Annotated in this window: 56 protein-coding genes, 1 tRNA gene and 1 pseudogene (1 of these 58 running past the window's edge); 29 read left to right on the plus strand and 29 right to left on the minus strand. The window is 69.0% G+C overall.

Features of this window, described 5'->3' with window-relative positions:
- Positions 1–60: 60 nt before the first annotated feature.
- Entirely contained in the window at positions 61–159 is a 99-nt protein-coding gene (locus IEY99_RS32580) for a helix-turn-helix domain-containing protein (RefSeq protein WP_189207969.1), read from the minus strand.
- A gap of 318 nt (positions 160–477) precedes the next feature.
- On the opposite strand from IEY99_RS32580, the gene IEY99_RS32585 reads away from it, so the two are divergent.
- Positions 478–930 (plus strand): VOC family protein, encoded by a 453-nt coding sequence (locus tag IEY99_RS32585; protein WP_229799472.1) that lies wholly within the window; start codon positions 478–480, stop codon positions 928–930.
- A 110-nt stretch (positions 931–1,040) separates the two neighbouring features.
- Here IEY99_RS32585 and IEY99_RS34760 read toward each other — a convergent pair.
- A pseudogene (locus tag IEY99_RS34760) lies at positions 1,041–1,216 on the minus strand (IS5 family transposase); the annotation flags it as partial.
- A 936-nt stretch (positions 1,217–2,152) separates the two neighbouring features.
- Here IEY99_RS34760 and IEY99_RS32590 point away from each other — a divergent pair.
- Positions 2,153–4,489 carry a putative bifunctional diguanylate cyclase/phosphodiesterase gene (locus tag IEY99_RS32590; RefSeq protein WP_189207970.1) on the plus strand — a complete coding sequence of 779 codons (2,337 nt, stop codon included), beginning with the start codon at positions 2,153–2,155 and terminating at the stop codon, positions 4,487–4,489.
- Positions 4,490–4,733: 244 nt separating this feature from the next.
- Here the strand turns inward: IEY99_RS32590 and IEY99_RS32595 are convergent, their stop codons facing one another.
- The 5 genes from IEY99_RS32595 to IEY99_RS32615 all read right to left on the minus strand — a co-directional run bounded on the left by IEY99_RS32595 (position 4,734) and on the right by IEY99_RS32615 (position 7,658).
- Positions 4,734–4,946: a hypothetical protein gene (locus tag IEY99_RS32595; protein ID WP_189207971.1), complete on the minus strand. Its 213-nt coding sequence runs from the start codon at positions 4,944–4,946 to the stop codon at positions 4,734–4,736.
- A gap of 84 nt (positions 4,947–5,030) precedes the next feature.
- On the minus strand, positions 5,031–5,192 hold the full coding sequence (locus IEY99_RS32600; RefSeq protein WP_189207972.1) for a HAMP domain-containing protein: 162 nt from the start codon (positions 5,190–5,192) through the stop codon (positions 5,031–5,033).
- A 104-nt stretch (positions 5,193–5,296) separates the two neighbouring features.
- Entirely contained in the window at positions 5,297–6,055 is a 759-nt protein-coding gene (locus IEY99_RS32605) for an ATP-binding protein (RefSeq protein WP_189207973.1), read from the minus strand.
- A gap of 616 nt (positions 6,056–6,671) precedes the next feature.
- Entirely contained in the window at positions 6,672–7,169 is a 498-nt protein-coding gene (locus IEY99_RS32610; RefSeq protein WP_229799473.1) for an HdeD family acid-resistance protein, read from the minus strand.
- Positions 7,170–7,325: 156 nt separating this feature from the next.
- Complete coding sequence (locus tag IEY99_RS32615) at positions 7,326–7,658, minus strand: hypothetical protein (protein ID WP_189207974.1); 333 nt, start codon at positions 7,656–7,658, stop codon at positions 7,326–7,328.
- Positions 7,659–7,990: 332 nt separating this feature from the next.
- Between IEY99_RS32615 and IEY99_RS32620 the strand changes: the two genes are divergently transcribed.
- Positions 7,991–8,437 (plus strand): hypothetical protein, encoded by a 447-nt coding sequence (locus IEY99_RS32620; protein ID WP_189208035.1) that lies wholly within the window; start codon positions 7,991–7,993, stop codon positions 8,435–8,437.
- Positions 8,438–8,530: 93 nt separating this feature from the next.
- Here the strand turns inward: IEY99_RS32620 and IEY99_RS32625 are convergent, their stop codons facing one another.
- The 3 genes from IEY99_RS32625 to IEY99_RS32635 all read right to left on the minus strand — a co-directional run bounded on the left by IEY99_RS32625 (position 8,531) and on the right by IEY99_RS32635 (position 12,693).
- Positions 8,531–9,811, minus strand: coding sequence for an EAL domain-containing protein (locus IEY99_RS32625; protein WP_229799474.1), 1,281 nt, complete (start codon positions 9,809–9,811; stop codon positions 8,531–8,533).
- 412 nt (positions 9,812–10,223) lie between these two features.
- The gene (locus IEY99_RS32630) at positions 10,224–10,469 is read right to left on the minus strand and encodes a hypothetical protein (RefSeq protein ID WP_189207976.1); all 246 of its coding nucleotides are present in this window, start codon (positions 10,467–10,469) and stop codon (positions 10,224–10,226) included.
- Positions 10,470–10,584: 115 nt separating this feature from the next.
- Positions 10,585–12,693 carry a putative bifunctional diguanylate cyclase/phosphodiesterase gene (locus tag IEY99_RS32635; protein ID WP_189207977.1) on the minus strand — a complete coding sequence of 703 codons (2,109 nt, stop codon included), beginning with the start codon at positions 12,691–12,693 and terminating at the stop codon, positions 10,585–10,587.
- Between the two features lie 109 nt (positions 12,694–12,802).
- Here IEY99_RS32635 and IEY99_RS32640 point away from each other — a divergent pair, with 109 nt between their 5' ends.
- Positions 12,803–13,951 (plus strand): branched-chain amino acid ABC transporter substrate-binding protein, encoded by a 1,149-nt coding sequence (locus tag IEY99_RS32640; protein WP_189207978.1) that lies wholly within the window; start codon positions 12,803–12,805, stop codon positions 13,949–13,951.
- Between the two features lie 345 nt (positions 13,952–14,296).
- Here the strand turns inward: IEY99_RS32640 and IEY99_RS35030 are convergent, their stop codons facing one another.
- The 4 genes from IEY99_RS35030 to IEY99_RS32655 form a co-directional block, all read right to left on the minus strand.
- A complete protein-coding gene (locus tag IEY99_RS35030) occupies positions 14,297–14,431 on the minus strand; it encodes a hypothetical protein (protein ID WP_268245167.1) in 135 nt (44 codons plus the stop codon).
- A 2-nt stretch (positions 14,432–14,433) separates the two neighbouring features.
- Positions 14,434–15,639, minus strand: a complete 1,206-nt coding sequence (locus tag IEY99_RS32645) for a cytochrome P450 (RefSeq protein ID WP_229799475.1) — start codon at positions 15,637–15,639, stop codon at positions 14,434–14,436.
- A 710-nt stretch (positions 15,640–16,349) separates the two neighbouring features.
- Complete coding sequence (locus IEY99_RS32650; RefSeq protein WP_189207979.1) at positions 16,350–17,000, minus strand: HAD family hydrolase; 651 nt, start codon at positions 16,998–17,000, stop codon at positions 16,350–16,352.
- Positions 17,001–17,146: 146 nt separating this feature from the next.
- Positions 17,147–18,076 carry a hypothetical protein gene (locus IEY99_RS32655; protein WP_189207980.1) on the minus strand — a complete coding sequence of 310 codons (930 nt, stop codon included), beginning with the start codon at positions 18,074–18,076 and terminating at the stop codon, positions 17,147–17,149.
- 615 nt (positions 18,077–18,691) lie between these two features.
- Here IEY99_RS32655 and IEY99_RS32660 point away from each other — a divergent pair.
- From IEY99_RS32660 to IEY99_RS32685, 6 genes are all read left to right on the plus strand, one after another.
- The gene (locus IEY99_RS32660; RefSeq protein ID WP_189207981.1) at positions 18,692–19,681 is read left to right on the plus strand and encodes a LacI family DNA-binding transcriptional regulator; all 990 of its coding nucleotides are present in this window, start codon (positions 18,692–18,694) and stop codon (positions 19,679–19,681) included.
- 204 nt (positions 19,682–19,885) lie between these two features.
- Positions 19,886–21,247 carry an ABC transporter substrate-binding protein gene (locus IEY99_RS32665; RefSeq protein WP_189207982.1) on the plus strand — a complete coding sequence of 454 codons (1,362 nt, stop codon included), beginning with the start codon at positions 19,886–19,888 and terminating at the stop codon, positions 21,245–21,247.
- Between the two features lie 59 nt (positions 21,248–21,306).
- A complete protein-coding gene (locus IEY99_RS32670; RefSeq protein WP_189207983.1) occupies positions 21,307–22,251 on the plus strand; it encodes a carbohydrate ABC transporter permease in 945 nt (314 codons plus the stop codon).
- Positions 22,248–23,129: a carbohydrate ABC transporter permease gene (locus IEY99_RS32675; RefSeq protein ID WP_189207984.1), complete on the plus strand. Its 882-nt coding sequence runs from the start codon at positions 22,248–22,250 to the stop codon at positions 23,127–23,129. The genes IEY99_RS32670 and IEY99_RS32675 overlap by 4 nt, the downstream gene beginning before the upstream one ends.
- Positions 23,130–23,165: 36 nt before the next feature.
- A complete protein-coding gene (locus IEY99_RS32680) occupies positions 23,166–24,710 on the plus strand; it encodes a glycoside hydrolase family 13 protein (protein WP_229799476.1) in 1,545 nt (514 codons plus the stop codon).
- Positions 24,711–24,931: 221 nt separating this feature from the next.
- Positions 24,932–28,198, plus strand: a complete 3,267-nt coding sequence (locus IEY99_RS32685; RefSeq protein ID WP_229799477.1) for a discoidin domain-containing protein — start codon at positions 24,932–24,934, stop codon at positions 28,196–28,198.
- A 1,204-nt stretch (positions 28,199–29,402) separates the two neighbouring features.
- Here the strand turns inward: IEY99_RS32685 and IEY99_RS32690 are convergent.
- Entirely contained in the window at positions 29,403–30,581 is a 1,179-nt protein-coding gene (locus IEY99_RS32690; protein WP_189207986.1) for a hypothetical protein, read from the minus strand.
- 1,195 nt (positions 30,582–31,776) lie between these two features.
- Here IEY99_RS32690 and IEY99_RS32695 point away from each other — a divergent pair.
- The gene (locus tag IEY99_RS32695) at positions 31,777–32,103 is read left to right on the plus strand and encodes a hypothetical protein (RefSeq protein ID WP_189207987.1); all 327 of its coding nucleotides are present in this window, start codon (positions 31,777–31,779) and stop codon (positions 32,101–32,103) included.
- 340 nt (positions 32,104–32,443) lie between these two features.
- Complete coding sequence (locus tag IEY99_RS32700; RefSeq protein ID WP_189207988.1) at positions 32,444–32,845, plus strand: Rv0361 family membrane protein; 402 nt, start codon at positions 32,444–32,446, stop codon at positions 32,843–32,845.
- Between the two features lie 114 nt (positions 32,846–32,959).
- Here IEY99_RS32700 and IEY99_RS32705 read toward each other — a convergent pair whose 3' ends face one another.
- Positions 32,960–33,436 carry an NUDIX domain-containing protein gene (locus IEY99_RS32705; RefSeq protein ID WP_229799478.1) on the minus strand — a complete coding sequence of 159 codons (477 nt, stop codon included), beginning with the start codon at positions 33,434–33,436 and terminating at the stop codon, positions 32,960–32,962.
- Positions 33,437–33,453: 17 nt separating this feature from the next.
- Positions 33,454–34,677 carry a helix-turn-helix domain-containing protein gene (locus tag IEY99_RS32710; RefSeq protein ID WP_189207989.1) on the minus strand — a complete coding sequence of 408 codons (1,224 nt, stop codon included), beginning with the start codon at positions 34,675–34,677 and terminating at the stop codon, positions 33,454–33,456.
- Positions 34,678–34,812: 135 nt separating this feature from the next.
- Between IEY99_RS32710 and IEY99_RS32715 the strand changes: the two genes are divergently transcribed.
- The 16 genes from IEY99_RS32715 (at position 34,813) to IEY99_RS32790 (ending at position 45,364) form a co-directional block, all read left to right on the plus strand.
- Positions 34,813–35,133, plus strand: a complete 321-nt coding sequence (locus IEY99_RS32715) for a hypothetical protein (RefSeq protein WP_189207990.1) — start codon at positions 34,813–34,815, stop codon at positions 35,131–35,133.
- A 293-nt stretch (positions 35,134–35,426) separates the two neighbouring features.
- Positions 35,427–36,329, plus strand: coding sequence for an NUDIX domain-containing protein (locus IEY99_RS32720; RefSeq protein WP_373293483.1), 903 nt, complete (start codon positions 35,427–35,429; stop codon positions 36,327–36,329).
- 88 nt (positions 36,330–36,417) lie between these two features.
- Entirely contained in the window at positions 36,418–37,353 is a 936-nt protein-coding gene (locus tag IEY99_RS32725) for a hypothetical protein (protein ID WP_189207991.1), read from the plus strand.
- A gap of 13 nt (positions 37,354–37,366) precedes the next feature.
- Positions 37,367–37,693 carry a hypothetical protein gene (locus tag IEY99_RS32730; RefSeq protein ID WP_189207992.1) on the plus strand — a complete coding sequence of 109 codons (327 nt, stop codon included), beginning with the start codon at positions 37,367–37,369 and terminating at the stop codon, positions 37,691–37,693.
- Between the two features lie 3 nt (positions 37,694–37,696).
- Entirely contained in the window at positions 37,697–38,074 is a 378-nt protein-coding gene (locus IEY99_RS32735; RefSeq protein ID WP_189207993.1) for a hypothetical protein, read from the plus strand.
- Positions 38,075–38,168: 94 nt separating this feature from the next.
- Positions 38,169–39,038, plus strand: coding sequence for an FtsK/SpoIIIE domain-containing protein (locus tag IEY99_RS32740; RefSeq protein ID WP_229799479.1), 870 nt, complete (start codon positions 38,169–38,171; stop codon positions 39,036–39,038).
- On the plus strand, positions 39,035–39,445 hold the full coding sequence (locus IEY99_RS32745; RefSeq protein WP_189207994.1) for a hypothetical protein: 411 nt from the start codon (positions 39,035–39,037) through the stop codon (positions 39,443–39,445). The genes IEY99_RS32740 and IEY99_RS32745 overlap by 4 nt, the downstream gene beginning before the upstream one ends.
- Positions 39,446–39,570: 125 nt before the next feature.
- The gene (locus IEY99_RS32750; protein WP_189208028.1) at positions 39,571–40,014 is read left to right on the plus strand and encodes a DUF6197 family protein; all 444 of its coding nucleotides are present in this window, start codon (positions 39,571–39,573) and stop codon (positions 40,012–40,014) included.
- Between the two features lie 29 nt (positions 40,015–40,043).
- Positions 40,044–40,337: a helix-turn-helix domain-containing protein gene (locus IEY99_RS32755; protein WP_189208029.1), complete on the plus strand. Its 294-nt coding sequence runs from the start codon at positions 40,044–40,046 to the stop codon at positions 40,335–40,337.
- A gap of 29 nt (positions 40,338–40,366) precedes the next feature.
- Entirely contained in the window at positions 40,367–40,762 is a 396-nt protein-coding gene (locus tag IEY99_RS32760; RefSeq protein WP_189208030.1) for an RRQRL motif-containing zinc-binding protein, read from the plus strand.
- A complete protein-coding gene (locus tag IEY99_RS32765; RefSeq protein ID WP_189207995.1) occupies positions 40,759–41,049 on the plus strand; it encodes a hypothetical protein in 291 nt (96 codons plus the stop codon). Before IEY99_RS32760 ends, IEY99_RS32765 begins: the two co-directional genes overlap by 4 nt.
- Positions 41,046–41,879 carry a DUF2637 domain-containing protein gene (locus tag IEY99_RS32770; protein ID WP_189207996.1) on the plus strand — a complete coding sequence of 278 codons (834 nt, stop codon included), beginning with the start codon at positions 41,046–41,048 and terminating at the stop codon, positions 41,877–41,879. The genes IEY99_RS32765 and IEY99_RS32770 overlap by 4 nt, the downstream gene beginning before the upstream one ends.
- Entirely contained in the window at positions 41,876–42,169 is a 294-nt protein-coding gene (locus IEY99_RS32775) for a hypothetical protein (RefSeq protein ID WP_189207997.1), read from the plus strand. The genes IEY99_RS32770 and IEY99_RS32775 overlap by 4 nt, the downstream gene beginning before the upstream one ends.
- 2 nt (positions 42,170–42,171) lie before the next feature.
- Positions 42,172–43,986: a replication initiator gene (locus IEY99_RS32780; RefSeq protein WP_189207998.1), complete on the plus strand. Its 1,815-nt coding sequence runs from the start codon at positions 42,172–42,174 to the stop codon at positions 43,984–43,986.
- 29 nt (positions 43,987–44,015) lie between these two features.
- The gene (locus IEY99_RS32785) at positions 44,016–44,222 is read left to right on the plus strand and encodes a helix-turn-helix domain-containing protein (protein ID WP_268245168.1); all 207 of its coding nucleotides are present in this window, start codon (positions 44,016–44,018) and stop codon (positions 44,220–44,222) included.
- Positions 44,219–45,364 (plus strand): site-specific integrase, encoded by a 1,146-nt coding sequence (locus tag IEY99_RS32790; RefSeq protein WP_189207999.1) that lies wholly within the window; start codon positions 44,219–44,221, stop codon positions 45,362–45,364. The genes IEY99_RS32785 and IEY99_RS32790 overlap by 4 nt, the downstream gene beginning before the upstream one ends.
- Before the next feature lie 69 nt (positions 45,365–45,433).
- Here IEY99_RS32790 and IEY99_RS32795 read toward each other — a convergent pair.
- From IEY99_RS32795 to IEY99_RS32825, 7 genes are all read right to left on the minus strand, one after another.
- Positions 45,434–45,507 (minus strand) — tRNA-Pro (locus IEY99_RS32795).
- Positions 45,508–45,594: 87 nt separating this feature from the next.
- Complete coding sequence (der, locus tag IEY99_RS32800) at positions 45,595–46,980, minus strand: ribosome biogenesis GTPase Der (RefSeq protein ID WP_189208032.1); 1,386 nt, start codon at positions 46,978–46,980, stop codon at positions 45,595–45,597.
- 35 nt (positions 46,981–47,015) lie between these two features.
- Positions 47,016–47,696 (minus strand): (d)CMP kinase, encoded by a 681-nt coding sequence (gene cmk / locus IEY99_RS32805; protein WP_229799480.1) that lies wholly within the window; start codon positions 47,694–47,696, stop codon positions 47,016–47,018.
- A 174-nt stretch (positions 47,697–47,870) separates the two neighbouring features.
- Positions 47,871–48,617, minus strand: a complete 747-nt coding sequence (locus IEY99_RS32810) for an alpha/beta fold hydrolase (RefSeq protein ID WP_189208001.1) — start codon at positions 48,615–48,617, stop codon at positions 47,871–47,873.
- A 12-nt stretch (positions 48,618–48,629) separates the two neighbouring features.
- Complete coding sequence (locus IEY99_RS32815) at positions 48,630–49,370, minus strand: pseudouridine synthase (RefSeq protein WP_189208002.1); 741 nt, start codon at positions 49,368–49,370, stop codon at positions 48,630–48,632.
- On the minus strand, positions 49,357–50,178 hold the full coding sequence (gene scpB / locus IEY99_RS32820) for an SMC-Scp complex subunit ScpB (protein WP_373293487.1): 822 nt from the start codon (positions 50,176–50,178) through the stop codon (positions 49,357–49,359). The genes IEY99_RS32815 and scpB overlap by 14 nt, the downstream gene beginning before the upstream one ends.
- 416 nt (positions 50,179–50,594) lie before the next feature.
- A complete protein-coding gene (locus IEY99_RS32825) occupies positions 50,595–51,551 on the minus strand; it encodes a segregation and condensation protein A (protein ID WP_229799484.1) in 957 nt (318 codons plus the stop codon).
- A 319-nt stretch (positions 51,552–51,870) separates the two neighbouring features.
- On the opposite strand from IEY99_RS32825, the gene IEY99_RS32830 reads away from it, so the two are divergent.
- Positions 51,871–52,722: a DUF72 domain-containing protein gene (locus tag IEY99_RS32830; RefSeq protein ID WP_189208005.1), complete on the plus strand. Its 852-nt coding sequence runs from the start codon at positions 51,871–51,873 to the stop codon at positions 52,720–52,722.
- Positions 52,723–52,744: 22 nt separating this feature from the next.
- On the opposite strand, the gene IEY99_RS32835 is transcribed toward IEY99_RS32830, so the two are convergent.
- The 5 genes from IEY99_RS32835 to IEY99_RS32855 all read right to left on the minus strand — a co-directional run.
- Positions 52,745–53,413, minus strand: coding sequence for a hypothetical protein (locus IEY99_RS32835; RefSeq protein WP_189208006.1), 669 nt, complete (start codon positions 53,411–53,413; stop codon positions 52,745–52,747).
- A gap of 1 nt (position 53,414) precedes the next feature.
- Positions 53,415–54,347, minus strand: a complete 933-nt coding sequence (locus tag IEY99_RS32840; RefSeq protein WP_071806245.1) for a ParA family protein — start codon at positions 54,345–54,347, stop codon at positions 53,415–53,417.
- A 114-nt stretch (positions 54,348–54,461) separates the two neighbouring features.
- A complete protein-coding gene (locus IEY99_RS32845; RefSeq protein WP_189208007.1) occupies positions 54,462–55,385 on the minus strand; it encodes a site-specific tyrosine recombinase XerD in 924 nt (307 codons plus the stop codon).
- 37 nt (positions 55,386–55,422) lie between these two features.
- A complete protein-coding gene (ald, locus tag IEY99_RS32850; RefSeq protein WP_189208008.1) occupies positions 55,423–56,538 on the minus strand; it encodes an alanine dehydrogenase in 1,116 nt (371 codons plus the stop codon).
- 322 nt (positions 56,539–56,860) lie between these two features.
- Positions 56,861–57,260 carry the 3' portion of an NUDIX domain-containing protein gene (locus tag IEY99_RS32855; protein WP_189208009.1) on the minus strand. Its footprint extends 200 nt past the window's final position, so the window shows 400 of its 600 coding nt (coding positions 201–600); its start codon lies beyond the right edge, outside the window; it ends in the stop codon at positions 56,861–56,863.

Below are 57,260 nucleotides of genomic sequence, written 5' to 3' on the forward strand. Positions count from 1 at the left end.
GCCAGCCGCCAGCCCATCATCAATGAGCCGACACCACCAGCCTCACAGTCAGGCGAGGAGTCATGATGGGCCGGTCTCGACGCTCTCGACCCAGTCGCTCGACTTGCCGACCATCCCGGCGAGCACCGTGCGGGGCATACCGGCCCGCTGACGCAGCACCTTGATCCTCTGGCCAGTCCTCCACGTCGGCAGCTCGTCGCTTTCCTGCATAGTGGGGTGCCCTCCCGCGCGAGGTGTCACCGATCACGGTACGCCCCCGCCCCTTCGACGGGCACTGCTCCGGGGAGGGAGGAACCCTCCCCTCCCCGACCGACCGGGCGCTTGGCGTCTCACCGAGCACCGGCCCGAGGTGCTCGCGGCGACGGGTCGCCCTGCCCGGCGGCTGGCGCCGGCAATCGCCCAGCACTCCTTCCACCGAAGGCGTAGCCGGGCACAGTCACCCGTTGCTTGAGGCAGGGGTAAACCGCTACTTCAGCGGTGGATCTGGCGGGTACGGTGTGGCTCTGGCCGGTGATCGCATGCAGCGGCGGCTTCGGAGACAGACGCGCGGACATGAAGGAGCGAACGTTGCCAGGCGCTGTGCTGCGAGGGGTGACTTTGGACTGTGCTGACCCGCGAGTGCTGGCGGGCTTCTACGGTGCACTGACCGGGATGCGCGAGCTCTTCGGTACGGACGAGTTCGTCGCTCTGACGGACGGCTACGGCTGTGATCTGGGATTCCAGCGGGTCGACGGATACCGGGCTCCGCAGTGGCCGAGTCAGGACGTGCCACAACAGTTCCATCTGGATTTCCGCGCTGACGACCTCGATGCGATGGAGGAGCTGGCGCTGGAACTCGGAGCGGCCAAACCGGACCATCAACCCGGCGACGGACGCTGGCGGGTACTCTTGGATCCGGCTGGCCACCCCTTCTGCCTGACGTCTTCCTGACATCACCGCCGTGACAGGCCCCCCGGTCAGACGCCGTAGCGCTCACGCGTGGTCGGGCGGTTCATCAGCTGCTGGCCGCGTCGGAGAGGGCATGGCGTCGGATGTGCCGGTCATAGCCACTCATTGATTGCCGCTACGACGACGGTTGCCTCGTAACGGACCGCGAGTTCGTCGTACCTCGTGGCCACAGCCCGATGCCTCTTGAGGCGGCTGATGCCGCACTCGGCCCCTGCCGAGCCTTGTAGTCCTGCGGGTCGAACTTCGGCGGACGGCCGCCGTGGGAGCCGCAATTCTGGGTAGCCGGAGGTGTCACGGATCATCTGACCCGGATCCGTAACGTATCAACTGGAGCCCGACATCTCGGCTTGCTGGCTGTCGGGTCTCATGGCTCGGGCGACAGATTGGTATCAGGATCTGGGCGACACTCCGCCGAGTGTTGGTGGAGACTCGACCGAGTAAAGGGGTCCACGCAACACGACTATTCAACCGTGGCTATACGACGGGCGAAACGGGCCTATGAATGCGGCTTCTGGCAGACGACTCTCTGCCAGGTTCCGAGTCAACCGGCAACGCTCCCTCATATCCCTCGACTTGAAGGCGCCGGATGCGATTCGGGAACCAGCGACACCGGCCCGCCGCCACTCAGTCGTCGTCCTCATCGTCACCGTCGTCGTCATCTTGAGAGCCGCCCGGGCAGCCGGTGAGCGTCAGCAGCACGCCGACGGCGCCGGCGAGCCCGACCGTACAGCCGAAAAGAGTCGCCGGCTCATCCCCCCACCGGCCCGAACTCCGCACCGTCACTGCACTGCGGCGGCGACCCGACGGCAACCCACGCCGGTCCTGCGTGCCAACCCGGCTATCGAGGGCACGACCATCGTGATGATCAAGGGTAGAGATCCTCACGAGTTGAGCGTGCCTGCCGACCGGCTACTCACCAACCCGTCACTCCTCGTCAGCTAACCGCCGTCGTCACCGGCATGCTGCACCTGCGGGATGCACTGCCTCTGGACGCCCCGGAGTCAGCCAGCGGCGCCTAGTCTCGGCTGGGCACGGCAGCGTCGACCGGTCGCGCCGTAGCTCGGCGCAGTCGGCGAACACCGACGGAGGGCCATGGGACGGGCGACGCCGAGGCTCCGCCAACCCGGTACCGCCGCGGCGGTGGTTCGGAAGGCTCAATCGACCGGCTGTCGCGGCCGATGGAGGACGGGGAGGAACCGTGCTCATGTCTATTCGGCCGCGCGCGCGACAGTGCGTCTTTGCCGCTTTCGGGTTCACCGCCTGCGCGGTGGTGGCCGTCGCCGTGGTACCCCGCGGCTGGACTTCGTTCTGTCTGGCGATCATGGTCCGGGTCAGTGTGCTGCTCTTGGCCGCGGCCGGATTGACCCACACCCGCCCAGCGCACCTGCGCCCCTGGTGGGTTCTGTTCGCCGGCGTCGGGGTGGGAGCGCTCGGCGACACGTTCACCGAGCTGCCGGTCCTCACCCGAGTGCCGCAGTTCGTGCCGGCTGCGGCGCTGGTGGCCCAGCTCGCCGCCTTCGTCCTGGTGATCGCTTCAGCCGTGCTGTTCTCCCGGGCGCGGCGCGGACCATCGGACCGGCCCCTGCCGCTGGACGTGCCGATCGTGGCCACCGCGCTGGTGGTCGTGTTGCTGCAGTTCGTGGAGACCCCGGACGGACAGCTGACGGTCTCGAGCCTGGCCCGGGCGTGGCCGCTGAGCCTGCTCGTCGGCATGATCGGCACGGTGATCGTGGCGGTGCGCCTCGCCGTCGTGGAGCCCGTCCGCAAACAGGTGAGTCTGCTGCTCCTACTCGCGGGCGCGATCACGGCGTTCGCCAGCACGCTGCACCTGGCGGTCACCCGGCCGGGTGAGCTGGCCGGCGCCCCGATCGACGTCGCCGGCTGGCTTGCCGGTGCGTTGCTCGGCGCGGCGGCGGCGTGGCACCCGTCCGCCAGCCTGCTGACCGAACGCGGCCGGCCCCGGGCGGTCGGCCTGCTCACCGCTCGCCACGCGGCCACCTCGCTGACGCTGCTCGCGATCCCGGCGACTCTGGTCATCAGCGCGGTACGCCACCAGCCGGTGCACCCGTGGCGGACCGCCGCGACCAGTCTAATTCTGCTGGCTCTCATCGCGGGTCAGACCGCCCTCGCCTCCCGCGCCGAGCACGCCGCCCGAGGCGACCTCGCCCATCGGGCCGTGCATGACAGCCTCACCGGACTGGGCAACCGCGCGCTGCTCGACGACGCGCTGAGCGCGCTGCACGACGATTCCCGGCACGCCGGGCAGTCGATGGCAGTCTTCTTCCTGGACCTGGTGAACTTCAAACGGATCAACGACTCGCTCGGCCACACGGCCGGCGACCATCTGCTGATGAGCGTGGCCGACCGGCTGCGGTCCCAGCTGCGCGACGGCGACGTGCTGGCCCGCTTCGGCGGCGACGAGTTCGTCGTCGCCGCGCCCCTCGGCCTCGATGCCGGCCCCGACGCGGCAACAGCGTTGGCCAAGCGGATTCTGACGACCTTCGCCAGCCCGTTCGACGTGCAGGGACATGCACTGACCATCCGCGCCGCGGTCGGCGCCACGGTGAGCCCACCCGACGACAGCCGCGACGTCGCCGGGCTGCTGCGCGACGCGGACACCGCGATGTACTCCGCCAAGCGGCAGGCCGACGGCTATGCGCTCTTCAACCCCGCGCAGCACCGGCAGGTCGCCCGCGCGTTAGCGGTCGAGGTCGAGCTGCGCCGCGCGTTCGCCAACGGCGAGATAGTGCTGCACTACCAGCCCGTGGTCCCCCTGACGGCGAACGGCCGACCCGGTTACGAGGCCCTGGTCCGTTGGAACCATCCCCAGCGTGGACTGGTCAGTCCCGGCGAGTTCCTGCCGGTCGTGGCCGCGGCCGGCCTCGACGACCTCCTGGCGCACCGCACGCTCACCCTCGCCGCCGCCCAACTCGCCGCCTGGTCAGCCCTGCCCGACCCGCCGTACGTCACGGTCAACCTGTCCGGCGCCCAGTTGCGCACTCCTGGCATCGTCGACCTCGTCACCTCGTTGCTGACCACCCACCACCTCGAGCCCGACCGCCTCGTCATCGAAGTGACCGAGGACAGCCTCATCGACGACGAAGGCGCCAGCGCCCAAACCCTGCGAGCCCTGGCCACCGCCGGAGTCCGGCTGGCCATCGACGACTTCGGCACCGGCTACTCCTGCCTCGCCTACCTCAGCAAACTCCCGGTGCACCTGCTCAAAGTCGACCGGGCGTTCGTAGCCGAACTCGGCACCGGCGGTAGCGGCGAAGCCGTCATCGCCGCCATCGTCGACATCGCCCGCGCCTTCCAGCTGTCCACCGTCGCCGAAGGCGTGGAAACCGCCGAGCAGTTACACGCCGTCCGCGCCTTGGGCTGCGACAGCGTCCAGGGATACCTACTCGGCCGTCCCGCCGCACCCACCGAGACGATCACATCGCATACCGCGTCGGCGGCGCTCGCCTCCCACCTTTCTCGAGCGGGTCAGGACGACACAGCAACCACCCGCGGTGCGGCAACCGTCAACACACACGGATGAAGCAAGAGCGACGCGACGATGATGTTGTCGCAGCAATCGACCAGAGGCCAGCGCCGAAAGGCGCTGCAGCTCGTCGCCCCATGTGACTCCGCCTCTCTGCTGACCCCGAGCAGGGCGTTTGCGAGAGGGTCTGCCAACTCCGCGTCGGCCCGATCCACCCGACCAGGGGGCCGGCGAGGCAGCGCAGCCTGTGCCGCCAGCGGTGGACCGACGATCCCGTCTCAAGCCGGCAGGCACGGCCGGCCTACGCGGTGATGAAGCCGTCCACAACGTCGGCAAGCGTGCGGGACACGGTAGCCAGATCGGTCGAGGTACCCCGGACGGTGTGCACGCCCTGGTCGGTTTCGGTGGCACCGTCGGCGACCTCGGCGACCGCATCCGCGAGATGGCTGGTAGCGGTGGAGGCGTCGGTGAGGCTGCGGCTCAGTTCGCTGGCGGTGGCGGTCTGCTGCTCCACGGCGCTGGCGATGGTGGCCTGGTAGCTGTCGATCGAGGTGATGGCGCCATTGATACGTTCCAGGGTGCCGTTTCATCGAGGTCATCAGCTGGCGATCTCGTCGGGGCCGTCCACGTCCAGGCGCGCGGACAGATCGCCGTCGGCGGCGCGGCGCATCACCGTGACGACGCTGCGCAGCCGGGTCACCAGGCTGCGGGAGATAGACCACGACAGTGCCACGGTGACCAGAAGCAGCACAGTCGCCACGGCGGCGACCTTAAGGCCTCGCTGGTCGCGATACGGGTCACGTAACTGCGAGGCCAGACTGCCATGCGCGAGCACCGGATGGGCGACACCGTGAGCTGAGCTCATCATGCCGGCCGAACGCCGTCACGGATGGTGGCCCAGACCACTTTGCCGCCCAGACTGTTACGGGCTCCCCAGGCACTCGCCGCGACGTCCACGACGCGCAGGCCGTGCCCCGGGGCGAGCACGGGTGTCCCGGGCTCGTGGGGCGCAGGGGGCAGGAGCGTCGGCAGGCGGCGGTCGCCGTCCTCCACGGCCAAGTACAACCCGTTCCCGCGACGCGACACCGTGAGTCGCAGCTCCGTGGCGGCATGCTGGACGCCGTTGGCGACGAGTTCGGACACCACCATGACCGCCCGGTGCCTCAGCGGCGCCAGGCACCAGTCCAGGCAGGCCTGCCTGACCAGCTCGCGCGCCCGGGCAGCCGAGCTGGGCTCGGGTGGCAGGGTCAGCTGCACCCGATCCGGCGGCCGCAGGCCGGCGGAAAGCGTCGCACGAGCCTCGGGCACGGTGGCGAACATCGACACGAACCGGGACGCTCCCATCCTGCGGAGCCGGATGGCAAGGTCGGCGGCCGCAGGGATACACAGGGCCAGTCGGACGGGCGGCTGGCGACGGTCGGCGGCCCGGTGAGCGGTCAGCCAGAACGGCGCGCTGCGACCGCCCGGGTCACCGAGGTCATGCAGATTCGCCAGCAGCACGGTCGGCTGCTCGGCCAGGCATTTCTGTACTGCGGAGCGCAGATCGGCGGCAAGGGCGGCGTCCCACCGGCCGTGAACAACCATCTCCAGCGACTCGTTCTGGGACTGCCCGGCGATTTCCACGCGCGACTCGCCGAAGGTGTCGCTGAGGTGTGGAAATGCTCCGTCCATCATTCACCTTTCGGCATCTTGCCCCTTGTCTGCATTTATGAAATCGCCACGACCAGAGCGGGCGAACCGCTCGACATCCCACGCCGTCACGAAGGGCGACCTCGCTTAAACACCGTGACATCAGTTGTCGCGTGGCAACAGTTGTCCAGACGACTCAAATTGGACCTGGAAAACCTGCATGATCGATGTCACGCCAACGTTTCGTCGGGGATTCGCGGTATTGACCTTTGCTGCATAGTCAAACCCGCCTCGCTGAGAAGCGATCGTAGGTGTGAGCGTGTGGGGTTTCGTGCGAGCCGTACCGCGGTCTTGAGCGGAGATCCCACGAGGGTGGCGATCAGCTCCCACACCCCGCGGAACGCTTCCAGCCCCACAACGGCATGATCGCGCCTTGACGACGGGGTCCAGACCGGGGACACCTGGCGGTGGAAAGCTAGTCGCCTCGGTGGGTGCATCGACGGCGTGCGGCATGGCCAGCGGGCGCACCGAGACCATCTACTCGAGCGACATCACCCGCCGGCCGGGGGCGGAGCCGCCTCACCCCAAGGTTGCTGTGCAACGGCGCATGTCAGGTCGCTGGGCGGGCCGAGCCGCGCCGTGACCCCGCGCTTGCGACGTCGCGGCTGGTGATCTGGCGGCGCACCTGCCAGGCGAGCGTGAGCACCAGGACGCCGAACAGCAGCGCGTACCAACCGATCGCCCAGGTGACGGCGAGTGCGCCGGCTCCTGGTGTGACCAGCAGGACAACGCAGAGCAGGGCGGACAGCCCACCGGCGATGCCCAGCGCCCACTCGTGTCGCATCGTGGTGCGCAGCCGCACCGCGGCCGCGATCATCAGCACACCTATGACGATCGCCCAGAACGCGATGATGTACAGCAGCACCAACGCCGTGATCGACGGCCACACGAACGTGACGATGCCCGCGGCGATCCCCACCATGCCGGAGAACACCAGCCACCCCCGGTGGGCGACGACGACGCGGCCGAGCATCGCCGCGACGACAGCGAAGATCCCGTCGACGAGCGCAAACACGCCCCACAGTGCCACCAGCACCCACAGCGTCACGTCGGCCAGATGAGGACGGCCAGGCCGAAGAGGACGGCGGCGACACCGCGCACGGCGAGCAGCCACCAACCACCGACCAATTCCCGAATCATCCCGTTGTCCCCTCGCTGGTCATGGCGGCGCGGGCTTCCCATCGGTAGGGATCCGAATCAGGGATCACGGTGCCGCGGCCGACTGGTCCGCCTCGGCGCGAGCAAGCGCCGCATCGACGACCGCCCACTCCGCGGCGTTCAGGCAGTACGTCGCCAGCGTCACGGCGGCCACAGCGTCCTCCTCGGCGATGTCGGCCAACCGCTGCGCGTGTTCCTTCTTGTGCTCCGTCTTGCGCTTGTCGAAGTCAGCCCGCATGGCCGCGACCTGACGCTCGATCGAACCCTTCGTGTCCATCCACCAGCTCCGTGCCGCGGTCGTCACCTCGGCTGCAGCAGCTTCGAACGCGTAGACCTCGTTGTCGAACGCATCCTCGATCTCCCGTCGACGCTGCTGCAACGCGACGCGGTCTTCTCCCGCGCCGCGGCGGCGGACTCTTCGATCTTCTTGATTCGACCGGCGAGCTCGTACAACGATTCGGACATCGATCTCATGTCGACTCCGTCCACTTCGAGCACCATGGCGCATCCGGAACATCGACTCGCTTACCGCCCGGTCGGACGTCATTGACGTTCGGCGATCAATCTGCGTCCATCGTCGGTGGTCGGCGGGTCGTAGCACATGGCCAAGAGCCTGGAGTCCCGGGACACCGGCCGGTCCGCACGAGTCCGGCTGCCGCTCGACGGTCGCAAGCCGGCAGACCGACGGACTCAACACCTCCTGGAGCGGTGATGACGCAGGAGAAACACCATCCAGACGAGTCGAACCGATATTTCGCGGCCATCTCCAACGTCGACGAAGCCGGCGGTCGGGGTGACCGGCATTCCCTCGCCGGCGTCGTCACCGCCGTGCGGCTCTCGCGGGCCACCATGCGCAACATCCGCCAGAACCTGTTCTTCGCCATCGCCTACAACGCGCTGGGCATTCCCATCGCAGTCCGGCCTCAGGTGCACACCGCCGCGCCCGACACCCTGCACGGCGGCAGCCCGGCGATCACCGGCGAGCAGCTGGTGGACCCCGTCTGCGGCATGACCGTCGATCCCACGCCGGGGGCCTGCGGCCGTCGTCCCGACGGCACCGCCGTCCGCCTCTGCTCGGCGCACTGCGTCGCGGCGTTCGCGGCCGATCCCGGCCGCGACAGGCGCACCGCTGCGGCCAGCAACCGCACCCACGCCTGAAGGGAAGCTCGCCATGGCCGACGCCGCCTACGGGCACACGTACGCCGCTTCCGCGGTCGCGATCCTGCTGCCATGGGTTCTGAGCCGGTTCGGCTATTGCGTGCGCGGGCCGGTAGCTGCCGGGGTCGGGCCGGCGTGCGGGTCGCCGGTCGGCGGGTTCGGCCGTTCGGCTGCGGTGCCGAGTTGCCGTAGCAGCATGCGGGCAACTGCGTGCACAAGGTCTGGGTCGTGGGTCAGTACGAAGTCGGCCTTGTCGTCGATGTGGGGCCGGATGCACAGTGCCACTGCACAGTAGGGGCCGACCACGGCCAATACCGTCTCGGCCGCCTCGGACGACTGTGCTGTCTCCCGTCGGGTCGTCGCGATCCGGATCGGAGGCGGGATAGCGCCCGGCAGCGCAGGCCCGGTCATTCCGACGAACGCCGCCTTCTGCGCTACCGACGCGAGGCGGGACAACCATGCCTGGCCGGTGGCCGGGTCCGGGTACGAGCCGAGCACCACCGCGTACGGACCGGTGCCGGCGGCCTGACGCCACATGTACTCGATCAAGGCGTCGATCATGGGCTGATCGGCCCTGCGGCTGTGATGCCGCGCCGCGGCCACACTGAACGGGGTGCCGGCCGGCTGGTGCAGGTCCGGTCGTGGCGGCCGCAGCCGGGCGGAGTGGTGGACCGGCCGGTCGGCTACCGCGCTGAGCGGGCCGGGCCGGGCGAACAGCCAGCCCTGCCCCCACCGGGCACCCAGGGTCTGCGCGGTCGCCAGGTCCGCTTCGGTTTCGATGCCTTCGGCGAGCACGACGGTTCCGGTGCGATCGGCGTACGCGGCGGCCATCGCGGTGGTCTCGATGGTGTACTCGGCATGCGGATTGCGCAGCAAGTGCATGTCGAGCTTGACCACCTCCGGCTCGAGGAGCGGGAGGAACGCCATCGACAGCGGGTCGGCGCCGACGTCGTCGAGGGCGAGGGCGCCGCCACCGTGGTGCACCAGGGCTGCGATGTGCAGCAGCGAGGCGGGATAGGCCGCGAGAGCCCGCTCGGTCAGCTCCATCACGATGCGAAACGACCGCTGCGCGCTGATCTCGGCCAGAAGTTCAGGCGTGACCTCGTGGTTCAGCGCGCCCGGCTCGGCATTGACGAAGACCAGCGGTGGCGTCACGTCCCCCGCGGCCCGGGCGACGCTCACCGCCTGCGCAAAGCAGAGCTGGTCGACCAGATGCAGCAACCCGGCCCGTTCGGCGGCGGCGAACAGCACATCGGGGTACTCCACCGGCGATCCGGCAGGTCCTCGGGCCAGCGCCTCGACGCCCACCAGCGACCTGGTCCCCAGGTCGACGATGGGCTGGTACAGCGGATACACGGCCCGCTCGGCCAGCACCTGTGGGATCAACGCCGCTGCGTCGTCGCGCGCGGACTGGCCTACCTCCCGATTCGTCAGGCTCATGCCACTCCAGCCATCGCGCGGGTCCCCTGCCTCCGCCTTATCGACAGAACTTCGTCATACCTGAGCGATAGTCGCGCCCAACAGGACCTTCGGTCGCCCATGACCGAGGCTTGGATCGCCGCGAGGATCCGCCTGTCCACGGCCCGGAGGCGGGGTGGTCGTGTTCGGTGGGGAGACTGGTGCGGTGGTCGGTGTTGCCGCAGTGCAGGTGGCAGCCCGACAAAAGTTGCCGCGCATCCAGACAGCGGCAGACTGCTTTCCAGCTCTTGAGTCTCCCCGCGGAGGCATCCCCGGAGACGCCGGTGGCGATAAATGTCCCGGGGCGAGAGCGCCATGTGTCGATCGGTCATTTCGGCGGCGCGGATGTCGTTGTCATCAGAATCTGGGTCATGCTGTGACCGGTCCTGATTGAATGTGTCAAGGCCTGGCAGGACAATTGTCGGCGCTGTCGTCGCATTACCTGCCTGGCGGCGATGACGTCCACCGCGATGCAGGGCGCCGCTTGCCCGCCCAGACCGGTCGCGCGCCGGCGCAGGTCCGGACGGGCGACCAGCAGAGCGGCCAGGATGGCGAGCCCGGCCGGCCCGGTCACGGTGTTCCTGACGATCTGCGCCGCCTCCCGTTCAAAGAGTTAAGGGGGCATCGTCCTGCCCACCGGAGGCGGTCCGCCCATCCGAGACGCCAGAGCCGGTATGCCGAGTGTCTGATCAGCCCGCCACGGCGGGCTGTTCAGTTGTGGCCTGCGATACCGCTGCCCCTTCGGGGGGTTCTTGATTCGTCAGGATGGTCGTCAGACCGACGCGAGCGCGTTGTTCCGCTTCCTCGCAAGCGGCCAGCAACTCCTCTGCAGGGACCGGCCGCGCCAGTCCAAAGCCCTGCGCATGATCGCAACCAAGGTCCCGCAGCACTGCGAGCACCGACACGTCCTCGACGCCCTCGGCGACCACCGACAGACGAAGACTGTGCGCGAGCTCCGTGGGATTGCGCAGCAGTGCTGCATCGTCCTGGGTGGCAAGGTCTCGGACGAAGAACCTGTCGATCTTCAATCCCGTGGCCGGAAGGTGCCGTAGATGCGCCATCGAACTGAAGCCGGCACCGAAGTCGTCGACGGACACCTGCACACCCAGGTCGTGCAGCGATCGCAGAACCTCCACGGCGTGCTGCGATCGCGTCATGATGGCTCCGTCGGTGAATTCGAGGCACAGCAGCTCGGCCGGAAGCTGATTTCGCTTGAGCGCCGCCTCCACTGACGTGGCGAAGCCTTCGTCGAACAGGCAACGAGCGGAGACATTCACAGCGACGACCAGTGCCCGCCCCTGTTCGAGCCATCGCTGCGCCTGCTCGGTGGCCTTGTCGAGGACCATACGGGTCAACGGTGTCTCCAGCTCCGTGCCCTCGGCGAGCGGCAGAAACGCCGCCGGCGACAACAGGCCGCGTTGGGGATGCCACCAGCGCAGCAGCGCCTCGGCACCGTCGGCCGCTCCGTCGCTGATCCGGATCTGCGGCTGGTAATGCAAGATCAAATTGCCCTGCGGATCCCCAGATTCGATGACCGTACGCAGGTCGTCGAAGAGCAGGTCCCTGTCGTGCGTGCCGGTGTCGGTCTCCGCGTCGTATACCGCCACCCCGGAGCCGGTGGTCTTCGCCCGGTACATGGCGGCGTCGGCGCACCGCAGCAGATCGTCGCCATCGACCGGCTCCGTCTCCATCGCGATGCCGATGCTGCCGCTGATCGCGACTGGTCCGGCCGACAGCAGGAAGTCCTCGCGAAGGGCAGCGGCGATGCGCTCAGCGACCTGTCGTGCCACCTCCAGGTCCGGCATCCGCGGCAGCAGGACGGCGAACTCGTCGCCGCCAAGCCGGGCCACCATGTCGTACTCGCGCAGTGCCCCCTGGATGCGGCGTCCTGCCTCGGCGAGCAGGTCGTCACCGGCCTGGTGGCCGAGGGAGTCGTTGACCGCCTTGAAACCGTTGAGGTCGATCATCATCACGGCCGCGGTAGGGCTCGATCCGGACCCAGCGGTACGGAGGGTCTCAGCGAGCTTGCGATGAAACTTCATCCGGTTCGGCAGCCCGGTGAGCGAGTCGTGCGAGGCCAGATGTTCGTTGCTGTCGGCTTGCAGCGCCAAGCGCCGCTGGAAGCTGAGGACCAGCCGCCAGATCACCGCGACCAGCAGGAGACCGACGACAAAGCCGACGGCGATGGCGTACAACATCCGGACCTGGGCCTGGCGCAGCTCGGCCACGCGCCGCTGCGCCATGTCATGGTATCGATGGGCGACCGTGTCGATGTCGTGCTGCAACGTATAAAAGGCGGGTGCCACCTCTGCCCGGTCGAGCCGGGTCGCGTCGGGATCCGCGTTCGCCACCAGGTCCAGCAGCTTCTCTGCGGCCGCGCTATACACCTCGTGTTCCCCCAGCAAGCGACGCGCATCCTCGCGCGCTTCGGGCGAGTGGCTCAGAGCGGCGCGCTGCAACGCCTCCCGGGCGGTGCTCGAGGCACTCACGTACCGCACCCGGACGGAGGGCAGCGGCTCCAGCTGATACTGGCGAGTATGCAGTTCGGCGACCGAAATGGCATTGCGTGCCTCGCTGAAGTGGGCATCGAGACCCAGTGCCTCGCTCTGCGCCACCGTCGTCCGGGTCATCAGCAAGTTGCCGTAGAAGGTGAAGCCACCGAGTCCCAGCAGCACCACGGCGAGGGCGAAGGTCGTGGCGAAGCTGCCGCGACGGTGGCTCCTCGACGAAAGATCACCTACCGCAGGTCCAGTGGCGTTTCGGCCCACAGGCTCTCCGATCATGATGGCGTCCAGCACCACTTACCTTTTCGTCCGCATGGCGGCCGAGTTGAGTGTCAGGATCCCTTCAGCCATGGCCCGGCGGCGCCGACGCTTAGGGGGACGTCCACCGCCGGAAGGACCTGCCATGCTCCGCGCCCCGTCAGCCCACCTCGTCGCCATCGGAGCGGCCGTGGTCACCCTGGCCGTCGGCGGATGCGCGGCGCCGGACCAGCCGGCCGCCGCCGAGCCCATCCGCATCGGCGCATTGCTGCCGCTCTCCGGGGGCAACGCTCCGTCCGGGCAGGCCGATGTGGCGGCGGCCCGCCTCGCCGTGGACGAGGTGAACGCCGCCGGCGGGCTGCTGGGCCGGCCGGTAGAGCTGGTCGTCAAGGACGACGCGTGCGACCCGGCCACCGCCGTCATCGCAGCAAACGAGCTGGTCGCCGCAGACGTGGTCGCCTCGGTCGGAGGTTTCTGCAGCAATGCCACCATCCCCACGCTCAAGATCTTCCACACTGCCGGCATACCGGCGGTCGTGCCGCTGGCCAACTCGACCGACCTGCTCGCCCCGGGGTACAACTCCGCCTTTCTCATCTCGGGTACCACCCGGGACGAGGCCAAGATGGCGCACGCTTGGATGCGTGAACTTCACACCGCACGGCTCGCCGTCGTCGACGACGGAACCAGCTACTCGGTGAGCCTGGCGCAGTCGACGGCCGCAGCGGATAGCGGCATCGTGGTTGCTCTGCAGAGCCGTCTCAGCCAGGACGCCGACGACTACACCGACCTGGCGCGGCGCGTCATCGACGGGCGAGCTGACATGGTGTACTTCACCGGCTACTACGTCGAAGCCGGCCGGTTGATCAAAGACCTGCGCAAGGCCGGCTACACCGGCAAGATCATGCTGGCCGACGGTTGCATCGACGCTGAGATCTTCAAGCACACTCCCAAGGCCGACGCCGAGGGCGTGTACGGCACTTCGTTCCCCATGCCGCAATTCCAGCCGGGCATCGAAGACTGGACCGCGCGCTACCGCACCGCGAACGGCGTCGAACCCTTGCCCAGCACTCTCGAGACCTATGACGCGACCAAGTTGACCCTCGACGCCGTGCGCCGCGCCGGGACCATCGAGCGCCAAGCCGTACGTGACGCCATCGCGTCCACCGACAGCACCCTGACCACCGGTCGGGTGCGGTTCACCGCCAACGGCGCCCGAGAGAATCCCACCTTCCTGCGCGTCCAAGTCCGCGACGGCGTGTTCACCCTGCTTCCGCAGACGGCGACCAAGTCCTGACGCCAACCATCGCTCCCAGTAATCTGGTCCTGCTCCCGCCTCCCAAACAGAACAGCGGCGGGCAAGATACCGATGGCCTTGCCACACGAACGCCCGCCGACGGCCTACCTGTGCCCATGCCGGCCCCGGGTCGAGCCGTCCGGCGGCCCCGGCACGACCGGGACCGCGCTGGTCGAAGGCGATGACGGGGTGGCCGCGAGCGACCAGGGTGCCCCACACCAGGTTCCACTCCAGCAGCGAGGCCCCGTGTCCGTGGGCGAGCACCACTGGCGGGCTGTCCCCGCTCACGACCGCGCGCAGCACCGTCCCGTCGGGACGTGGGACGAGCACCTCCTCGCCTTGCGGCTACCGGGCGAGCCGGTCGTACGGCAAGGGGTCCGGGTTGCGTTCGATCCTGGCGACCGCCGCCCGTGCCGCCCCGATGATCGCGGCACCGAGCAGCGCGATGGCCGTGCCGCCGACGATCCAGGCGCGGTGCATGCTCAACACCCCCTGAACCGGAGCGGCAGGCTCTCGGGCCCATGGATGGCGGTAGGCGGACGCCAGGTCACGGGGCCGGCTATCGACGGCGGCGCCAGTTGGCTGCTGAGCGCGATCAGTGACTCGGCCATCTCGACGCGGGCGGTCGGTGCGCCGATGCAGTAGTGCGGTCCACCGCCGAAGGTCAGGTGCGGCACCTGCCGGTGGATCGTGATGTCGAAACGGTCGCCGTCGTCGAGGGCGCGCGGGTCCCGGCTGGTGGCGTGCGTGCCGAGCAGCAGGAGGGTGCCCGCTGGGACGTGGACACCGTGCAGGTCGAGGTCCTCGACCGGGAACCGGAAGATCGTCGGTACCGCCGGCGCCCACCGCATGACCTCCTCCACGGCCTGTGGCGCGAGTTCCGGGCGCTTCGCGAGCAGCCGCCACTGGTCGGGGTGCTCGCTGAACGTCGCCAGCGCCTGACCGAGCTGGTTACGGGTCGTGTCGTGCGCGGCGAACACGAGGGTCAGGGCGAGGTTGCGCAGTTCTTCGGTGCTCAGCCGGTCCCCGCTCTCCTCGGCGGCGATGAGCGCCGACAGGAGGTCGTCCCGCGGCTCGGCGCGGCGCTGCTCGATCAGCGAGTCGACGTACACACGCAGCCCCACGACGGCCTCCTCCACCCGCGTACGCAGCTGCGGCAGGGTGAAGCTGTAGACCAGTCCGACATCGGTCGACCAGCGGCGGAACAACTCGTAATCGCTCGGTGGGACGCCGAGCAGCGCGCACATCACCCGCACCGGCATCGGGTCGGCGAAGTCCGCCATGAACTCGCACTCGCCCCGCTCGGCGATCGTCGCGGTCAGACTCGTCGCGGTGTCATGCATGAACGGCCGCAGACCCTCGATCATCCGTGGCGAGAACGCCTTGCTGACCAGTCGCCGCAGGCGTAGATGGTCGGCGCCGCGCTGGTGCAGGATCATCGGCACGAACCAGTCGTACAGCGGTCCGTCGGAAATGCCCATCAGCTCCAGGTACCGCTCGCCGCTCTGCGCCAGCCGCGGGTCGCGGAGCAGTTGGTGCATCTCGGCGTGGCGCAGCACGATGAGTCCCATCGGCGTCATCGCACACCAGTTCGCCTCGCGTGCGGCGGCGACCGCCGGAGAGTCGAACCGAAAGTCCGGCGCGGTGATGTCGAGGAACGGAAGGTCCACGGCGGGGATCGTCATCATCGTCACTCCTGATCCAATGATCTAGGTACATGAATCGATGCCGGGGGTCACGGTAGCCGCACGGCCCCCCTGCGCGACACCCTTTGTAATAAATGTCCCGATGTGCCACCGTGGTCATGTCGCGTGGCGCGTCAGCCTCGGCAGAACCGACACGTGCGCGTGAAGCGGCAGGGGTCAACGGCCCAGGACAGACCACCTGGCCGACATCGGCCATCCCACGTACCGCTGGACCATTGGCTCCGCCGGCACGTTCCGTACCGGATCTCCCCCGGCTGGCAGCGGGAAGGCAATGTCCTCAGCAACGCACTCAACTCGGCAGAAGCGGATAACTCGTCGCGGCTGCGACGGTGAGCTTCCGGGGCTACCACCAGTAAGCCGAGATTGCCGTCCCGAGAGCGAAAACGGCCGACGGGCACGGCTGAGCCGGCGCACCTGCATGAGCACAGTCCGGGCGGAGCGGGAGCCGGCGACGAGGTTGCTGTCTGTCGTGCCAGGTGCCGCCGTTGATGAGACAGTGCTGGGTGCGTTCTCTTACGAGGTGGCTACATGCTGGTCAAGGCGGCCGCGTTGGCGCGGCAGGCGGTGCTGCAGGCCGGGTTTCCGGCAGAGGGACTGCGGCCGTTGCGGGTGGACAGCAATGCGGTGTTTCTCCTGCCGCGGCTGCGAGTGGTGGTGCGGGTACGGGTGACCAGCTCAGCGGGAACGGCAGTTCAGGCACGCGGATCTCCATGCCGACCGTTATAGCGGCCCGGCGCTGCCCACCAGGGGCGGCAGGTCGGCCGGATCGTCCACCGTGTACTCACAGACCGCGTCATCGGGGTCGACCCGGTACCGCGCCGCGCCCGGGACCAGCGCGTTCGTGACGAGCACTTCTCAGGGTGGACGGCGAGGCGCCGCGCCACCGGCGCATGGAGCCGCGGATCGGGCTTGCGGCATCGCTCCTGCCAGGAGAAGACGAGCGGGACGAACGCGGTGGGGCTCCAGCACTCCGCCAGCTCGGCACCGCAGTCGCTCAGCAGGCCGATCCGGAACCCCCGCCGCCGGAGTTCCGCCAGGACGCCGAGCGCCTGGTGCCGCGGCTTGCGGAGGCGGGCATGACCGCTCCGGTGATGCGCGAGCGCGACGGGGAGCTGGGCGGATGACGGGTTCGCTCCGCAGGAAAGCGCCACCGCCCTCAGCGTGCTCTCCGTCCCGCCGTGGACCTCGATGGTGCGCTCGCCGAAGCTCCAGGCCAGCGCCTCCCAGAACCGTGGCCGGCAGACGCCGAGCAGCTCGCCGGTGCGGTGCGCGAGGGGCTCGCGATACTCCTCAGCGCCGGGGTCGGTCAGCGTGCCGAAGTAGCCGAAGATCACCGCGCGCATGGCCCACACACGGACGCGCCGGAGACCCCCCGTGGTGCGAGGGCCTCCGGCGAGGCGGTTCCGTGCGGTGGATCAGGATCCGCGAAGGATCAGGTTGCCGTTGTCCGCGGCGCCGCTCTGCGAGCCGCTTGTTTCGCTGGCGGGTTTTACGACGCCGCATTCCCCGCGGCTTTATCCGCTGGCGTTTCGTTCAGACCCAAACCACGCAGGATGTTATCGCGGTTCGCGTTTGCGCGCAGCGCGGTCAAGGAATTCAAGCGGCCCAGCAAAGTCGTGGAAGATGCGGGGCATTTCAAGTCTTGAATCGCCGACAAGGTTTTTTCGAAACGTTGGATGCGGCTTTCAAGGTCCGTTCCACTCGGAAGGTTCGCATTCTTGAGCGCTACCTGCGCGTTCACTTGAGCTTGAGTGGGCGGGCAGCGACCGGGAACTTTCACCCCGGTAGGGCCCACGCGGTCGGCCGTCGCGTTCGGATTGCCCGGGCTGAAACCCAGCACCGGCACCAAAGCGTTGATGTCACCGGAGCTGGCTCCGGCGTTCCCCGTCGCTCCACTCGCGGCCGCGTCACCGGATCCTGTGGCGGCGGCTTTATCCGCTGGCGTCTCGTTCAAACCCAAACCACGCAGGATGTTATCGCGGTTCGCGTTTGCGCGCAGCGCGGTCAAGGAATTCAAGCGGCCCAGCAAAGTCGTGGAAGATGCGGGACATTTCAAGTCTTGAATCGCCGACAAGGTTTTTTCGAAACGTTGGATGCGGCTTTCAAGGTCCGTTCCACTCGGAAGGTTCGCATTCTTGAGCGCTACCTGCGCGTTCACTTGAGCTTGAGTGGGCGGGCAGCGACCGGGAACTTTCACCCCGGTAGGGCCCACGCGGTCGGCCGTCGCGTTCGGATTGCCCGGGCTGAAACCCAGCGCCGGCACCAAAGCGTTGATGTCACCGGAGCTGGCTCCGGCGTTGCCCTGTTCGGCGGCCTGGCTCATCCCCGTGCCGACCGCGAGCGCCGAGCCGAGCAGCGCTGCGGCGGCACCTCCAATCACCAGCTTGCGCGTCCGGCTGCTGACTCCGCGTCGATACATGCACGGCTCCTCGTCGTCTTGGTACTGCTTGTGCCGAGATATACGAGCAACGATGTGCAGCAGTTCATGACGCTGAGCAAGCGTTCCTTAAAGTTTCTTTAACGCGACTCCCGGGGCGTGCAGCCGACAGCATCGTCGCGCCCACGTCCGCGCGGCCCAGCTACGCCGCAGCGCCGAACCCCTACAACAGGGCGGCGATCTGCACGACCCCTGGGACGGCCTGTTTTTGGCGATGGCTCACTTGGCGTAGGCCAGCGCAAGGCAATCGTGCTGATCGCTGTTCTGGCGGCTTGCATGTTCTGCTGGTTCTGCTGGACCGCTCGATTTACGGGGGTGGTATCGGCGCTCTCATGGCCGCGGCAACGGCCGTGGGGATGCTGATCGTCAGCGAAACGGCCTAGAGGTGCGGGTGCTTCGTTCAAGGTCATCCCCTTCCAACGACCTCTTCGCCGTCTGGTCCATCCTGGACGTGCTCGCGCGGCGTCCTCGATCGACATGACGGCCATCTGACGGCGTACCGGGCCGGAGTTGCCCGACCGTGACGAACGCAAGTTCTGCGTAGTGCCGACAACGCCACGTTCGCTTCTTGCAAAGGCTTGCCGTACTCTTGCTGCTGTGACGAAGCGTCTCACCGAGGTGGCGAAGAAGGCGGGGGTCAGCGAGGCTACGGTCAGCCGGGTGCTCAACGGCCGTCAGGGGGTGAGCGAATCCACCCGCGCGGCGGTGCTGACCGCCCTCGACGTGCTGGGCTACGAGCGACCGACGAAGCTGCGTGGCGAGCGGGGCCGCCTGGTCGGCCTGGTGCTGCCCGAGTTGCAGAACCCGATCTTCCCGGCGCTGGCCGAGGTGGTCTCCGCGAGCCTGGCCCAGCGCGGCTTCACCCCGGCGCTGTGTGCCCGCACGATCGGCGGCGTGCCGGAGCGCGACTATGTGGAGATGCTGCTGGACCACCAGGTGAGCGGCGTGGTCTTCGCGGGCGGGGCGTACGCGCAGGCGGATGCCGAGCACGACCACTACCGGCAGTTGGCGAACCGCAGGCTGCCGGTGGTGTTGGTGAACGGCGGCGTCGACGAGCTGGGCTTCCCGCACGTGTCCACGGACGACGCGGTGGCGGTGGAGCAGGCGTACAGACACCTGCGCGCGCTGGGCCACGAGCGGATCGGCATCGTGCTGGGCCCGCAGGGCCACGTGCCGTCGGAGCGCAAGCTGGCGGCTCTTGTCGCCGCAGACGGATCGCCGGAGGTGCAGCGCACGCCGTTCTCGATGGAGGGAGCCCGGGTGGCCGCTGCCCGGCTGATCCGGGCGGGCATGACGGGCCTGATCTGCGCGAGTGACGTCATGGCGCTGGGGTCGATCCGGGCGGTGCGGCGGCTGGGGCTGTCCGTGCCGGGCGACGTGTCGGTGGTCGGCTTCGACGACTCGGCGCTGATGACGTGCACGGATCCGCCCCTGACCACGGTGCGGCAGCCGATCGAGGCGATGGGGCAGGCCGCGGTGGACCTGCTGGTACGTCAGATCGAGGGCGCCGAGGTGCTGGGCGACGAACTGCTGTTCGAGCCGGAGCTGGTGGTGCGGGGGTCGACGGGGCCGGCGCTGAAGCGCTGACCAGCATCGATGTGAGGGCGGGCCGGTGGCCCGCCCTTCTTCGTGCCCGTGATCATGGTCATCTTGTTTTTTCGGGATTCGATCGATTTCTTGCGCTGGTTCGGTCGTCTTGTATCGTCATCGCCACGCACCATAAGCGAGATGCAGGTCACAGTCTCGGTCCGCTTCACCGCGTGCACACCCCTTCGAGAAAGGGCGTTCCCCATGAGTAGAAGCCGCCTGCGCGGCGCCATCGGTCTCCTTCTCGCCGCCGGCCTCACCCTTTCGGCCGCCGCGTGCGGCAGCGACGACGACGCCCCGCCGGCCACCGGAAACGAGAAGGTGACCCTGGTCGTCAACGGCCTGCCGCCGGCCACCGAGAAGGTCAACCACGAGCGCTTCCTCGCCAACGTGGCGGCGTTCGAGGCGGCCAACCCGAACATCGACATCGACCCCCGTGAGGGGAAGATGGACCCGCAGACGTTCCAGGCCAAACTGTCTGGCGGGCAGCTCGAGGACCTCTTCTACGTCTATTTCACCGACCCGGCCGGGCTCATCGCCAAGCGGCAGGTCGCCGACATCTCGAAGTACCTCCCGGAGTTCCCGGTCACCAGCCAGGTCAAGCCCGAGGTGCTCCGGGTCTTCCAGGACGGCAAGGGCGGTACGTACGGCCTGCCGTACAAGAACTACTCGCTCGGCCTGCTCTACAACCGAGACCTGTTCCGCATGGCCGGCCTCGACCCGGACAGCCCGCCGAAGACGTGGGCCGAGGTCCGCACGGCGGCGAAGAAGATCGCGGTGCTCGGCAAGGACTACGTCGGATACGGCGACTATTCCAAGAACAACACCGGCGGCTGGCACTTCACCGCCGAGCTGTACTCGCTGGGCGGCGACGTCGCGGTCAACGCGAACGGCACCTGGAAGGCCGCCTTCGACAACGACCTCGGCCGGCAGGTCCTGCAGAACCTCAAGGACATGCGCTGGACCGACGACAGCATGGGCAGCCGTCAGCTGCTGGAGTGGAAAGACCTGCTCGACCTGATGGGCTCGGGCAAGCTCGGCATGTACGTGGCGACCGCCGACAACATCCCGACGATCGTCAACGAGTACAACGGCGACTACACGTCGTACGGCCTAGGGCCGATCCCGGACGGTAAGGCGACGCTCGGCGGCGGCGAGGGCTACATGTTCAACGCCAAGGCCGGCCCGGCGAAGATCCGCGCGGGCCTGAAGTGGCTGACGTTCTGGTTCGCCTCGCCGGAGAAGATCGCCGAGGAGAACAGCTGGGCCGCGGAGAGCAAGCAGCCCGTCGGCCTGCCCGAGCCCGCCATCTGGACCGGTGACGCCGCGGCGAAGCAGGCCGCCGCCGACCAGCGGTACGCGAACGTGCCGCAGGAGAACTACGTCCCGTTCCGCGCCGCGATGAGCAGCATCCCGGTGAAGCTGGAGCCACCGAGTGCGCAGGCCGTCTACGCGGTGCTCGACGTGCCGATGCAGAAGGTCCTCACCGACCGCAACGCCGACCCGGCCGCGCTGCTCGCCGACGCGGAGAAGCAGGTCAACAGCATCCTCGCCGGGATTCGCTGACGCTCGACCGGGCGAGGGCCGCTCGCGAGGGCCGCCCACCGGACAGCCAAGGAGACGCGATGGCGTTGCTGACCGCGGAAAAGCCGACCACGCCGGGCCGGGCCCGGCGCCCCGCTCGCCTGCGCACCCCGACCCGGCTGGTCCGCCGGATCCAGGACAACCTGCTGGCGTACGCGTTCCTCGCCGGCGGCCTGTTCTGTTTCGCGCTGTTCTCGTGGTACCCGCTGGTGCGCGGCGTGATCCTCAGCTTCCAGCAGGTCAACTTCGTGACCGACCCGTACTGGGTCGGCGCGGAGAACTACGAGGTCCTCCTCGACGACCCGCTGTTCTGGACGGCCTGGAAGAACACGGTCGTCTTCACCGGCCTGGCGTTGGTGCTCGGGTACGCCGCCCCGCTCGTCCTGGCGATCCTGCTCAACGAGCTGCGGCACCTGCGGGCGTTCTTCCGCATCACCGTCTACCTACCGGTGATGCTGCCGCCGATCGTGGTGGTGCTGCTCTGGCAGTACTTCTACGATCCCGGCAACGGCCTGTTCAACGCGGTGCTGCGCGGCGTCGGGCTGCCGGAGTCGCAGTGGACACAGGGCGGCGGCAGCGCGATGATCTCGCTGGTCCTCGTGTCCACATGGGCCAACCTCGGCGGCGCCACGCTGATGTACCTGGCCGCGCTCCAGGGCGTCCCGGGCGAGCTGTACGAGACGGCGGAGCTCGACGGCGCGACGATCTGGCAGCGGCTGCGGCACGTCACGCTGCCGCAACTGCGGTTCATCATGCTGGTCCTGCTGCTGCTCCAGATCATCGCGACCATGCAGGTCTTCATCGAGCCGTACCAGCTCACCGGCACAAGCAACCCGGACACGATCACGGTGATGGTGCTGGTCTACCGGTACGCGTTCACCGTCAACCAGGACTTCGGCCTCGCCGCCGCCATGAGCGTACTGCTCTTCGTCGTCCTCGGCGTGTTCTCCGCCCTCTACCTGCGGCTCACCCGGGAGGCGAAGTGACGATCCGCACCCTCGTCTCACAGACGCAGCTGCGCCGGGGCCGCAACCGGCTCCTCTACTGGACGGTGCTCGCGGTCGTGACCGCCCTGTTCCTCGTGGCGTTCGTGTCGCCCCTCTACTGGATGGTCGCGGGCGCGCTGAAGACGCCGGCGGAGCTGGCGCAGGCGACCCCGACGGTCGTGCCGCAGGACCCGCAGCCGCAGAACTTCGCGACCGCGTGGGAGCAGATGCGCATCGCCAAGTTCCTCGCCAACACCGTCTGGTACGCGGTCGGTGGCTGGCTGATCCAACTGGTGATCGACGTGGCGGCCGCGTACGCGCTGAGCAAGCTGCGCCCCGCGTTCGGCAGGCTGGTGCTGGGCATGATGCTGGCCAGCCTCATGCTGCCCGCGTCGGCGCTGCTCGTGCCCGCATACCTGACCGTCACCGACGTGCCGCTGTTCGGCTGGAACCTGCTCAACACCCCGTGGGCGCTGTGGCTGCCGGCCGCCGCGAACGCCTTCAACATCTTCGTCCTGAAGCGGTTCTTCGACCAGATCCCGGACGACCTGCTGGACTCGGCCGCCATCGACGGCGCCGGGAAGCTGCGGATCCTCTGGTCGATCGTGCTGCCCCTGTCGCGGCCCGTGCTCGGCGTCGTCTCCATCTTCGCGGTCATCGCGATGTGGAAGGACTTCCTGTGGCCCCTGCTGGTGCTGCAGGACCCGGAGAAGCAGCCGCTGTCGGTCGCGCTCAGCCGGCTGGCCGGCACGAGCCAGGTGCCGCAAACCGAGTTCCTCGCCGGCCTGGTCATCGCGTCGGTACCGATGATCGTCATCTTCCTGATCCTGCAGCGCAGCATCATCAGCGGCCTCTCGGCCGGAGCCATGAAGGGCTGACGCACGCACGCCCTCGATCGGAAAGCAGGGTGCAACGTGACGCACGCGTGGTGGCGCGACGCGGTGATCTACCAGGTCTACCCGCGCAGCTTTGCCGACGGCAACGGCGACGGGGTGGGCGACATCGCCGGCATCCGGGCCCGCCTCGACCACCTGTCCGGCCTGGGCATCAACGCCATCTGGGTGAGCCCGTGGTACCCGTCGCCGATGGCCGACGCCGGCTACGACATCTCCGACCACCGCGACGTCGACCCGGTCTTCGGCACCCTCGCCGACGCGCAGGCGCTGATCGCGGAGGCGCACGCCGTAGGCATCCGGGTCATCGTCGACGTGGTGCCGAACCACGTCTCCAGCGCCCACCCGTGGTTCGTCAAGGCGCTCGCCGATCCGGCCGCACCGGAGCGCGAGCTGTTCTGGTTCAGGCAGGGCGCCGAGATGCCCACCGGCTGGCGGGGCGAGTTCGGCGGCGCCACCTGGACGCAGGTGCCCGACGGCGCCTGGTACCTGCACCTGTTCACGCCCGAGCAGCCCGACCTGAACTGGGCCCATCCGCGGGTGCAGGCCGAGTTCGAGGACATCCTGCGGTTCTGGTTCGACCGGGGCGCCGACGGCATCCGCATCGACTCCGCCGCCCTGCTGCACAAGGACCCGGCGCTGCCCGAAATCGACCCGGCGCAGCCGCACCCGTTCCACGACCTCGACGCCGTGCACGACGTGTACCGCTCCTGGCGCCGCGTCGCCGACGAGTATGGGCACCGTGCCCTGATCGGCGAGGTTTGGCTGCCCGAGCCGGAGCGCTTCGCCGCATACCTGCGTCCCGACGAGCTGCACGCCGCGTTCAACTTCGACTTCCTCGGCTGCGCCTGGGCCGCGGACGCCATGCGGGCCTGCATCGACCGCGCGCTCGCCGCCCACACCGGCGTCGGCGCGAGCGCCACTTGGGTCATCTCCAACCACGACGTCACCCGGCCGGTCACCCGCTACGGCCGCGCGGACACCGCGTTCAGCTTCGCCACCAAGCGCGAGGGCACCCCGACCGACCTGGAGCTGGGCACCCGGCGGGCCCGAGCCGCCGCACTGCTCACCCTCTCGCTGCCCGGCGCCGCCTACGTGTACCAGGGCGAGGAGCTCGGCCTGCCCGAGGTGGAGAACCTGCCCGTCGAGGCGCGGCAGGACCCGATGTGGCGCCGCTGCGGCCACGGCCGCGACGGCTGCCGCGTCCCGCTGCCGTGGACGGGGGACCGGCCGCCGTTCGGCTTCGGCGGCGAGCCGTGGCTGCCGCAGCCCGAGGGCTGGAAGGATCTGACGGTCGCCGCTCAGACCGGCGACCCGCATTCGATGCTGGAGCTGTACCGCCGCACGATCACGGCCCGCAAGGTTCTGCGCGGGCCCCTGCGCTGGCTGCCCACGGCGCCCGGCACCCTCGCGTACGCCCGCAGCGACGTCGCCGTCGTGGTCAACATGTCCGACGCACCCGTCCCGCTGCCGGAGCACGACACCCGAATCCTCGCCAGCGGCCCGCTGGACGACGGCGTCCTGCCCCCAGACACCGCCGTCTGGCTCCGGCTGCGGGCGGGCTGACGAAAGGAATGTCGTGCTCGGACGCGCGGCATCCTCGGCGTCACCACGGTCGCCGCCACGACTCAGCGCCAGCTCCGCTTGACCGTCATCGGTAACACCGGCTGGCCGGCCGGTCAGCGCGGTCAGCTTGAAACGTACGCCTCCTGACCGGCGGGAGGGTGCGCCCACCCACGCCCTCCCGGCCCCGCCCAGACCCGTCTCCGTGGAAGGTGCGTGTCACCGTGCTCAGATTCCGCTCCCGATGGTTCGCCGCGGTCGCCGCGACGGCTACCGCCCTGGCCCTCGTACCGGCGCCCGCCGCCGGGGTGGGCCCCGATCTCGCGGCCGGCAGACCCGCCACCGCGTCCAGCCACACCGACGTGTACGCCGCCGGCAACGCCACTGACGGCAACCAGGACACCTACTGGGAGAGCGCCAACCACGCCTTCCCGCAGTGGATCCAGGTCGACCTCGGCTCGTCCGTCGACGTGAACGAGGTGATCCTCGGACTTCCGGCCGCGTGGGGCGCCCGCACCCAGACCCTGTCGGTCAGCGGGTCCGCGAACGGCTCGCAGTTCACCACCCTCTCCGCCGCCGCCGGACGGCAGTTCGCGCCCACCGCCACGATCATGTTCCCGGCGGCCACCATCCGCTACGTCCGGGTCACGATCACCGGCAACACCGGCTGGTCCGCCGGCCAGGTGAGCGAGTTCGAGGTGTACGACACCGGCGGCGGCGACCCGGACCCTGACCCGGCCGGCGAAAACCTCGCCCTGGACAAGCCGATCGACGCGTCCGGCGTGACCCATATGTTCGTCGCGGCGAACGCCAACGACGGAAGCGTCGACACGTACTGGGAGGGCCCCGCCCCCAGCACGCTCACCGTGCAGCTCGGCGCGAACGCCGTGCTCACCGGCGTGCGGATCCGCCTGAACCCGGACCCCGCGTGGGGGCCGCGGATGCAGACGTTCTCGATCTCCGGGCGGGCGCAGGGCGCCACCGCCTGGACGACGATCAGGGGGTCGGCGTCGTACTCGTTCAGCCCGTCCTCGGGCAACCTGGTGACCGTGCCGGTCAGCGGGACCGCGGCGGACGTCCAGCTGCGCTTCACCGGCAACACCGGCGCGCCCGGCGGCCAGGTCGCCGAGCTGGAGGTGCTCGGCGCGCCGGCACCCGGCCCCGACCTGACCGTCACCTCCGTCAACGCGTCACCGGCCTCCCCGGCCGAGACCGACGCCATCACGCTGTCGGCAACCGTGCGTAACGCGGGCACCCAGCCTGCGCCCGCGTCGAGCGTGAACTTCTACCTCGGCGCCACCCGGGTCGGCGCCGCCGCCGTCGGCGCGCTCACGGCGGGGGCCTCGGCCACCATCTCCGTCCCGGCGGGCGCCCGCGCGCCCGGGTCGTATCAGTTGACCGCCCGCGTCGACGAGGCGAACGCGGTCGTCGAGCAGAACGAGACCAACAACGCCCTCACCGCGTCCGTCCCGTTCGTCGTGCGGCCCACGGACACCAGTGACCTCGTGCCGTCGGTGTCGTGGTCACCCGGCTCGCCGTCGGCCGGGCAGAACGCCGCCTTCACCGTGACCGTCCGCAACCATGGCACGGTCACGTCGTCCGGTGCTCCGCACGCCGTCACCGTCACTATCCTCACCAGCGCGGGCGGCGTCGTCCGCACGCTCACCGGTTCGGTAGGCGCGGTCGCCGCAGGCGACTCCGCACAGGAGTCCGTCGGCACATGGAGCGTCGTCAACGGCCGGTACACCGTGCGGGTGGCCGTCGCGACGGCCGCCAACGAGCTGGAGTCGCGGCGCGGCGACAACACCGCCGACGTCCCGTTCTTCGCGGGCCGCGGCGCCAACATGCCGTACGACACGTACGAGGCGGAGGACGGCGCCACCGGCGGCGGCGCCGTCGTCGTCGGCCCGAACCGCACCGTCGGCGACATCGCCGGCGAGGCGTCCGGCCGTCGCGCCGTCACCCTCACCACCACCGGCGCGTACGTGCAGTGGACCACCCGGGCGGCCACCAACACCCTGGTGGCCCGCTTCTCCATCCCCGACGGAACGACCTCATCGCTGTCGATCTACGTCAACGGCGCCTTCCAGAGGTCGATTCCGGTGACGGCGAAGTTCGCATGGTTGTACGGGCCGGAGGCGTCGCCGGACAACTCGCCCGGCTCCGGCCCGCCCCGACACATTTACGACGAGGCGAACATCATGCTCACCTCGTCCGTGTCGGCCGGCAGCACCATCCGTCTGCAGAAGGACGCCGGCAACGCGGGTACCTTCGCGATCGACTTCGTGTCGCTCGAACAGGTGTCGCCGATCGCCAACCCCGACCCGACGCGGTACGTCGAGCCGGCCGGCTTCACCCACCAGGCCGTGCAGACGGCGCTGGACACCGCCCGGCAGGACGCCTCGAAGCTGGGCGTCTACCTGCCCTCCGGCACCTACGAGACCGCCCAGAAGTTCCAGGTCTACGGCCGGTCGCTGCGCATCGTCGGCGCGGGACCCTGGTACACCCGCTTCCAGGCCCCGCAGACGCAGGAGAACACCGACGTCGGTTTCCGCGCCGACGCCACTGCCAACGGCACCCTGTTCTCCGGCTTCGCGTACTTCGGCAACTACACCACCCGCATCGACGGCCCCGGCAAGGTCTTCGACCTGCAGAACGTCGCGAACATGACCATCGACGACGTGTGGGCCGAGCACCAGGTCTGCCTGTACTGGGGTACCAACACCGACAACATGGTCATCCGCAACTCACGGGCGCGCAACCTGTTCGCCGACGCCATCAACATGACGAACGGCAGCACCGGCAACCTCGTGTCCAACGTGGAGTCGCGCGCCTCGGGCGACGACTCGTTCGCGCTGTTCTCCGCCATCGACGCGAACGGGGGCGACGTCCGCGACAACGTGTACGAGAGCCTCACGTCGATCCTGACGTGGCGGGCGGCCGGCGTCGCCGCGTACGGCGGCCTGAACAACGTCTTCCGCAACATCTACATCGCCGACACGCTCGTGTACTCCGGCATCACGATCAGCTCACTCGACTTCGGCTACCCGATGAACGGCTTCGGCGCCGACCCGCCGACCCGGTTCGACAACATCACCCTCGTCCGCGCCGGCGGCCATTTCTGGGGCAACCAGACATTCCCCGCTATCTGGCTGTTCAGCGCCTCCAAGGTGTTCCAGGGCATCCGCGTGAGCAACGTGGACATCGTCGACCCGACGTACAGCGGCATCATGTTCCAGACCAACTACGCCGGCGGCCAGCCGCAGAACCCCGTCACCGACACGACCTTCGCCAACGTGTCGATCTCCGGGGCACGCCGGAGCGGCGACGCCTGGGACGCCAGATCCGGCTTCGGCATCTGGGCCAATGAGATGCCGGAACCGGGCCAGGGCCCGGCCGTGGGCCGCGCGGTCTTCACCAACCTGACTCTGTACGACAACGCGGTCGACATCCGCAACACCACGTCGACCTTCACGATCGTCCGCAGCTGATCGTCCCGGCCGGCCGGGGCTTAGCCCCGGCCGACCCCGCCGCCCCGTGCCCGGGCTGCCAAGCCCTGCACACAAGGATGGCCGATGTTCTTCCTCTCGGGAAAGACCAGGGCTTGTGCGGCGCAACAGGCCCGAGAAAGTCGAAGAACCTCCGCTCCGGAAGGGCGCATCCGGCGGATCGCAATGCAGCGCATCAAGAATCCGTTGCTACTCGTGATGCCCTCGCCCAGGCCCAGCGACGAGGGAGCCGAGGGCGGACCACAAGCTGCCTTCTGCGGGCATCCATCGGCGCTTGGGCGCGGTCGGCAAGCGAGATCCGGCGTCGGAGGTGCGGCGGCAGCCACGGACCCTCGACGAAGTGGATCGCGGCTGGCCACGCGAGCGCGCGATCACCGACCCGATGGCTCAGAAGCCAACCGTTGAACAGGGATGACGAACGTGACCGTCGATTGCGTACTGGGGGTTTTCGGGGGGAGGTTCAAAACCCCATAGAGAACATCAAAGCCCTGACCGGCATTTCTGCTGGTCAGGGCTTTCACAAAGTCGGGCTGACAGGATTTGAACCTGCGACCCCTTGACCCCCAGGCACTTTTGGATCTTGATTGAGCTGCCGCATCTGCTGCCTGAGTTGCGCTTCTAGTCCACCGTCGTCAGCGGCCGTCCGCCATGATCACCGACGATTGTCACCCAGTTAGTCACTCAGCTCAGGCTCGGAGACGTGTCTTGCCGAGCCTGGATGCGTACCGCCTCAATGACGTCCTGCAACGTCTTGAGCTGTTCTTCGAGTTGCTGACCCACACTGAGTCTCACCTGTAGCTCCTCCGGCTCCGACTCGGGCAACGAGGCGAAGAGCTCATAGCAGCGCGTGCCGAAACGCCGGGGTAGCGGCTAACTCTGACAGGGCGTCAAGCCGGCCTTGTTCCGTCTCATCCGCGAAGGCGTGATTGAACGGCCGACGGTCGTCGATGGACCGCCTTAGTTCATCCCTGGTTCGGGCCAGCCACGACAAGATTTCAAGGTACGCCTCACGTCGCCTCCCCTGCTCGGCAAGATCCGCCTCACGCTTGGCCTTACGACTGTCGAGCTGGAACGTGGTAAACAGCGTCATTACGGCGCCCAGGAGAGCACCCGCTAGAGCGATCGTTGGTGTTACCCACCACGGTCCTTGGCTCGCGGCGGCCGCTGCAAAAGGCATATGGACACGCTACCGGCCCGAAGGGGAGCACTCGCTTGTAAGTCCTGGGCGACTCGTCCGGCGTCGTACGTCCGTGGCCGTCAGGAAAATCTCCTGGTCCTGGCGCGCAGTCCAGGTTCCGAGCGTTGTGGTGGGACCCCACACGTCAGCCGTACGCGTGCCGACGACGGGAAGGTTCCGCCCTTTGACGATCGGCGTACGGAACCCGATGCACTCCATCGGCTGCATGCCGAACCGATCTGAGTCGAACTCGGTCTTCACCCTCGTGTCGGGCCGGTAACCCTCCAGGTAGGCGGCAACTTTGATCGCTTCGGCCACCGGGCCGGACACCTGGAACGCTGCGTACCCAAGCCTGTCGTTCTGCGTGCGCGGGTCGCGCGTGCCGTCGGCAGATAGGAACCCGCGGACGAACGCCTCGCGCTGCGATACCGACAGACTCAACACGAAGTTCAGGGCGTCGTCTTTGCTTGCCTTTGACCGCGATGCAAGGTCGCACCAGAACTCACTGGTTAGCTTCCATCGGTAGATCCGGTGCGTCTGAGGTCCCTCCGGCTCGCGGACGTATTCGCCACACGGGAAGTGGGCGGCCATGAAGCCTCGCAGGTAGTGCACCTGCTCAGGCTTCGACTGGACGATGGTCGGGCCGCTCGGCTCCATGTACCCGTCGCCGAAGATCCAGCCGATAAGCTCAGCCTCGTCGTCGGTGATGGGCAACTGGTCGCCGAGGTCGGCAGGCTTCGAGAGGTAGATCCGGGTCGACTGCTTGAAGTCGCGGGTGGCGACCAGCTGCTCCTCGAACCGCTCGCGACGGGGCGTGAGAACGCCGTGGACGTCGGCCCGATGCTTCGTCATGCCGCGACCGGTGGCAAACTCGCGCCCGCACTCGGTGCACGCGGTCTCGGTCTGCACAGTGACCTGCTGGTCAACGAGCCACTTGTGTCCCGGCGTTACCTCAGCGGTGAACCAAGAGTTCTGGAGTTTCCAGACCTCCGCGTCCCCGTAGTGTTGGAGGCCGACGATCGGGGTCCACTCGTTCTTGCCAGTGGCTGGGTTGTAGCCGATCGTCTCGTCCTCACCGACGACGACCACGTCGTAGGTCAGCCAGCCGCGCCGGGCAAGGATGCGTGTGTCCGTCGTACAACCGCGACGGGCATTGTTGATGCGCAGCACCGGCGGCTTCTCAGTCATGGAGCGCGCACGTGTCTCGACTCGGCCGGGTGAGCAGGAGCCGGTTGCCACATAGGCGGCCGGCTGCCGGGCAGCGTCGACCGTCGTAACCGCATGGCTGCGAGGTGACCGAGCGGACGCCCTCGATCACGTTGTTGCCAAGGCCGGCGGCGACGAGTAAGGCCCGCGGGTTGGTCATGATCGCTCCTCGTGCCGATCGGATGACATCAGGACAGTGTGACCCAGGGGTCTGACAAAAATGGGGAGTTGGTCTTCCGCCCGATGATGGGACTAACACCTCCTTGCCCTCCTGCGCCAACGGTGGGGTGACGAGCCCGGCTGGACCCTTCGGCCCAACCGGGAGTACGGCTTCTACCGTTCTATCGGCAGAAGCAGGTGCCCTATTGGGGATGTCCGGGAATTGTTCGACTCCACGTTTGTTTCGCCACTCGGCCAAGCTTCATCAATTAAACGCTTGAAGAAGCCGTCGACTTGAAGCGGAAGGATCGCGAAGTTCCGCCCGGTTGCCGTGTAGCGGCTGCGCCCACACCGGCTCCTATCGTCCAGAGTTGCGTCAAGCTCAGATTGACACCTGCACCTCGTGCTTTGCCGAGTCGGTGATGGGTGCAGCGGCGTGCGCCTACGTGCGGGCAGGCCACCGGCCTGCCGCTTGACTCCTGACCGCTCAGGGCCGCAGAGGCTCCGCCGTCCAGGGCGGCCGGTTTGTGGCCGTCGCTTGCGACGCGAAGCGCCCTTGACGGTGGAGGGGCGGCCCGGACACCATGCGCGCCGCCGCACCCGGAGCTCGACGGCCGCGACTCGCCCTGCGGCCCGGCGCGGGCAGCTGTCCGCGCCGCCCAGGCCGAGCCGGTCGGCGACCGGCCAATGATCCATATCCAACCCTAAGTCTCTGACGGTTTTCAGCAGGCCCGACTCTCCGCTGCTCTCCACGAGTGTCGACGAGGAGCGGTTAGCGTGCCGCCGCCCGCACCCCTCGCGGGCGGCGGTGCGCTGCCCTCGGCGACGGAGTGAGCGGCCCGGTTCGGGCCGCCTTGAAGACGTACAGAAAGTTTGAACGGGGATTCTGGGGAGGTGTCCTCCACCAGCTGAAGCGCGACGGCTGTCCGTCGCGTGATGCGCAAAGGTGGAACGGACCTTGTCGGGGGCACAAGCGTGCACCGTGCTATTTGCCGAAGGGGATTGGCATACTCGCAGGGTGTCGCATGAGTTGTTCCGCCAGGTCGAGTTTCCGTTCTCCGATGGCCGCTTCCCCTACGACCTGGGGGCGGTCGTCCAGCGGACCGTGTTCACGGGTGAGGAGCCGGCCCGTGAGGTCGTCCATACTCAGGACAACGACTGGCTCGTCGGCGACGGGGTGAACGATCCGAACCTTCCAGGGGCGGTCGTGGTCGCCGGCATGAGCCACATCGCGGACGCTGATGCGTCGGTCGCTGAGCTGGCCACGCTACCCCTCGGCCACATCGCCGAGCGCGCCGATCCCAGCCTGCCCTGGGTCGTCAGCCGCCACGAATGGCTTGAGTGAGACAACTTTCTGCCAAGATCAGGGATCCGCTCATCGACATGTCAGCCTGCCTAGACCCCCGCGGCCACGGTCTTTGACGACGACCCTCAGGCCGCCGCGCGCGCTCGCCGGCGGAAGAGGATGCGGCTTTGGTGAATGTACCGTCGTCAGGGCCTGGGTGCCGGTGGAATTGCGGCTCCGGTCTGGGTCAGGTTTGGGCCTTCGGTGTCGATCGGTCGTCCAAGCGTGAGCACACCGCGGAACAGGCCACCTGCGGCACACTGGGTAGCTAGGCTTGATCATCGTGGCGATGCCGATGCATCAACCCGTACCGTCTCCGCAGCGACGTACGCTACGGACGGTGTTGATCGCGGTCGGCGTTCTGCTGGTGCTGTGCTGCGCGGGTGGGGTGACCGGAGGGTACTTCTTCTACCGTGGAATACAGCAGGCAACCGGACCCGCCCGTGAGGCCACCGACGAGTTCGTCGCTGATCTGGAAGCACGCAACGCTGATGCCGCTTATGGTCGGCTCTGCGCGAGCACGCGGAGCAAGTTCACGCGCAACGCATTTATTCAAGGACTCAGTGGGCAGCCCAAGATAAATAGCCACGAGATCGTGGGCGTAAACGTATCGAACGTCAACGGCCGAGTATCCGCAACTGTTACTGCGAAGCTAACCCTGGAGACTGGCTTCGTCGACCAGCATACGTTCACGCTTGTCAAGGAGGACGGGCGATGGAGGATGTGCGGGCAGCCGTTCTAACGGAAACGCTGCGCGTCTGCGCGACGCACTCTCGTCGGCAGATCAGGCCGGCGAGCCCGACGAACTCGGAGGCGTATACCGCGCTGTGAACTAGGCATCGGCTGCGAACTTGGTCTACTGAGGGCCTTCTCCTTCATGGAGGTAGACAGTCCGGGCATCCCTACGTGCCTGCAACGCCTGCCTGATGCGTCGGGCGAGCCGGGGGATGGTTACCTCATCGAGCCTGGCCTCATCGACGAAGCTCCACTGCCCGATTTCTCCGTCGTCGAACTTGATCGCTGCGAGCTGTTCAGCGGTGAGGCGGCCACCGTCGAAGACGAAGAGCAGCTTGTCGCCCTCGCCAGGATTTGGTGCCCAGTCGACGGCGAGGAGGAGGTCGATGTCGACCTGTATGCCGAGTTCTTCGCGGATCTCTCGCCTGCACGCGTGAAGAGGCGCCTCACCCGCCTCGACGTAACCCCCAGGGATCTCCCAGTAGCTCTTGTAGGTCGGGCGAAGCATCAGCACGCGGTTCTGGTCATCAACAAAAAGCGCGCCCGCTGCCACCCTAGGTGTGGCGAACGGACGCGCGTCCTCTGCAGAGTCGATCACAAGTGAACTCTACGGATTTAGGGCAGCACACGCACTCGCTGGGCAAGGGCGGCTAGCTGGAAGCTAGGCCGGCCCCTGCCGCGGCGCATCCAGGTCTGAACGAGCTGCCGAGACAGTGCGAAGTGTCTGACCTGCTCTGGAGCTTTCTGCTCCGCTGCCAAGACCGTGGCAAGAGCGTCTTCGACGCGGTTCCTCGCGCTTAGCGCCCTCGCCACCTCCAGGGCGTGTCGAACCTGTCGTTCAATGGGAAGAGCGCTGGTGTCAACGCGTGAACCCAGATCGATGGCGAGCTCCACGTCGCCAAGGTCCATCGCAGCGGTGACTCTATGGATGCTGACGTTGGTGGGACCGAACGCTGTCCAGAGGTGGTTGCTGTCGCGCCCGAGCCGGCGGGCGGTCTCATTCGCTTCGTTGAGGAAGGTTTGCACCGAGCTTCGGTCTTCCGCTCGTGCCGCTGCGATCGATCCTGCGAGCAGAAGGGTTCCATAGACGGATAGGTACTCGGGACTGGCATCGGCGAGGCCCGGCTGCAGGTAGCCAGCCGCGTCAGTCGTGAGCTGGGTGGCCTCGACATAGCGGCCGGTGGACAGCAGGGTGTGCGTCAGCGAGCGGAAAAGCGAGCCGATGACGACTGTGTCGTCGCTTCGTTGGGCTGCCGCGAATCCTCGCTCGGCCGCGATCCACGCCAGGTCCGACTCACCTAGCTTGGTCAGCAGGACTGCAGCAGCCTGGTATGTCAGGCCGAGCAGTGCGAAGGCTTGCGCTTCCTGCTCATCGTCTTGGCGCTGGGTGGCCACCTGAGCTTGGGCCAGCACCTTAGGTAGGTGCGCTACGACGTACCCGTACCGGGATTCCTGGTAGGCGGCCCAGATGTCGCTGACGCTCGCCCGAATGATGTTGACACTGGGAGCCTCGGCCGTCGATGCCTGCATGAAGGGACACAACTGCCGGTAGTTCAGCAGCGCGTCTCGAAGTGCGGCAACCGTACGGGTACCGCTGTCGGAGTTCCACTCCAGCAGCGTGGGCTCTCCGACGAGATCGCCGATGGCTACGTCGAGTGCTTCGGCGACGCTGCGGATGACTGATAGCCGGTCAAGGTCAATGCGGTTGTTTTCGATCTTGCTCAGCCAGTCCACCGTGCGCCCGACTATTCCTGCGAGCACTTCTTGTGACATGCCTCGGCGGCGTCGGTACCACGCGATCCGCTCACCAACGGTGAGTTCTTGCCCGATGCCTCGCATGGTCAGATCATCTCCAGCCGCGTCGGCGTACCCCCGGAAAAGTATTCCAGGTTCATTCGTGATCTTGGACGTAGCTTTGTGCCATCGAGCTAGTCGTCCGCAGGGGACGTGCTCATTACCAGGGAGGTAACCCTCGTGAAGATCTACGTGGACACGACCGGTATCACGTTCACGGTGGCGAAGAAGTCTCAGCCGAAGGTGGACGAGAAGGGGATCCAGCGGTCCGAGAAGGGAACGGGCCGTCCGATGTGGTCTACCCAGGTCGTCGCGCTCGACGAGACGGGCGGCGAGGTCATCAACGTCACGACGGTCGGTGAGATTCCGTCGGTGGAGGTTGGTCAGTTCGTCGCGCTCGAGCAGTTGGAGGCCAAGGCATGGGCGACCAATGGTCGTAACGGCACCGCGTTCCGCGCCGCGTCGCTGACGCCCCTCACGAGTGCCCCGGCACGTACGTAGCACTACCCCGCAAGCACCGGAACATCCCTGCCACAGTGTCCGTGGCAAACCTTGGACCGTTCGCGGTCACACCTTCCCACCTGCACTACCCGGCAAGCCCCCTCGGGAGTCCCGCTGTAACCCAGTTCTCCCGATCACCCGGCCAGTGATGGCCGGTAGTACTTCTGATGTGTGGCGCGGGATCGGCTTACCGGTCCCGGCCCCTTCTTCCTTTCAGGCTCTTCGAGTCTTCTCGCCGCCTATGCGCGGCGCCATTCCAGTAATTCCCGCTCATCTCCTATTGGAGGAGTCCCATGTCCATGTCCATGTCCATGTCCCGGACCTACACCCACCCTGACGTCTTCACTGTCGGCATCCGTGACGGATGGGCCGACCCCGAAACCGATCCGACCCGTATCGACTGGGCCTCTCGCCAGGCTGCTGCTGCGATCCCGTTCGCCGTCATTGACGGCCGACCGGTCAACCCGTGCGAGACCACTGGCGTCCGCTACGGACGCAACGAACTCGGCCACTGGGGCGAAGCCCTCGCGGCCGACGCCCTCGTCACCGCCACCGACCGCCGCACCGGTGTGCGGTGGATTCTCCTGATCGAACGCACCGATGGTCACGGCTGGGCCTTGCCCGGCGGATTCGTCGACCCGGGTGAAACCCCGGCCGATGCTGCAGTACGCGAACTGGCCGAAGAAACCGGCCTAACCATTCCGGCCGCCTGCTGGCAGGCCAGCCCGGCACGCTACGTGCCCGATCCCCGCGCCAGCGACGAAGCATGGATGGTCACCGTCCTGACCCGCACTGACCTCGGCGAGCACGACTCGCCGGCAGACTTCCCCACCCCTACCGGCTGCGATGACGCCGCCCGCGCTGCGTGGATCGCGGCCCCCAGCTACGAGGCCCTGACCTCGAACCTCGCCGCCCTGTACGGCGGCGACATCTTCCCCGCGCACCGCGCCATGTTGGCCGACGCCCTCAACGCTCCCGAAACGGAGAACACCATGACCACCACCGAGACGTCGTACGTCTATCTGTGCGCGTTCGCGCACTACACCGGCGGCACCCTCGCCATGACCACCGAGATCCACACCCTGGATCACCCGATCACCACCGACGACATCACCCAGCTCAATACCGAGCTGCAGGAGCGCGGCTTCGCCCGCGCCATGCTGACCAGCTTCTCGCTGTTCGCCAACCAGAGCTAGGTAGATGCGCGGGGTCGGCTCACGGCTACCAACCTGCCGACCCCGCGCCTACCCAACCCATCCCACCCATCATCTGGGAGGACGTGTCATGTCCAAATCTAGCCGACGTTTCGGTCTCGGACGTTCCTCCGGCACCGTCACCGTCATCGAGCAGAAGGTGCACCGTTCCTCGGCACGCAACGCCCGGTTCGCCTTCGTCATCAGCGTCATCGTGGTCGGCCTGCTCGCCTTGACGGTTGCCTCCGACTACATGCACCCCATCCTGGCCGGCCTGCTGGCCGCCCCGATCGCGACCTTCGTCGGCGCCCTGGTCTGGGTGCTGGTCAGGGTCTGGCCGGTGCTGCGCATCCTCTGGTGGTGGTCGTTCGAGATCACCGCAAGTCTCGGCCTCGTCTACGGATGGGTCACTTTGGCGAATGCCACCCCGGCCGCCGTCACCCTCGCCATCCTCGCGCCCCTGGTGGGCGTTCCCGCTGCTGTCCCGGCGCTGCGGTGCCGCGTCGTCGCTATCTCGTGGTGCGTGATCGTGCGGCACCGACTGCGGGTCTGCTTCTCGCAGTTCATCATCGCCAACCGCACGGGCAGCCTCCCGCTGATCCTCTGGGCCCGGCCCACCCCGGTCGGGGAACGCGTCTGGGTCTACCTACGCCCCGGCCTGTCACTCTCGCGGCTGCAGAGCCGCCTGGACGAGATCGCCGTGACCTGCCACGCCACCTCCGCCGTGGTCGAACTGGCCGGCTCCAGTAAGCGGGCCGCGTTTCTGCGTTTCGACATCAAGCGCCGTGAGGTGCTGACCGCCGACGTCAACTCGACCTTGCCGACCCTGGTGCCCGCGGGCGGTGTTCCCACCCCGGCGGCGCCTGGCGCCATACCGACGGCATTGGACCTGCCCGACGTCCCGGCCGAACCCACCCCCACCGCACCGGCCGTCCTGAAGGCAGCCAGCTCGGCCAACGGCAAACGGCCGACCACCACCAAAGCGGCCCCGGCCGCCGAAAACTCCGACTTCGATCCCTGGGACTGAAAGGGGCTTGGTCATGTCCCGATGCGCTGAGGAACCCACCGACCACATCACCGCCATGATCCAGCGCCTGCACGCCGAATGGACCACCTTCCACGCCGACTCCGGCGATCCCGATCCCGTGCTGAGTCTCCTCACCGAACTCGCCGCACAGCGAGACCTCACCGACCGGTGCATCCGCGCCGTCCTCGCGTACGCACGAATCCGGCCGCCGCGCCCCTACCCACTGACCGTGCTCGCCGACACCGTCGGTATGTCGTTCTCCGGCGTCCGGACCGCTTTCCGCCAAGACGACATCACCGCCGTCCGCAACGCACTACTCACCCCGCCCGGAGAGGCATGAGCCATGGCCCTTGATCTATCCGGCTACGACCTGCACGAACACCGGCACTGCCTGACCGCCCGGGACCTCACCCGGCACGCCGACCTGTTCCAGATCACCTACCTGAGCAGCGACAACCGCGCCCTGGCCGCGCACCTGCTCGACTCCGCCACCGACCTCATGCACGCCGCCCAGCACCTGATGCGGCTGTTCCTATTCGACGGCTACGACCCGACCCGCGACACCCAGCCGGGTCTGACCGAGACCGAACGTCTCGGCGTGCTCACCCTGGCCTCGACCTGCGCCCACAACGCGGCCCTGTTCCTGCAAGAAGCACAACGCCGCCGCGTGCACCGCACCGGCTCGGGCTGGGACCCCATCACCGACCCACTCGCTGACTGACAACGGAACCGACGCGAAAGACGCACCCGGGCCTCCACAACCCGCGTCTCCCGCGCCGGTCTCCGCAGCGTATCGCCTACCGGAGGCCCAATCCATGACCATCAACGCAGTGCATCCTCCCGAAAGCCGGCTGCCGGCCATGCCCCGGTTGTCGATGTTCGACCCGATGTTTATCGGCATCGACGAGTTTGGCGAGCACGTGATGCTCGACGTCGTCTACCGCAACCTGCTCGTCGCCGGAGAGCCCGGCGGCGGCAAATCCGGCTTGGTCAACCTCGCCGCCGCCACGGCGGCCCTGGCCGCCAACACCCGCCTGGTCCTGTTCGACGCGAAGTGGGTCGAGCTCGGCCCCTACATCAACGTCGCCGACGAGTTCATCGGCGATGAGATCGAAAAGGGTTTGAGCGTCCTGCGGCGGCTGCTGACCGTCGCGCGTAACCGCTACCAATGGATCTTGGCGCAGCGGCGCCGCAAGATTCGCCGCGAGGACTTGCTTTCAATCATCGTCACGATCATCGACGAGCTGGCCATGTTTACCACCGTGCTGGGAACCAAGGCCCAGCAGGAGGAATTCGAGACCCTGCTGCGCGGGCTCGTCTCCCTCGGCCGTGCCTGCGGCATGCCGGTCATCGCCGCCACCCAGCGCACCTCATGGGACATCATCCCCGCCAGCCTGCGGGACCTGTTCGGCTACCGGTGCGCGTTTCACTGCACCACCGTCGGCAGCTCCGACGTGATCCTCGGCAACGGCCTGGCCGAGATGGGTTTCGACGCTTCGAAGATCAATCCCGACAACCCGGGAGAAGCGCTGCTCCGCGCCGGAAAGCGCGTCCCGTACCTGATCAAAGCCGCGTACCTGTCCGACATCGACATCTACGCGATTGCCGACTACGCCGCCTGGCTGCGGCACCCGTCCCGCACTACCGCCTCGTCCACTGCCCACCGATGGGAGATGGCCGCATGACCACCCACACCCTCGTCCGGGACCACACCGTCACCGGCACCGCCACCCAGCTCGCCAACGTGGTCGCCAACCACCGCACCGCCGGCACCCTCGTCGCACTGACGGCGCCGCGCCCGGTCACCGGCGACCGCTTCCAGATCATCATCCGGCTCCGCGAACCCGCTCCGGCTCGACCCACCGTCCGGGCCACCTCGACGTCTAAGCGTGCCCGCTTCGCGGTCATCGTCACGGCGCTCACCGGCACCATCGCCGGCCTTCTCGCCACCGCCGCATATCTGCTCGGCCAGCTCGTCGAGTTCGTCACCGCGCACGCGGGGCCGGTCCTCGCCGTCCTGGCCATCGTCGCCGTTCTCGGCGCGCTCGGCGCCCGGCGCACGTCTGGCCGCAGGCACTGCCCCGGTTGCTGAAACCGGCACCAACCGACAACTGCATAGCCCTGACGGACGACAGGACCGGCCCACGAGCTCGGCAGGCCATGGCCGGTCCTGTCCCTCACCCACATCGCTCCTGTTACGGAAAGGACGTGGATGCCATGAAGGCTACCCACCACCCGCTCGCCGTACCCGACACCACCACCAACACAGCCGTAACGCCGGCGGTGCTGTTGCGCTGCGCCGCCCTCTACCTGCAAACCCACGGCTGGACCCAAGGCGAAGTCTTCGACTACCTCGCGCAGGATTCGTTCCCGCCCGCCTGCGCCATCGGCGCCATCAACGCCGCCGCCTACGGCCGGTGCATCCTCACCGCCACCGACGACACCACCCTGTTCGACCACGACGCCTGGGGCGTCATGTCCGCGCTGCGGATGTTCGCCGCCTGCCTGGATCCGGACTATGACCCGTTCCAGACCAGCGCTATCGACGTCATCGGCCAATGGAACGACGCCGAACACCGCACCCGCGACGAAGTCATCCAGGCCCTGAACGAGGCTGCCGACGACTGGGACGCCGCACATTCTGCCGGGGGTGCCCGGTGAGCCTGTCCTATGTCAACCACGCCTTGACACTGCAACCCCCGTCCGGCGACAGCCGGCCCCCACGCCCGCGGCGCCGGGATGTCGTGGAGAACGACGAATACGCCGCCTTCGCCCGGCGCATCATCCGCGCCTACGCCCGGCGGGTCGCTTCTGGCGACGTGGAAGCCCTCACCGACATGGTGGCCCTGTCGTCCGTGCTGGACGACGCCATCACCGACGCAGTGATCGGACTGCGCGCCCACGGCTACTCCTGGGCCGAGATCGCCCAACGGCTTGGCATCTCCCGCCAGGCCGCCCAGCAGCGTTGGGGAGCCGACCGATGACCGCCCCGATCGCGCTGCACTTCCCGGTCCTGGACGAGCTGGCCGAGCGGACCGGCATCGCGGTCGAGTTCTACGACCCCACCGGAGCCCGCTACGGCTTCCCCACCTTCCCCTACCACTACGCCCCCGACAATCTGGCCACCCGCCGCCAGCTACGCGCCGCCGGCCTGCGCCCGGACGGACACGATCCCGTCGCGCAGATCCTGTGGCGCCACCGCGCGCAGCGCCGCGTCGCCTACCTCTACCGCCGCGACCTGGCCAAACCGAAATGGTCCGCGTCCCCCGGCCAACTGGCCGCTGTTGCCAAGGCCCTGGAGGCCCGGCGGACCTGCCGGCACTGCGGCATCACCCGGCCCTACTACATCCCTCGCTCGACCGGCGCCTGCCTCGTCTGCGAACCCGCAGCCGGAGGTGGTGGGCGGTGAGCCTCTATGACCGGCACGACGCCGAAACCGCACCCCACTGCCTGTGGTGCATCGACGGCATGACCCCCGCCGGCATCCACCCCGACCTCGGCCCCGTCCTCAAACTCTGCCCCACCCAGCAGTGGTGCGACGACTGCGGCGACGTCTCCGTGTTCCCGGCCGAGTGGGAAACCCTCGACGACCGGATCAACGACATCCTCGCCGACGGCTACGCCGCCATCTGGTGCGCGTACTGCAACGGCATCACCGCCGTGCTACCCGTCACCAACGACGGAGGCATCCGATGACCGCCGCCACCGAACACTTCGCCGCCGAATACGCCCGCAACGCGGTGCCGAACATGCTGAAGGCGATCGACACCATCAAGCGGTACAACCGCTTCACCCTGCTCGCCGCCCTCGCGACCAGCTACCTGCACCAGGCCCACTACCTGTGGACCCAGAAGGCCGGCTACTTCGCCTACCTCGTCCCGCTCATCTTCGACGCCGCCATGGTCTCCATGCTCATCGTCGTCCGCACCCCCGGCATCACCCGCGACGCCAAACGCTCCGCTCTGGCCGTATTCACCGGCGCGTCGCTGCTGTCGGCCACCGTCAACTACCTCGCGCCGGGATCCGTGGGGCTGCGGCTCATCTTCGCCCTCGTCGTCGTCCTGGTCATCGGCGTCGAACTCGTCGCCGGACGCATCCGCCCCGACTTCGAAGCCATCGAGGAACAAGCCGCGGACCTGCTCGCCGCCGCCAACAAGATCAAGGTCAGCACGCCGGACACCGACACGGAACCCGTCGGCGCCGCCCCGGCCGCCAGTGCCGAGCCCTCAACACCTGCGGTAACAACAACCGCCGCTTCTGATAGCCCGGCTGATCCAGTACCGGCAGTTCTGCCGGCCACCGACGGGCATGATCACGCCGAGGACCTCCCGGCCCGGCTCATCTCCGCGGCCCGCATGGTCACCGTCCAACACCGGCAAACCAGCGGCCAGCCACTAACCCCCGGCGAGCTCGCCGCCCGGCTCGGCACCACGGAGACCATCGCCGCCCGGCTGCTGGCCGCCATCGACAACCCCCCACCGGCGCGGCTCAACGGTCATTCCCCGGCGTTCGGCGGTGTCCGGTGACCGCCTACCAGGTCGACGTTCATCACCTCACCCACACCTGCCCGGCCGACCCTGAGCCGCATCCCTACGACACCCGGCGCACCATCGTCGCGGTCGCACCCGGCGGCCCCTGCCGCCGACCCGTCACCATCCGGTCCGGGACCGCCACCGCGGTCATCGCCTGCGGGCGACACGCCCCGCGTGAGCAGCAGTGCCCGGCCTGCCGCATCACCGTCATCAAACACCAGGTCATGTTCACCTTCATGGGCCATCACGGCCCGCAGCACCCGCAGACCGGGACCGCTGCCTGACCATGAGCACCTCGACGCTGGACCTCGCACCCCGGGAGCAGACTGCCCGGGGTACGGGCTCGAACGCCGAACCCTCCTGGACCCCGCCACCGGCCGCATCGTCCGCGCTCGGCCAGGCCGTCGCCCGCGCCGCCCGCCCGGACTACTTCGGCTGGCTGTCGCATGTGCAGGCCGCGGCGGGATGCACCCGCCCGATCCGGCTGTCCGGCACCCTCGACCGCTACGACAGCAGCGGCACCCTGCTCGACTCCCGGCACACCGACGCCCTGCCCGACAAAGCGATCTACAAAGCGTGCGGGAACCGCCGCGGCACCGTCTGCCCGTCCTGCGCCCGCACCTACCAGCGCGACGCCTACCAGCTGCTACGCGCCGGCCTCGTCGGCGGCAAAGGCGTCCCTGAGACGGTGTCGCGCCATCCGGCCGTGTTCGTCACTCTGACCGCACCCGGCTTCGGCGCTGTGCACACCCGCCACGTCCGCGCCCACTCGTGCGCCGACCGTCGGCGTTGCGACTGTCGACCCGAGCCGTGCCATGCCCGCCGCGACAGTCCCGGCCCCTGCTCTCACGGGCTGCCGGTCGTCTGCTGGGCTCGCCACACCAGCGACGATCCCGCCCTGGGCCAGCCGTTGTGCCTCGCCTGCTACGACCACGACCACCACGTCGTGTTCAACTGCTTCGCCGCCGAGCTGTGGCACCGAACCAAGCAGACCGCCGAACGCGCTTTGGCCAAGCTCTGCCGCGCCCGGGGCATTCCGTTCATCGAAGTGTGCACCGACGGCAAACGCGTCCGCCGCATCCCACCCGTACGGCTGTCCCACGGCAAAGCCGCCGAGATGCAACGCCGCGGCGCCATCCACTTCCACGCCCTCATTCGCCTCGACGGCGTCGACGGCGACAACTTGGACGCTGTCATCCCGCCCCCGACCGGCATCGGCGTGGCCGACCTCGTCGACGCGCTCGACGACGCCGCCCGGACCACCACGTTCGACACCCCGGAGCATGCGGACCGGGCCGAAGGCTGGCCGATGCGCTGGGGCGACCCGGACAAGGGCCTCGACATCCGGCCCATCACCCTCACCGGCAACGGGCAGGTCACCGACGGCATGGTCGCTGGCTACCTCGCCAAGTACGCCACCAAGAGCACCGAAGCCACCGGTCACAACTCCACCCGGATCACCGCCGACACCCTCGACCAGCACGCCGATCCCCATGGCAGCCATACCGCCCGGCTCATCGCCGCCTGCTGGCGCCTGGGCCACCAGCCCGATGACCAACCCCACCGCCGCACCGGCCTGCTCCGCGCCTCCACCGGCCACCCTCAAGGGACGTTCATCGAGCCGTGGGATTCGCCAGAGTGTGGCGGTCACACCCGTTACCGGGTCTGCCCGCAATGCGTCGCCGAACGTCAAGCCAGCCTTGACACCAAACCCGCGCACACCACCACACCCACCAATCCGTATGCCCGGCTACGCCGCTGGGCCCACATGCTCGGCTATGGCGGCCACTTCCTTACCAAAGCCCGCCGCTACTCGGTCACGTTCCGGCTACTGCGGGAGACCCGCGTCGTCTTCCGCCGCCACCAGGACCAGACCCTCACCGAAGATTCCGGCGCAGTGCAGGCCGCCGACCACCTCGGCGACGAAACCACGCTGATCGTCGGCACCCTCACCTTCGCGGGAACCGGCTGGCACACCAACGGCGACGCCCTGCTCGCCAACACCGCCGCCGCCATGGCCCGCGCCCGACACGACACCGGCCGCGAGGAACGCGCCCACGAAATCGGCACCACCACGACTGCCATCCCGGTAGCCGCCTGACTGCACCGCCCGACGAGGAAGGAAGACCGTTGAACGAGCCCCAGCGGAAGGCTCTGTACCGCATCCCCGAAGTGATGCAGCAGCTGAGCCTCAGCCGCTCCGTGATCTACGAACTCATCCGCGCCGGCCGACTGCGCACCGTCAAAGAAGGCCGCACCCGGCTCGTGCCCGAGTCGGCCATCACCGAATACGTCTCCCTACTGGAACGGGAGAGCAAGGAAGGAGTCGCCGCATGACCAAACGCCGGAGCAGGGGCGATGGCGGCCTGCACTGGGACGAAGCGCGACAGCGCTGGATCGCCTCAGTCACCGTCGGCTACACCCCGGCAGGCAAGCGCATCGTCCGCAAAGCCAGCGGCAAGACCAAGACCGAAGCGAACAACGCCCTGCGGCAGAAGATCCGCGACTACGAGGACGGGCTCTCGATCGCCCACAACACCATCACCGTCGCGGACGCGCTGGCCGACTGGCTGGCCTACGGGCTGAGCGGCAAAGCCGCCACCACCGTCGGCAACTACACCATGCTCTCGCGCACCCACATTGCACCGGACCTCGGCGCCCGGAAACTGCGCGACCTCACCGCCACCGACATCGACCGGTGGCTCGCCGCCAAGGCGAAGATCCTCAGCACCCGCACCCTGCGCCTGCTGCACTCGATCCTCAACCGCGCCGTCAACCGGGCGATGGCCCGCAACCAGGTCATGCGCAACGTCGTCGGCCTGTGCACCGTGCCGTACGGGTTAGACGGCCGCCCGTCGAAATCCCTGACCTTCGATCAAGCCAAGGCGCTGCTCGCCGCCGCCGAACACAGCTCCCTGCACGCCTATGTCGTGCTCTCGCTCATGACCGGTGCCCGCACCGAGGAGCTACGCGCCCTCACCTGGGCACATGTCGACCTTGAAGGGCGGCCTGACCTCGATCCGCCGGTCCCGCCCTCGGTCCACGTCTGGCGCTCCGTGCGCGTCGACGGCGACACCAAGACCCGCAAATCGCGCCGGTCTCTCGCGCTGCCCGCCCGCTGCGTCCAGGTCCTCACCGACCAGTACGAACGCCAGGGCCTGCCCACCGGCGACGCGCTGGTGTTCGCCAGCAAGGCCGGCACCGAACTCGACCGGCACAACGTGCTGCGCTCGTTCCGGCTGATCATCAAAGCCGCCGGACTCAACCCTTCCGAATGGACCCCGCGCGAACTGCGGCACAGCTTCGTGTCGCTGTTGTCCGACCACGGCATGAGTTTGGAAGAGATCGCCGACCTGTGCGGGCACTCCGGAACGTCGATCACCGAGAGCGTCTACCGTCATCAACTGCGGCCGGTACTGCTCAACGGGGCCGTCGCGATGGACCGCATCTTCGGCCCGGACGACACCCGAAACCCGTAGTCACCCAGTTAGTAACCCGGACATGAAAGGAGGGCATATCCATCGATGGGATATGCCCTCTGACCTGCGTCGGGCTGACAGGATTTGAACCTGCGACCCCTTGACCCCCAGTCAAGTGCGCTACCAAGCTGCGCTACAGCCCGATGCCACGCCCCAGAGCCCCAGCGCGCGGCAACACCACTACCCTACCGCAGTCCCTCAACCCGCTGAGCACCGGCATGCCGGGATGCTCACCCGTGTGCCTTTCCTCGGCCGCCCGGCCCCAGCTTCTTGCGCGGCCGCACCGACACCTCCACCGGGCTCCCCTCGAAGCCGAACTCCTCGCGCAGCTTCCGCTCGACGAACCGCTGGTAGCCCGCGTCGAACGGACCCGTGGTGAAGAGCACGAACCTCGGCGGCGCCACGCCTGCCTGGGTCGCGAAGAGCACCCGGGGCGCTCGGCCGCCTCGGACCGGGTGCGGGGTGGCCTGGGTGAGGGCGGTCAGCCACTGGTTCAGGGCGCCGGTGGGGATGCGCTTCTCCCAGCTGGCCAGGGCTCGGCGGATCGCCGGGGCGAGCTTGTCGACCGCTCGTCCGGTTTTGGCGGAGATGTTGACGCGGATCGCCCAGGGGATGCGCTTGAGCTCCCGGTCGATCTCCTTGTCGAGGTAGAACCGGCGGTCGGCGTCGACCAGGTCCCACTTGTTGAAGGCGATCACCAGGGCCCGGCCGGCCTCGACGACCTGGGTGAGGACGCGCTGGTCCTGTTCGCTGATGACCTCGGCGGCGTCGAGGAGGACCACGGCGACCTCGGCCGCCTCGACGGCTCCCGCGGTGCGCAGGGAGGCGTAGTACTCGGTACCGGATGCCTGGTTGACGCGTTTGCGCAGGCCGGCGGTGTCGACGAACTGGAAGATCTCGCCGTCCATCTCCACCAGGCTGTCGACCGGGTCGACCGTGGTGCCGGCGACCGAGTCGACCACCGCGCGTTCTTCGCGGGCGACGCGGTTGAGCAGGGAGGACTTGCCGACGTTGGGGCGGCCGACCAGGGCCACGCGGCGGGGGCCACGCGGGCCGCCCTCGATGATCGGCGGGGCGGGGGGCATGGCGGCGAGGATCGCGTCGAGCAGGTCGCCGGAGCCGCGGCCGTGCAGGGCCGAGATGGGGTGCGGCTCGCCGAGGCCGAGCGACCAGAGCGACATGGCCTCGAGTTCCACGGCCTGGTTGTCGGCCTTGTTCGCCACGAGGATGACCGGCTTGGCGCTGCGGCGGAGCATGCGCACGGCCTTCTCGTCCATGTCGGTGGCGCCGATGGTGGCGTCGACGACGAAGACGACCACGTCGGCGGTCTGCACGGCGATCTCGGCCTGGGCGGCGATGGCGGCGGCGCGGTCGCGGGCGTCAGGTTCCCAGCCGCCGGTGTCGACCACCGTGAAGCGCCGGCCGTTCCACTGGGCGTCGTACGGCACGCGGTCGCGGGTGACGCCGGGCACGTCCTCGACCACCGCCTGGCGGCGGCCGATGATGCGGTTGACCAGGGTCGACTTGCCGACGTTGGGGCGCCCGACGACCGCCACGACCGGCTGGGGACCGGCCGGTTCGTCCGTCTCGGCGGCCGTTCCGTCGGAGAAGGTCACGTCGTCGAACTCGGAGAGATCGACGGGGAAGTCAGTCACGAACTCACCTTGCTGTTGAGCATGTCCAGGAGCCGGTGCACGACCTCGTCGATCCCCATGCCGGTGGTGTCCAGCTCCGCCGCGTCGTCGGCCTGCCGCAGCGGATCGGCGGTGCGGGTGGAGTCGAGCCGGTCGCGGCGGGCCAGGTCGGCCTCGGTCGCCGCGACGTCGGTGGCGTCCTCGGCGCTGCGACGCTGGGCGCGCGCGGCCGCGGAGGCGGTCAGGTAGACCTTGAGGTCGGCGTCGGGGGCCACGACGGTGGCGATGTCGCGTCCCTCGACGACGATGCGGGACGCGGCCGCGATGATCTCCTGCTGGAACTGCACGAGCATGGCGCGGACCTGCGGGATGGCGGCGACGGCCGAGACCGCCCCGGTGACCTCGGGCCCGCGGATGGCCGCGTCGACGTCGACGCCGTTGGCCTCGAAGTGCGGGGCCAGCGGGTCCGTGCCGATGGCGAGGTCGGTCTCCATCGCCACCTTGATCACGGAGTCGGTGTCGGCCAGGTCGACCCCGGCCTGGAGCACCGACCAGGTGATCGCCCGGTACATCGCGCCGGTGTCGAGGTAGACGCCGTCGATCGCCGCGGCAAGACGCCGGGAAACGGTGGATTTGCCCGACCCCGAGGGGCCGTCGACGGCCACCACGCACCGCTCGGGCCGTACTACTTGCGCCACCGTTACCTCCAACGTCGGGGAAGACGAACCTCCCCATTGTGCCCGGTGCCTCCGACAACTACGCGCGGGCATCCTCCGGGCCGTCCGACTCCGTCATTTCCGGAAAGTACGGCGCCACCCGCCCCCGACCGCAGCCGACAGGCCCCGGCGTCAGAGGCACCCCCGAGCCGGCGCTCAGGCCCAGCCCTCCAGCAGCACCATGCACCGCTCCGGGCTCTCCACGTGGGCGTTGTGCCCCAGTCCGTCCAGGGTGACGACCGGCACACCGAACCGCCCGAGCTGCTCGCCGGTGTTCATGACGTCGTGCTCGCCGCGCGCCAGGGTGACTTCCGCCGGGCACCGACCCACCAGCGCCGCCATGTCCGGTTCACCGACCCCGAAGGCCCGGCCGTCCAGGGCGAGACGCCACCGCCCGTCCTCGTGCACCAGGCCCGCGTCCACGGCCGGGTCGGCGGGATCGAGCAGCCCGGTGAGCCCGGACACCCGCAGGTGCCGCGCGGCGGCCTCGTCCCGTGAGTCGAACCACGCCGCGGGCCGCCGGGCCAGCGCCTGCGCCCGGTCCAGCTCCTCGGGGCTCCAGGCGACCTTGATGCCGAGCCCGGCGATCCCGGCCACCGGCGACCCGGCCCCGGCCAGCGCGAGGGCGACCACTCCGCCCAGGGAGTGCCCGAGCACATACGTCGGTCCGGCCGGCTCCACGAGCGGGCGCACCGCGGCGGCGAAGGCGTCGAACGTGTACTCCGGCAGCGGCGCCGAACCGCCGTGGCCGGGCAGGTCCGGCGCCACCCAGCGGCCGGGCCACCGGCCGGCCAGCACCGGCCACCAGCCCGCCCACACGTCGGCGGTCGCGCCGAGCCCGTGCAGCAGGATCAGCAGCGGGCCGCCCTCGCCGCCGCTTCGCACCCGCAGGTCGCCGTTCACCGCGTCGGCCCCTTACTCGCCGACGGCCTTGAACAGGGCGCCGATCTCGGCGTTCGACAGGTGCCGGAAGCCGCCGGGCCGCATGTCGCCGAGCCGGATCGGACCGACCGCCGTACGGACCAGTCGCGACACCGGATGCCCGACCTCGTCCATCATCCGCCGCACGATGTGCTTGCGCCCCTCGTGCAGCGTCAGCTCCACCTGTGCGGTCTTGCCCACCGCGTCGACCAGCTTGAACGCGTCGACCTTGGCCGGACCGTCCTCCAGCTCGATGCCCGCGAGCAGCCGGCGGCCGACGTTGCGCGGCAGCGGCCCGGCGACCTCGGCCAGGTAGGTCTTGGCCACCCCGTACGAGGGGTGCATGAGCTTGTGCGCGAGCGCCCCGTCGTTGGTGAGCAGCAGCAGGCCCTCGCTGTCGGCGTCGAGGCGGCCGACGTGGAAGATGCGCTGCTCGAACGTGCCGAGGAAGTCGGCCAGCTCGTTGCGCCCCTTTTCGTCGTCCATGCTGGAGACCACACCGCGCGGCTTGTTCATGGCCAGGTAGACCAGCTTGGTGTCGGTGACGATGCGCTGCCCGTCGACGTGGATCTCCGCGGTCGCCGGGTCGACCTTGTCGCCGAGCTTGGCCACCCGGCCGTCGACGGTGACGCGCCGCCGGAAGATCAGGTCTTCGCAGGCGCGCCGGGATCCGACTCCGGCGGTCGCCAGGACCTTCTGCAAGCGCACGGAGTTGTCCGGATCAGCCTGAGGCATCGAGCACTTCTTCCACGTCGTCGGGCAGGAACGGGGCCAGCGGCGGCAGCTGGTCCACCGAGTTGAGGCCGAGCTTCTCGAGGAACAGCGCCGTGGTCCGATACAGGAATGCCCCGGTCTCGCCCTCGGTGCCGCATTCCTCGATGAGGCCGCGCGTGACAAGGGTACGCATCACGCCATCACAGTTCACACCGCGGATGGCCGAGATGCGCGAGCGCGTCACAGGCTGCTTGTATGCGACCACGGCCAGCGTCTCCAGCGCGGCCTGCGTCAGCCGCACGGACTGCCCGTCGAGCACGAACCGCTCGACGTAGGGCGCATACTCCGGCCGCGTGTAGAGCCGCCACCCACCCGCGGCCCGCCGCAGGTCGAACCCGTGCCCCGCGGCGGTGTAACGCGCCGAGATGTCCTCCAGCATGGCGGCGACGCGCTCGGTGGGCTGCTCCACGATCTGCGCGAGCTGCATCTCGGCGACCGGCTCGTCGACGACGAGCAGGATCGCCTCCAGCGCCGCCCGCAACTCGGCGTCATCGAGCGGCTTCAGCTCGGGTTCTTGGCGCTCCCCCTCGTCGGCAGAGCCGGACACCGGCTTTCCGGCGGACTCGCGCTTCACTTCTTCGGTACGGGGCGACGACCCCCCAGAAGCAGCACCCCCTCCCCGACCCCGACGGCCCTGAGCGGGTATCCCGGAACTCGGCGCACTGACCGCCACCGGATCCCCGTCGGCGCCGGACTCCACCCCGGCCGCATCCCCGTCGGCGCCGGACTCCACCCCGGCCGCATCCCCGTCGACCGGCGCATCCACCACCGGCGCCCCCGCGACGTCGTGCTCCGCCGCCTCCTCGAACGCATCGGCCGCGGGCACCTCGGGCCCGACCTCGAACTCGGTCACCGCGGCCCCGGCCCCCACGTCCACCGGCTCCGATCCGACCCCGGCGTCGATCGGCTGCGACACGTCCTCGGCAACGATCGATTCCGGCGCGACCTCGGCCTCGACCGGCGCAACGTCCGCATCTTCCGGCGCAACGTCCGCATCCACCGGCGCGGCCTCGGCCTCCACGGCGTCCGTCTCCGCGGCTTCGGCCTCTGCGGCGTCGGATTGCTCCGGATCGGTTTCGCCGCGGTGGGCGGCGGCGTAGGCGGGGTCCGGCGGGCGCGGCGCGCGCTCCCACGGCGGGACCCAGGAGGCCGCCTGTGCGGCGAGGGAGTCGGGGCGCTCGTCCGTCATGACTTGTCCTCTTCCGATGGAGCCGACGGCCCGGCGTGCGCCCCCGGACCGTCCTGGTCAGCGTCTTCCTCTTCCGCGCCGGCGCCCGGCTCGGGGTCCGCGGCGGCGGTGTCCGGTTCGGGCGGGGTGCCTTCGTAGTCGTCGATGTCGAGCTCGGCCCCGCTGTCGGCGCCGCCGATCCACCTGATCGTCAGCTCGTCCAGGGAGACCGGCTGCTCGAAGTCGACCAGGCCCTCCCGGTACAGCTCGAGCAGCGCCAGGAACCGGGCCACCACTTCCAGCGTGTTCTCGCAGTCGGCGACGAGCAGGGTGAAGGTCGACGTGCCGGCCCGCCGCAGCCGTTCCCGGATCAGGTTGGCGTGCTCGCGCACGCTGACCCGGACCTGGTGGATGTGCGCGATGGACACCTGGGGCGGCCCCGGCTTGGGGGTGAACTGCTTCAGCGCCAGCTTGAACAGGCGCTCCGGTCCGACGCCGAGCACCAGCTCGGGCAGCGCCTCGGCATATCGCGCCTCCAGCGAGACCGCGCGCGGCCAGCGCCGCGCCCCGGTGCTCTCCAGCTCGGCGAGGTGGGCGGCCGCTTCCTTGAACGCCTTGTACTGCAGCAGCCGCGCGAAGAGCAGGTCGCGGGCCTCGAGCAGGGCGAGGTCCTCCTCGTCCTCCACCTCGGCGGCGGGCAGCAGCCGGGCGGCCTTGAGGTCGAGCAGGGTGGCCGCGACGAGAAGGAACTCGCTGGCCTCGCCGAGGTCCCAGTCGTCGCCCATCCCCCGGATGTACGCGATGAAGTCGTCGGTCACCTGGTGCAACGCCACCTCGGTGACGTCGAGCTTGTGCTTGCCGATGAGCTGCAGCAGTAGGTCGAACGGCCCGGTGAAGTTCGTCAGCCGCACGGTGAACCTGCCGGTCTCGCCCTCCCCGGCGCCGGAGTCGCCGGCCGGGCCACCGTCCGGCACGCCCGGGTCCGCGGGCGGCAGCGTGGGAGCGTCCGTGGTCGCGGAGCCGGCCGGCGCCGGACCGGGGCCGCCCGGTTCGGCGGGCGTGGAGAGAGCGGGCTCTTCAGGCACGTGCTGACCGTAGACCACGGGTCCGACAAGCTGTTCCCGGCTCACTCCACATCCCCCATAACCCTCGCGAACAGCCTCTTGTGGGTCAAACGTCACGGCGCGCCACCGGTAACTGACGGTGCACCGCCAAGATCGGCGATTCGGCGCAGGGCGGGCGTACCGCTATGGTCCATGCATCACCCCTGCGGCATGGGCGGAGGTCATCGCGGTGCGTCTGCACGTCGGGTGCGCGATGTGGAGCCTGAAGGCCTGGCAGGGCCGCTTCCTGCCGCATCCGCAGCCCTCGCACGAGCGGCTGCGGTCCTACGCCGGCTGGTGCGACGCGGTCGAGGGCAACACCACCTTCTACGCGACGCCCGCCCGCGACACCGTGGCCGGCTGGGCCCAGCAGACCGGCCCGGAGTTCCGCCTCGTCCTCAAGCTGCCGCGGGCCGTCACCCACGAGCGCCGGCTCACCGGCGGCGACGAGGAGCTGCGGGCCTTCCTGCAGGCGATCGAGCCGCTCGGACCGCGCGCGCACGCCCTGTGGATCCAGCTGCCCGGCTCGTTCGGCCCGGACGACGTCCCGGTGCTGTCCGGCTTCCTGCGCCGGCTTCCCGCTTCCCATCGGTACGCCGTGGAGGTTCGGCACCGTGCCTTCTTCGACGATCCGGGCGCGACCGGCCGCCTCGAGGAGGCACTCGCCCCCGTGGACGCCGAGTGGATCCCGTTCGACACCACCGCCCTCTTCCGCAGCCCGCCGACCAGCGACGCCGAGCGCGACGCCTGGACGAAGAAGCCCCGCATGCCCCTGCGTACGGTCGCACTCACCGACCGGCCGATCGTGCGCTACCTGGGCCGGGACGCCGTCGACCGGACGGTCGAGGGCTGGCGGCCGTGGGTCGGCATCGTCGCGGGCTGGCTGCGCGAGGGCCGCTCGCCGACGTTCTTCGTCCACACCCCGGACAACGCCGACGCGCCCGAGCTCGCCCGCCGGTTCCACGACGAGGTCCGGGCCCGCGTGCCCGGCCTGGCCCCGCTACCGCAACCCACGCCGGTCGAGCCGATGACCCTGTTCTGAGACCCGGCCCCGAGCCGCGGGGTCAGCCCCAGAGCCGAAGGAAGAGCACCCCCAGCACGTCGAGCAGGCCCAGCAGGAACGGGCGCTCGAAGGGGAAGAAGCAGCAGATCAGCAGCAGGAGCACGCCGAGGTTCTTCTCCTCGAACCAGAGCCGGATCCACTGCAGCCCCGGGCCCGGCTTCGCCGGTATCGACCACAGCACCCCGAAGCCGTCCAGCGGTGGGAGCGGGATCAGCGCGAGCAGCCCGAAGGTCAGCAGGCCCGCGCCCAGGCAGAGCAGCACCTGCTCCACGAGCGGCAGGGGAAAGCCGCGCAGCAGGAACGACGGGCTGAGGATGCCGAGGAGGTTCTCCGGCGTGCTGGAGGCGTACGCGGCGAAAAAGAGCTGGGCCACGGCGATGCAGGTCAGCGGGCCGCTCAGGTAGACCGCGGCGGCGCGGCCCCGGCCGCGCCAGCGCGGGACCTCGTCGACCGGGATGATCTTCCCCCAGCCCATGCCGCCGACGGCGGCCGCGACCGCGCCGAACGGGTCGATGTCCTCGCGCGGGCGCGGGCCGATCGGTTCCCGGCGGTCGGTGAGGCCTAGCGTACGGGCGGTGACCCGGATGGCGAGGGCGCGCAGCAGGAGCGCGAGCACGAAGGAGACGACCAGCGCGAGGAATGCGACCGGTTCGCCGAGGGCGAAGAGCAAGCTAGCCCCGTTCCGCCTTGGCGGCGATGACCTCGCGGGCGAGCTGGCGGTAGTTGCGCGCGCCCGACGACGCCGGGTCGAGGGTGGTGATCGGCGCGCCGGCCACGGTGGACTCGGGGAACTTCACCGTCTTGGTGATCACCGTCTGGTAGACCTTGTCGCCGAAGGCCTCGACGACCCGCTGCAGCACCTGGCGGCAGTGGGTGGTGCGGCTGTCGTACATGGTCGCCAGGATGCCCTCGAGCTCGAGGTCGAAGTTGAGGCGCTCGCGGACCTTGTCGATCGTGTCCAGCAGCAGCGCGACGCCGCGCAGGCTGAAGAACTCGCACTCCAGCGGGATGAGGACGCCGTGGGCGATGGTCAGCGCGTTGATCGCCAGCAGGCCCAGCGAGGGCTGGCAGTCGATGAGGATGAAGTCGTATTCCTTGCGCACGCTGCGCAGCACCCGGGCGAGGGCCATCTCGCGGGCGACCTCGTTGACGAGCTGGATCTCGGCCGCGGAGAGGTCGATGTTGGCGGGCAGCAGGTGCAGGCCGGCCACGTCGGACTTGATGATCACGTCCTCGGCCGTCACGTCGTCCTGCATGAGCAGGTTGTAGACGCTCAGGTCGAGGTTGTGCGGGTTGACGCCCAGGCCGACCGAGCAGGCGCCCTGCGGGTCGAAGTCGACGAGCAGGACCTTGCGGCCGTACTCGGCGAGGGCGGCGCCCAGATTGATCGTCGTCGTGGTCTTGCCGACGCCGCCCTTCTGGTTGGCGAGGGCGATGATCCGCGCCGGGCCGTGCCGGTCGGTGGGCATCGGCTCGGGGATCGGGCGGCGCATGGTGTAGGCCGTCGGGTCGGCCGGCCCCAGGTCGGCGCCCAGGTCGAGGGAACTCTGCTGTTCCCGCAGGGCCGAGGTCCAGGCCTCCGCGCGCTCGTCGTTTCCCGCCATGCCCCTGTAGCCCCCTCTCGACCCGCAATCCGGAGCCGATGCCCGACTGTACGCCACGCAAGCCGTCGATCCGGGGTCACCCGCACGGCGTGTCGTCCACTGGTGGCCCAACGCCTAACGAGCGCGCGGGTGTGCGGTGGCGTACACCTCGCGCAACCGGTCCACTGTCACCAAGGTGTAGACCTGGGTGGTGGTGACCGAGGCGTGCCCGAGCAGTTCCTGAACGACTCTCACGTCCGCGCCGCCGTCGAGCAGATGCGTGGCGTACGAATGGCGCAGGGTGTGCGGGGACACGGCGTGCGCGCCCTCCACCGGCAGCCCGGCGGCCTCGGCGGCGCGGCGCAGGATCGTCCAGGCGCTCTGGCGTGACAGCGCTCCGCCCCGCGCGTTGAGGAAGACCGCCGGGGTGCCCTTGCCCGCGGCGGCCAGTGCCGGGCGGGCGCGGACGAGGTAGGCGTCCAGGGCGGCGCGCGCATAGGAGCCCAGCGGCACGAGCCGGGTCCGGCCGCCCTTGCCGCGCAGCGTCACCACGGACGGGTCCACGTCGTCCACCGCCAGCCCGACCGCCTCGGAGATCCGGGCGCCGGTGCCGTACAGGAACTCCAGCAGGGCGCGGTCGCGCAGGGCGAGCGGCTCGTCGCCGGCGACCGCCTCCAGGAGCCGGGTGACCTGGTCGACGTCGAGGGCCTTGGGCAGCCGTTTGGCCGGGGCGGGCGGTTTCACCTCGCGGCTCACGTCGTGCGCGGCGAGGCCCTCGCGGGCGGCGAAGCGGTGCAGGCCGCGTACCGCGCTGACCGCGCGGGCGGCGGAGGCGGCCGACAGCGGCGGATGGTGCTGCGTGCCCTCACGCAGCACCAGCAGATGCTGCGTGAGGTGGGCGGGAGTGACCGCGGCCAGCTCGGTGACGCCGGCCGCGGTCAGCGACTCCAGATAGCGTTCCAGGTCTCGCCGGTACGAGGCGAGGGTGTTGCGGGACAGGCCGCGCTCGACCGACAGGTGGTCGAGGTAGGTCCGCACGGCCTGCCGCAGCCCCGCCATGGTTTGTTTCGGTTTTCCGCCGCGGACGGGCTGGGATTCAGCTCAGTGCCTCGGCGAGGGACAGGGCCTGCATGCCGTGGGCCTCGGCGACCGGGCCGTAGGTGACGTGACCGGCGTGCGTGTTCAGGCCCAGGGCCAGCGCCGGGTCGGCCTTGACGGCGTCGCGCCAGCCCCGGTTGGCCAGCTCCAGCGCGTACGGCAGGGTGACGTTGGTCAGCGCGTACGTGCTGGTGTGCGGCACCGCGCCGGGCATGTTGGCGACGCAGTAGAACATCGACTCGTGCACCTTGTAGACCGGGTCGGCGTGCGTGGTGGGACGCGAGTCCTCGAAGCAGCCGCCCTGGTCGATGGCGATGTCGACGAGCACGCTGCCCGGCTTCATCCGGGAGACCAGCTCGTTGGAGATCAGGTTCGGCGCCTTGGCGCCGGGTACCAGCACCGCGCCGATCACCAGGTCGGCGTCGATCACGGCCTTCTCGATCTCGTACGCGTTCGACGCGATCGTCTGCAGGTGACCGCGGTAGTCGGCGTCGGCCGCCCGCAGGCGCGCGATGTTCTTGTCCAGCACCAGCACCTCGGCCTGCATGCCCAGCGCGATCGCCGCCGCGTTCATGCCGGAGACGCCGGCGCCGATGACGACGACCTTGGCCTGGTAGACGCCGGGGACGCCGCCCATGAGCACGCCGCGTCCGCCGCCGGAGCGCATCAGGTGGTAGGAGCCGACCTGGGGCGCGAGCCGCCCGGCGACCTCGGACATCGGCGCGAGCAGGGGCAGCGAGCGGTCGGGCAGCTCGACGGTCTCGTACGCGATGCCGGTGACCTTGCGGTCGATGAGCGCGTCCGTGCACTCCTTGGAGGCGGCCAGGTGCAGGTAGGTGAAGAGCACCTGCCCCTCGCGCATGCGGCCGTACTCCTCGGCGATGGGCTCCTTGACCTTGAGAACGAGGTCGGCCGTGCCCCACACGTCGTCGGCGCTGCCGAGGATCGTGGCACCGGCGGCGACGTAGTCCTCGTCGGTGATGGAGGAGCCGGCGCCCGCGCCGGCCTGCACGTAGACCTGGTGGCCCGCGCGGGTGAACTCGAAGACACCCGCCGGGGTGATCGCCACCCGGAACTCGTTGTTCTTCACTTCGCTCGGAATGCCGACCTTCACGAGTCGACACCGTCCTTTCCGGGAGAGACGTCGATGGCTCAAACCCGAGACGGGCTGCATTCGCAGACTACCGTCCCACCGAACGCAAGATACTGCCGATTGGCGGCCCGAAGATCAAGAAGTGCGGATCGGCTTCCCGGGCGGTCCCGCGCGGTGTTACCGCAGGGTAACCAGGGTGGCCGCGGGCCGAGCAGGCCCGATGCGGCGGCGGTGCCGCCGGTTGCGGGATCGCACCGCCGGCCGCGGCCGGCGGGGGTGTGCCAGCTCACATGACGAACGGGCCGCCGGGATTCCCGGCGGCCCGTGTCGTGGGTGTCGATCGTCAGGCGAGCGGCGGCGTGCCGGCCGGGCGCAGGGTGGCCCAGCCGTCGTCCCGGGCGCGGGCCGCGCTGAGCAGCCCGCCCACCGCCGCGGCGTTGGTGATCTCGCCGCGCAGCACCATGGCGACCGCCTCGTCGAGATCCACCCAGCAGATCTCGATGTCGGCCTCCTCGTCCTTGCGGGCGTGGCGCTCCTCCTCGGGCACGGGCGACAGCTCCCGGGCCAGGAAGATCCGGATCGTCTCCGCGCTGAAGCCCGGGGAGGTGTGCAGGTCGACGAGCAGGTCGAAGCGGCGGGCCGTGATGTCGGCCTCCTCGGCGAGCTCGCGTCCGGCGGTGACCGCCAGGTCCTCGCCCGCCACGTCGCGCAGGCCCGCGGGCAGCTCCCAGAGCTTCTCGCCG

The sequence above is a fragment of the Couchioplanes azureus genome, from assembly GCF_014648355.1.
Classification (GTDB): domain Bacteria; phylum Actinomycetota; class Actinomycetes; order Mycobacteriales; family Micromonosporaceae; genus Actinoplanes; species Actinoplanes azureus.

Excerpts from the sequence above, each read along its gene's own strand:
- IEY99_RS32845 (WP_189208007.1), bottom strand. The coding sequence starts at position 55,385 with ATGGCGGGGCTGCGGCAGGCCGTGCGGACCTACCTCGACCACCTGTCG.
- IEY99_RS32815 (WP_189208002.1), bottom strand. The coding sequence starts at position 49,370 with ATGCCTCAGGCTGATCCGGACAACTCCGTGCGCTTGCAGAAGGTCCTG.
- IEY99_RS32730 (WP_189207992.1), top strand. The coding sequence starts at position 37,367 with ATGTCCCGATGCGCTGAGGAACCCACCGACCACATCACCGCCATGATC.
- IEY99_RS32720 (WP_373293483.1), top strand. The coding sequence starts at position 35,427 with ATGTCCATGTCCATGTCCATGTCCCGGACCTACACCCACCCTGACGTC.
- IEY99_RS32640 (WP_189207978.1), top strand. The coding sequence starts at position 12,803 with ATGCTCCGCGCCCCGTCAGCCCACCTCGTCGCCATCGGAGCGGCCGTG.
- IEY99_RS32590 (WP_189207970.1), top strand. The coding sequence starts at position 2,153 with ATGTCTATTCGGCCGCGCGCGCGACAGTGCGTCTTTGCCGCTTTCGGG.
- IEY99_RS35030 (WP_268245167.1), bottom strand. The coding sequence starts at position 14,431 with ATGCACCGCGCCTGGATCGTCGGCGGCACGGCCATCGCGCTGCTCGGT.
- IEY99_RS32650 (WP_189207979.1), bottom strand. The coding sequence starts at position 17,000 with ATGCGCGCGGTGATCTTCGGCTACTTCGGCACGCTGACCGACCCCGGC.
- IEY99_RS32725 (WP_189207991.1), top strand. The coding sequence starts at position 36,418 with ATGTCCAAATCTAGCCGACGTTTCGGTCTCGGACGTTCCTCCGGCACC.
- IEY99_RS32655 (WP_189207980.1), bottom strand. The coding sequence starts at position 18,076 with ATGTATCGACGCGGAGTCAGCAGCCGGACGCGCAAGCTGGTGATTGGA.
- IEY99_RS32740 (WP_229799479.1), top strand. The coding sequence starts at position 38,169 with ATGACCATCAACGCAGTGCATCCTCCCGAAAGCCGGCTGCCGGCCATG.
- IEY99_RS32620 (WP_189208035.1), top strand. The coding sequence starts at position 7,991 with ATGACGCAGGAGAAACACCATCCAGACGAGTCGAACCGATATTTCGCG.
- IEY99_RS32735 (WP_189207993.1), top strand. The coding sequence starts at position 37,697 with ATGGCCCTTGATCTATCCGGCTACGACCTGCACGAACACCGGCACTGC.
- IEY99_RS32840 (WP_071806245.1), bottom strand. The coding sequence starts at position 54,347 with ATGGCGGGAAACGACGAGCGCGCGGAGGCCTGGACCTCGGCCCTGCGG.
- IEY99_RS32670 (WP_189207983.1), top strand. The coding sequence starts at position 21,307 with ATGGCGTTGCTGACCGCGGAAAAGCCGACCACGCCGGGCCGGGCCCGG.
- IEY99_RS32690 (WP_189207986.1), bottom strand. The coding sequence starts at position 30,581 with ATGACTGAGAAGCCGCCGGTGCTGCGCATCAACAATGCCCGTCGCGGT.
- IEY99_RS32645 (WP_229799475.1), bottom strand. The coding sequence starts at position 15,639 with ATGATGACGATCCCCGCCGTGGACCTTCCGTTCCTCGACATCACCGCG.
- IEY99_RS32770 (WP_189207996.1), top strand. The coding sequence starts at position 41,046 with ATGACCGCCGCCACCGAACACTTCGCCGCCGAATACGCCCGCAACGCG.
- IEY99_RS32750 (WP_189208028.1), top strand. The coding sequence starts at position 39,571 with ATGAAGGCTACCCACCACCCGCTCGCCGTACCCGACACCACCACCAAC.
- IEY99_RS32665 (WP_189207982.1), top strand. The coding sequence starts at position 19,886 with ATGAGTAGAAGCCGCCTGCGCGGCGCCATCGGTCTCCTTCTCGCCGCC.
- IEY99_RS32710 (WP_189207989.1), bottom strand. The coding sequence starts at position 34,677 with ATGCGAGGCATCGGGCAAGAACTCACCGTTGGTGAGCGGATCGCGTGG.
- IEY99_RS32745 (WP_189207994.1), top strand. The coding sequence starts at position 39,035 with ATGACCACCCACACCCTCGTCCGGGACCACACCGTCACCGGCACCGCC.
- IEY99_RS32790 (WP_189207999.1), top strand. The coding sequence starts at position 44,219 with ATGACCAAACGCCGGAGCAGGGGCGATGGCGGCCTGCACTGGGACGAA.
- IEY99_RS32780 (WP_189207998.1), top strand. The coding sequence starts at position 42,172 with ATGAGCACCTCGACGCTGGACCTCGCACCCCGGGAGCAGACTGCCCGG.